46 protein-coding genes and 6 pseudogenes (2 of these 52 only partly in view) are annotated in these 57,671 nt (G+C 70.2%); 32 read left to right on the forward strand and 20 right to left on the reverse strand.

The features are described 5' to 3' along the window. The 23 genes and pseudogenes from ACIBJC_RS08585 to ACIBJC_RS08695 all read left to right on the forward strand — a co-directional run. A protein-coding gene (locus tag ACIBJC_RS08585) for an ATP-binding protein (RefSeq protein ID WP_399289592.1) crosses the window boundary here: on the forward strand, positions 1–1,383 show its 3' portion. 705 nt of this gene lie to the left of the window's left edge; the window shows 1,383 of its 2,088 coding nt (coding positions 706–2,088); its start codon lies off the left edge, out of view; it ends in the stop codon at positions 1,381–1,383. A gap of 139 nt (positions 1,384–1,522) precedes the next feature. Next, entirely contained in the window at positions 1,523–1,759 is a 237-nt protein-coding gene (locus ACIBJC_RS08590) for a hypothetical protein (protein WP_399289594.1), read from the forward strand. A gap of 93 nt (positions 1,760–1,852) precedes the next feature. Further along, positions 1,853–2,247 (forward strand): annotated as a pseudogene (locus ACIBJC_RS08595) (transposase); the annotation flags it as partial. Positions 2,248–2,378: 131 nt separating this feature from the next. Continuing rightward, a complete protein-coding gene (locus ACIBJC_RS08600) occupies positions 2,379–2,759 on the forward strand; it encodes a helix-turn-helix transcriptional regulator (RefSeq protein ID WP_399289596.1) in 381 nt (126 codons plus the stop codon). A gap of 185 nt (positions 2,760–2,944) precedes the next feature. Continuing rightward, positions 2,945–6,403 carry a glycosyl hydrolase gene (locus ACIBJC_RS08605; RefSeq protein ID WP_399289598.1) on the forward strand — a complete coding sequence of 1,153 codons (3,459 nt, stop codon included), beginning with the start codon at positions 2,945–2,947 and terminating at the stop codon, positions 6,401–6,403. A 94-nt stretch (positions 6,404–6,497) separates the two neighbouring features. After that, positions 6,498–6,707 (forward strand): hypothetical protein, encoded by a 210-nt coding sequence (locus ACIBJC_RS08610; RefSeq protein ID WP_399289600.1) that lies wholly within the window; start codon positions 6,498–6,500, stop codon positions 6,705–6,707. Between the two features lie 316 nt (positions 6,708–7,023). Next, entirely contained in the window at positions 7,024–8,232 is a 1,209-nt protein-coding gene (locus ACIBJC_RS08615) for an NAD(P)/FAD-dependent oxidoreductase (RefSeq protein WP_399289602.1), read from the forward strand. Further along, positions 8,229–8,486, forward strand: coding sequence for a 2Fe-2S iron-sulfur cluster-binding protein (locus ACIBJC_RS08620; protein WP_399289604.1), 258 nt, complete (start codon positions 8,229–8,231; stop codon positions 8,484–8,486). Before ACIBJC_RS08615 ends, ACIBJC_RS08620 begins: the two co-directional genes overlap by 4 nt. Further along, positions 8,479–9,897: an NAD(P)/FAD-dependent oxidoreductase gene (locus ACIBJC_RS08625; RefSeq protein WP_399289606.1), complete on the forward strand. Its 1,419-nt coding sequence runs from the start codon at positions 8,479–8,481 to the stop codon at positions 9,895–9,897. The genes ACIBJC_RS08620 and ACIBJC_RS08625 overlap by 8 nt, the downstream gene beginning before the upstream one ends. Next, positions 9,894–10,823 carry a dihydrodipicolinate synthase family protein gene (locus ACIBJC_RS08630; protein ID WP_399289608.1) on the forward strand — a complete coding sequence of 310 codons (930 nt, stop codon included), beginning with the start codon at positions 9,894–9,896 and terminating at the stop codon, positions 10,821–10,823. Before ACIBJC_RS08625 ends, ACIBJC_RS08630 begins: the two co-directional genes overlap by 4 nt. Position 10,824: 1 nt before the next feature. After that, the gene (locus tag ACIBJC_RS08635; RefSeq protein ID WP_399289610.1) at positions 10,825–11,826 is read left to right on the forward strand and encodes a proline racemase family protein; all 1,002 of its coding nucleotides are present in this window, start codon (positions 10,825–10,827) and stop codon (positions 11,824–11,826) included. Positions 11,827–12,020: 194 nt separating this feature from the next. Further along, positions 12,021–12,689: a GntR family transcriptional regulator gene (locus ACIBJC_RS08640; protein ID WP_399289612.1), complete on the forward strand. Its 669-nt coding sequence runs from the start codon at positions 12,021–12,023 to the stop codon at positions 12,687–12,689. Positions 12,690–13,012: 323 nt separating this feature from the next. Then, positions 13,013–14,710, forward strand: coding sequence for an ABC transporter substrate-binding protein (locus ACIBJC_RS08645; protein ID WP_399289614.1), 1,698 nt, complete (start codon positions 13,013–13,015; stop codon positions 14,708–14,710). Between the two features lies 1 nt (position 14,711). Then, positions 14,712–15,668: an ABC transporter permease gene (locus ACIBJC_RS08650; RefSeq protein ID WP_399289616.1), complete on the forward strand. Its 957-nt coding sequence runs from the start codon at positions 14,712–14,714 to the stop codon at positions 15,666–15,668. Further along, the gene (locus tag ACIBJC_RS08655) at positions 15,665–16,663 is read left to right on the forward strand and encodes an ABC transporter permease (RefSeq protein ID WP_399289618.1); all 999 of its coding nucleotides are present in this window, start codon (positions 15,665–15,667) and stop codon (positions 16,661–16,663) included. Before ACIBJC_RS08650 ends, ACIBJC_RS08655 begins: the two co-directional genes overlap by 4 nt. Next, positions 16,660–17,475, forward strand: a complete 816-nt coding sequence (locus ACIBJC_RS08660; RefSeq protein ID WP_399289620.1) for an ABC transporter ATP-binding protein — start codon at positions 16,660–16,662, stop codon at positions 17,473–17,475. The genes ACIBJC_RS08655 and ACIBJC_RS08660 overlap by 4 nt, the downstream gene beginning before the upstream one ends. Beyond that, positions 17,472–18,317 (forward strand): ATP-binding cassette domain-containing protein, encoded by an 846-nt coding sequence (locus ACIBJC_RS08665; protein WP_399289622.1) that lies wholly within the window; start codon positions 17,472–17,474, stop codon positions 18,315–18,317. Before ACIBJC_RS08660 ends, ACIBJC_RS08665 begins: the two co-directional genes overlap by 4 nt. Beyond that, entirely contained in the window at positions 18,314–19,603 is a 1,290-nt protein-coding gene (locus ACIBJC_RS08670) for an alpha/beta fold hydrolase (RefSeq protein ID WP_399289624.1), read from the forward strand. The genes ACIBJC_RS08665 and ACIBJC_RS08670 overlap by 4 nt, the downstream gene beginning before the upstream one ends. After that, on the forward strand, positions 19,600–20,961 hold the full coding sequence (locus ACIBJC_RS08675; protein ID WP_399289626.1) for an aminopeptidase P family protein: 1,362 nt from the start codon (positions 19,600–19,602) through the stop codon (positions 20,959–20,961). The genes ACIBJC_RS08670 and ACIBJC_RS08675 overlap by 4 nt, the downstream gene beginning before the upstream one ends. After that, positions 20,958–23,612: a beta-L-arabinofuranosidase domain-containing protein gene (locus ACIBJC_RS08680; RefSeq protein WP_399289628.1), complete on the forward strand. Its 2,655-nt coding sequence runs from the start codon at positions 20,958–20,960 to the stop codon at positions 23,610–23,612. The genes ACIBJC_RS08675 and ACIBJC_RS08680 overlap by 4 nt, the downstream gene beginning before the upstream one ends. Positions 23,613–23,825: 213 nt before the next feature. Beyond that, positions 23,826–25,586, forward strand: a complete 1,761-nt coding sequence (locus ACIBJC_RS08685) for a DUF6055 domain-containing protein (protein WP_399289630.1) — start codon at positions 23,826–23,828, stop codon at positions 25,584–25,586. Between the two features lie 332 nt (positions 25,587–25,918). Continuing rightward, a complete protein-coding gene (locus tag ACIBJC_RS08690; protein ID WP_399289632.1) occupies positions 25,919–28,765 on the forward strand; it encodes a beta-L-arabinofuranosidase domain-containing protein in 2,847 nt (948 codons plus the stop codon). 272 nt (positions 28,766–29,037) lie between these two features. Next, positions 29,038–30,159 (forward strand): aminotransferase class V-fold PLP-dependent enzyme, encoded by a 1,122-nt coding sequence (locus tag ACIBJC_RS08695; RefSeq protein ID WP_399289634.1) that lies wholly within the window; start codon positions 29,038–29,040, stop codon positions 30,157–30,159. Between the two features lie 10 nt (positions 30,160–30,169). Here the strand turns inward: ACIBJC_RS08695 and ACIBJC_RS08700 are convergent, their stop codons facing one another. The 3 genes from ACIBJC_RS08700 to ACIBJC_RS08710 all read right to left on the reverse strand — a co-directional run bounded on the left by ACIBJC_RS08700 (position 30,170) and on the right by ACIBJC_RS08710 (position 34,898). Continuing rightward, entirely contained in the window at positions 30,170–31,309 is a 1,140-nt protein-coding gene (locus ACIBJC_RS08700; RefSeq protein ID WP_399289636.1) for a winged helix DNA-binding domain-containing protein, read from the reverse strand. Between the two features lie 1,425 nt (positions 31,310–32,734). Continuing rightward, positions 32,735–33,721: an aldo/keto reductase gene (locus ACIBJC_RS08705; protein ID WP_399289638.1), complete on the reverse strand. Its 987-nt coding sequence runs from the start codon at positions 33,719–33,721 to the stop codon at positions 32,735–32,737. Positions 33,722–33,896: 175 nt separating this feature from the next. Next, positions 33,897–34,898: an NADP-dependent oxidoreductase gene (locus ACIBJC_RS08710; RefSeq protein ID WP_399289640.1), complete on the reverse strand. Its 1,002-nt coding sequence runs from the start codon at positions 34,896–34,898 to the stop codon at positions 33,897–33,899. A 476-nt stretch (positions 34,899–35,374) separates the two neighbouring features. Between ACIBJC_RS08710 and ACIBJC_RS08715 the strand changes: the two genes are divergently transcribed. Further along, positions 35,375–36,364, forward strand: a complete 990-nt coding sequence (locus tag ACIBJC_RS08715; protein WP_399289846.1) for an aldo/keto reductase — start codon at positions 35,375–35,377, stop codon at positions 36,362–36,364. 62 nt (positions 36,365–36,426) lie between these two features. Beyond that, positions 36,427–37,314, forward strand: a complete 888-nt coding sequence (locus tag ACIBJC_RS08720) for a helix-turn-helix domain-containing protein (RefSeq protein WP_399289642.1) — start codon at positions 36,427–36,429, stop codon at positions 37,312–37,314. A 108-nt stretch (positions 37,315–37,422) separates the two neighbouring features. On the opposite strand, the gene ACIBJC_RS08725 is transcribed toward ACIBJC_RS08720, so the two are convergent. The 7 genes and pseudogenes from ACIBJC_RS08725 to ACIBJC_RS08755 all read right to left on the reverse strand — a co-directional run bounded on the left by ACIBJC_RS08725 (position 37,423) and on the right by ACIBJC_RS08755 (position 41,866). Beyond that, complete coding sequence (locus ACIBJC_RS08725; protein ID WP_399289848.1) at positions 37,423–38,379, reverse strand: amidohydrolase family protein; 957 nt, start codon at positions 38,377–38,379, stop codon at positions 37,423–37,425. Positions 38,380–38,426: 47 nt separating this feature from the next. Beyond that, the gene (locus ACIBJC_RS08730; protein WP_399289644.1) at positions 38,427–39,224 is read right to left on the reverse strand and encodes a cation:proton antiporter; all 798 of its coding nucleotides are present in this window, start codon (positions 39,222–39,224) and stop codon (positions 38,427–38,429) included. A gap of 70 nt (positions 39,225–39,294) precedes the next feature. After that, positions 39,295–39,384, reverse strand: a pseudogene (locus ACIBJC_RS08735) (DUF2255 domain-containing protein); the annotation flags it as partial. 254 nt (positions 39,385–39,638) lie between these two features. Beyond that, positions 39,639–40,064: a nuclear transport factor 2 family protein gene (locus tag ACIBJC_RS08740; RefSeq protein WP_399289646.1), complete on the reverse strand. Its 426-nt coding sequence runs from the start codon at positions 40,062–40,064 to the stop codon at positions 39,639–39,641. 111 nt (positions 40,065–40,175) lie between these two features. Continuing rightward, entirely contained in the window at positions 40,176–41,192 is a 1,017-nt protein-coding gene (locus tag ACIBJC_RS08745) for a zinc-dependent alcohol dehydrogenase family protein (protein ID WP_399289648.1), read from the reverse strand. 9 nt (positions 41,193–41,201) lie between these two features. After that, positions 41,202–41,603 (reverse strand): cupin domain-containing protein, encoded by a 402-nt coding sequence (locus ACIBJC_RS08750; RefSeq protein WP_399289650.1) that lies wholly within the window; start codon positions 41,601–41,603, stop codon positions 41,202–41,204. Then, complete coding sequence (locus ACIBJC_RS08755) at positions 41,534–41,866, reverse strand: carboxymuconolactone decarboxylase family protein (protein WP_398660284.1); 333 nt, start codon at positions 41,864–41,866, stop codon at positions 41,534–41,536. The genes ACIBJC_RS08750 and ACIBJC_RS08755 overlap by 70 nt, the downstream gene beginning before the upstream one ends. A gap of 467 nt (positions 41,867–42,333) precedes the next feature. Here ACIBJC_RS08755 and ACIBJC_RS08760 point away from each other — a divergent pair. Next, a pseudogene (locus ACIBJC_RS08760) lies at positions 42,334–42,426 on the forward strand (transcriptional regulator); the annotation flags it as partial. A gap of 515 nt (positions 42,427–42,941) precedes the next feature. Here ACIBJC_RS08760 and ACIBJC_RS08765 read toward each other — a convergent pair. The 5 genes from ACIBJC_RS08765 to ACIBJC_RS08785 all read right to left on the reverse strand — a co-directional run bounded on the left by ACIBJC_RS08765 (position 42,942) and on the right by ACIBJC_RS08785 (position 46,801). After that, positions 42,942–43,811 carry a helix-turn-helix domain-containing protein gene (locus ACIBJC_RS08765; RefSeq protein ID WP_399289652.1) on the reverse strand — a complete coding sequence of 290 codons (870 nt, stop codon included), beginning with the start codon at positions 43,809–43,811 and terminating at the stop codon, positions 42,942–42,944. A 181-nt stretch (positions 43,812–43,992) separates the two neighbouring features. Beyond that, positions 43,993–44,691 carry a type 1 glutamine amidotransferase domain-containing protein gene (locus tag ACIBJC_RS08770; RefSeq protein ID WP_399289654.1) on the reverse strand — a complete coding sequence of 233 codons (699 nt, stop codon included), beginning with the start codon at positions 44,689–44,691 and terminating at the stop codon, positions 43,993–43,995. A 20-nt stretch (positions 44,692–44,711) separates the two neighbouring features. Continuing rightward, a complete protein-coding gene (locus ACIBJC_RS08775) occupies positions 44,712–45,104 on the reverse strand; it encodes a nuclear transport factor 2 family protein (protein ID WP_399289656.1) in 393 nt (130 codons plus the stop codon). A gap of 265 nt (positions 45,105–45,369) precedes the next feature. Next, positions 45,370–46,035: a TetR/AcrR family transcriptional regulator gene (locus tag ACIBJC_RS08780; RefSeq protein WP_399289658.1), complete on the reverse strand. Its 666-nt coding sequence runs from the start codon at positions 46,033–46,035 to the stop codon at positions 45,370–45,372. A 16-nt stretch (positions 46,036–46,051) separates the two neighbouring features. After that, positions 46,052–46,801 carry an SDR family oxidoreductase gene (locus ACIBJC_RS08785; protein WP_399289660.1) on the reverse strand — a complete coding sequence of 250 codons (750 nt, stop codon included), beginning with the start codon at positions 46,799–46,801 and terminating at the stop codon, positions 46,052–46,054. Positions 46,802–46,922: 121 nt separating this feature from the next. Here ACIBJC_RS08785 and ACIBJC_RS08790 point away from each other — a divergent pair, with 121 nt between their 5' ends. After that, positions 46,923–47,870, forward strand: coding sequence for a zinc-binding alcohol dehydrogenase family protein (locus ACIBJC_RS08790; RefSeq protein WP_399289662.1), 948 nt, complete (start codon positions 46,923–46,925; stop codon positions 47,868–47,870). Between the two features lie 478 nt (positions 47,871–48,348). On the opposite strand, the gene ACIBJC_RS08795 is transcribed toward ACIBJC_RS08790, so the two are convergent. Continuing rightward, positions 48,349–48,804 carry a MarR family winged helix-turn-helix transcriptional regulator gene (locus ACIBJC_RS08795; protein ID WP_399289664.1) on the reverse strand — a complete coding sequence of 152 codons (456 nt, stop codon included), beginning with the start codon at positions 48,802–48,804 and terminating at the stop codon, positions 48,349–48,351. A gap of 72 nt (positions 48,805–48,876) precedes the next feature. On the opposite strand from ACIBJC_RS08795, the gene ACIBJC_RS08800 reads away from it, so the two are divergent. Beyond that, complete coding sequence (locus ACIBJC_RS08800) at positions 48,877–49,668, forward strand: SDR family NAD(P)-dependent oxidoreductase (RefSeq protein ID WP_399289666.1); 792 nt, start codon at positions 48,877–48,879, stop codon at positions 49,666–49,668. Positions 49,669–49,968: 300 nt separating this feature from the next. Further along, a complete protein-coding gene (locus ACIBJC_RS08805) occupies positions 49,969–51,504 on the forward strand; it encodes an aldehyde dehydrogenase family protein (RefSeq protein WP_399289668.1) in 1,536 nt (511 codons plus the stop codon). Positions 51,505–51,896: 392 nt separating this feature from the next. Here the strand turns inward: ACIBJC_RS08805 and ACIBJC_RS08810 are convergent, their stop codons facing one another. From ACIBJC_RS08810 to ACIBJC_RS08825, 4 genes and pseudogenes are all read right to left on the reverse strand, one after another. Next, positions 51,897–53,021, reverse strand: a complete 1,125-nt coding sequence (locus ACIBJC_RS08810; RefSeq protein ID WP_399289670.1) for an alpha/beta hydrolase — start codon at positions 53,019–53,021, stop codon at positions 51,897–51,899. Between the two features lie 458 nt (positions 53,022–53,479). Beyond that, positions 53,480–54,025 (reverse strand): annotated as a pseudogene (locus ACIBJC_RS08815) (zinc-binding dehydrogenase); the annotation flags it as partial. An 84-nt stretch (positions 54,026–54,109) separates the two neighbouring features. Continuing rightward, positions 54,110–54,313: pseudogene (locus tag ACIBJC_RS08820) on the reverse strand (SDR family NAD(P)-dependent oxidoreductase); the annotation flags it as partial. Between the two features lie 79 nt (positions 54,314–54,392). Beyond that, positions 54,393–55,634, reverse strand: coding sequence for an MFS transporter (locus ACIBJC_RS08825; RefSeq protein WP_399289672.1), 1,242 nt, complete (start codon positions 55,632–55,634; stop codon positions 54,393–54,395). 135 nt (positions 55,635–55,769) lie between these two features. Here ACIBJC_RS08825 and ACIBJC_RS08830 point away from each other — a divergent pair, with 135 nt between their 5' ends. The 3 genes and pseudogenes from ACIBJC_RS08830 to ACIBJC_RS08840 all read left to right on the forward strand — a co-directional run. Then, positions 55,770–56,687: a helix-turn-helix transcriptional regulator gene (locus tag ACIBJC_RS08830; protein ID WP_399289674.1), complete on the forward strand. Its 918-nt coding sequence runs from the start codon at positions 55,770–55,772 to the stop codon at positions 56,685–56,687. A 240-nt stretch (positions 56,688–56,927) separates the two neighbouring features. Further along, a complete protein-coding gene (locus ACIBJC_RS08835; RefSeq protein ID WP_399289676.1) occupies positions 56,928–57,377 on the forward strand; it encodes a polysaccharide lyase family 8 super-sandwich domain-containing protein in 450 nt (149 codons plus the stop codon). Between the two features lie 134 nt (positions 57,378–57,511). Beyond that, positions 57,512–57,671 (forward strand): annotated as a pseudogene (locus ACIBJC_RS08840) (acetylxylan esterase) (its annotated part continues 38 nt past the right edge of the window); the annotation flags it as partial.

Below are 57,671 nucleotides of genomic sequence, written 5' to 3' on the forward strand. Positions count from 1 at the left end.
CACCGGCAGGCCCTGGAGATCTGCGCCCATGTGCCCGACACCACCGAGGACCTCCTGCGCGTCTTCCTGCCGGACGACACGCACGAACTGTTCGGCTGGATACGCCACCAGCCCTACGCCCTCAGCAGGCGGGCCGGACTGCGCCTGCTGCCCGTCGTGGCAGAGGCCCTGGACCGCGATCTGAGATGGCGGGCACCGGACACCTACCTCTCCATGCACAAGTCGGTGCGCACCTACCTCCAACACGTGATTCGCAATCGCCCCGAACCCGCCTCGCTCCGAGCCGCCGGCGCCTTCAACTACCTCCAGACCAGGGGCAGAAGGTTCCCCGGCTTCGAATGGGACGAGCACGACGACGCGGTGGACGAGACACCCTGCGGCCCCGACGACGTCCGCGCGGTCCGCGACTTCGCGTACGAGCAACTGGGGACGGGACGCGACGCCGCCGTCGACTTCTGGCTGGGACGGCAGGCCGCGGGCTTCCACCTGTACCGGTCGGTGCGGACCGGCGACATCGTCGGCGTCCTGGGCGTGCTGAGCTTCGACCGGTGGGACGCGGTCGAAACGGTGATCGACCCCGTTGTCGCGGCCGCACGTGATCACATCGCGGCGAGCCGCGAGTTGCGCCCCGGACACCAGGTGCACCTGGTGCGCTTCGCTCTGGCCAGCAGGCGGGCACCCGAACTGACCGCCACCTCGGCCAGGATGGCCGCCCGCGTCACCTGGAAATTGCTCAGACACCAACAGTCGGAGTGGACCATGGTCGCCGTCAATGACATGGACGAGCAGTCTGCGCGGCTCCTGGAGTTCGCCGACTTCCGCCAACTCCCGCGTGGACCCCTGCTCGCGGAGCAGCGGGTGCGTCTCTTCGCCCACGACTGGGGCACAAATCGGGGCGACGAATGGAGTGACCTGCTGGACGACCGGATGCTCTTCGGGCTGCGGACACCCGGAGTCGCCAGCCTGCCGAGCACCAGTGTGCTGTCCCGGGCGTCCTTCGACCGCGCCGTACACGACGCGCTGCGTGACTGGCACCAGCGGGAGCGGCTGGCCACCAACCCGCTGCTGCACGCCTCCTTCGTCGCCAGCCGCCCCGGCGACCAGGAGAACCTGCGCCGGCTCATCGTGGGGGCCATCGAGGCGATGGACAAGGACCCCAAGGCGAAGATGCAGCGAGCCGTCGTCTGGGCCACGTACGTGAAGGGCGGCAGCACTCAGCAGGCCGTGGCCCGCGAGTTCTCCCTGTCCTTCAGCACCTATCGCCGCTATCTGAAACGAGGGATCGAGAGGGCGTGTTGGCATCTGTGGGAACAGGAGGTGACCTACAGGGCGCAAGCCGCGGTATCCCACTTCAACACCTCCGGTCCGGCGACGACCTGGTAGCCGTTGGCACGGGGCGGCATGTCCGGGGCCTATCGGGCAGAGATAGCGCCGTCAAAGCGGCGGGATCACAGCGGCCTTTAACTTTCCCCTCAGAAATCGACACCGTCCGGGGGACTCCAGGAAGAGGCAGCAGGCCACTATGAAGAACACCGACGTACTCGCCAAGAAGCTCGCCGCCGTCATCGCCATCGGCATGGCCCTTCTGGTCCTGGCCCCCACCGAGGCCGCCACCCACCTCCGTACCACCACGGTCGCCCAGCCGGCCACGGACGGCATCATGGACGACACCAACCCCTGGACCCGCCACCGCCTGCAGACACTTCCCCGGACGGACGATCGTCGACAGGTCGCGGACCCTTCTACTGTGTCCGCGTAGTTCAGGGCAGATGTGACACCGCTGTCGGCCTCGACGTCGGACAGTAAGGCGCAAAGCGGAGGAACGTGCTTCCTCCGCCCTCCTGCCAGGGGCCTGACCGCGATGTCAGGGGTCGCGGTCAGGACCGCCGACACGCTGCTGGTCGCCGTCGGCTTGGCACGAGCTTCCCCACCGCCGCCCACCTCGCCGCCCACGTCGGCCTCGCCCCGACCACGAAGTCGTCGGGGACCTCGATCCACGGCGAACACGCACCACGCGGCGGCAACCGGCAGCTCAAACGCGCAATGTTCCTGTCTGCGTTCGCCGCCCTGTACGACCCCGCCTCCCGCACTTGTTACGACACATGCCGGGCCCGAGGGAAGAACCCCACGCAGGCGCTTCTCCGCCTGGCCCGGCAACGGATCAACGTGCTCTTCGCGATGCCCCGCGACGGCAAAGGTGAACGCCCTCCCGCTCCCAGTCACCCTCTGTCGAGAGCCAACTATTGACAGCAGCCATCTTCCGGTCACCTTCTCGGTCAGCTTCCACCCACCGGACAACGGCGGCGCCCAGCCGCTGCGCCTCATCCGACCACACCGACCAGGGGAGCATCGTGCGTAGCCCAACGAACCCCACACCTGTGCGCCGCAGCAGCCTCCGGATACCCGGCGGCGAACAGCGGTCCGTCCCGGTACGGCCGACCCTGGAGGAGAGGCTCGCCGCCGTCATGCCCCTGGACGAGCGCCAGCGCAAGCTGGTGGCACTGCTGCTCGCCGGGCACACGGACGCGAGCGCGGCCGGCCGGCTCGGCGTCAGTCCCCGCACGGTGACGAACATCCTGCGCTCGCTCATGGACAGACTGGGGGTTGACAACCGCTTCCAGTTGGGGGTGGCCATCGGCAGCAGGATGCGCGTGCCCGACCGGCCGAACCCCCGGCCCCGGCCCGTCCCGTTGCCGGGCGAGCCGATGCCCGGGTTCGGAGTCCCGATGCCGTCGGCCCGCCGCGAGGCCGGTGCGTAGGCCTCGCGGCGGTCGTGGCCCGGAGATCCGATCAACCACCGACAACGATGTCACACGGCTCACACCGCCCCCGTCCAGCCGTCCATGTCATTGACGCTGGGCGGAAGGCTGCCCTAGCGTCCCCCGCAGCATTGAAACCTTTCAACAACCGCCGGGACGCGTAGCGGCCGGCCGAGGGAGACTCGATGAACGACGGCCCGCACAGCCGCAGACACGTTCTCCAACTCGGCGCCGCGGCAGCGGCGGCCGCCGCGACCGGTGCGGCCACCTCCTGGGGGCCCGCGCACGCCGCCGAGCCGGGCGGTCCGGCGGCCCTCTCCGCCGTCCCTGACATCGCCGACCGGCCAAGCACCTCCGACCGCCCCGGCCCCTACTCGCCCGCCCGGTTCGCCCACCCCGGTACGGGCAGCATGCCGCTGATCCTCTGGTTCTGGAACGGCACGGTGACCCCCGCCCTCGTGGACAGCGACCTCGCGGACATGCGGGACAAGGGAGTGACCGAAGTCCTGGTCTTCCCCTTCGACACCCCGGCCCTGCGCCCCGCATTTTTCACCGAGGCATGGTTCGACATCATCGAGCACACGCTCCGCGAGGCCGACCGCCACCACATGCGACTGTGGCTGTTCGACGACGACTTCTTCCCGAGCGGCCGGGCGGGCGGGTTCGTGGTGAAGGGCGGCCGGGTCGGCGACCGCGTCCACCCGCCGCGCCCGGACCTGCGGGCCAAGAACCTGGCCCGGAGCAGTGTCGAGGTCACCGGCGGGACGGTCGTCCCACTGGCCGCCCGCGCGCTGTCCGTCGCCGGCGGACGGCTGATCGTGGACGCCGCCGCGTACGACGGTGTCCGAGTCCTGAAGGAGGGCGCCGACTGGGCCGACTGCACGGTCACCGCCACCGTCCGTGTCGAGCGGGCCACCGCCGGTCTGCTGGTGCGCTGCTCCGACGACCGCAACGGCTACCTGGCCGACCTGCGCGCGGACGGCGGCCTCGACATCTGGCGGCAGCGGGACGGCGGATTCACCCTGCTGCACCGGGGTGACGCCACGCCGGGGTTCGACGCCACGGCCGACCACACGCTCCGACTCTCCCTGCGCGGCCCGGTCATCACACCGTCGCTGGACGGTGCCGCCCGCCCGCCGGTGAGCGACACGACGTACGCCACCGGCACCGTCGGCGTACGCGCCGCCGCCACCCAGCGCTCCTCCTGGGACAGCCTCACCGTCACCGACCCGGCCGGCGCCTCCCTCTACGCCCAGACCTTCGAAGACCAGTCCGCGGTAGGCGAGTTCGAGACGCCGGCCGCCCTCGGCGAGGTGGTCGCCGCGGCGGCCCGCCCCGCCGGAGCCACCGGGAGCGACACGGTCCCGAGGATGATCGACCTCACCGCCGCCGTACACGCCGGCGGTGTCTGGACCGCCCCCGTCGGCCGGTGGCAGGTCGACATCCACACCTCCCGGCCGCTCGCCGACGCCACCGGCAGCCGACGGAACTACCTCGACCTCCTCGACGACGAGGCCGTGGACCTCTTCATGGACATCGTGCCCGGCGAGTACCTGCGCAGATTCCCGTGGGCCGTGGGCGGTGTCCTGCGCGGATTCGCCGACGACGAGCCCTTCGTGGCGTCCGCGGACGCCGGCTGGGGACAGCCTCCCTGGTCCCCGGGCCTCCCCGCCGAAATCAGCGGGCTGGCCCCGAAGGCGGGCCTCGGGATCGTGCTGTCCGCCGTCCTCGACGACCTCGGCGACCAGGGAGACCGGCTGCGCGGCGTTTTCTGGCGCGCGGTCTCCAACCGGTTCTCCGCCGCCTACTACCGGCGTCTCGGCGCGTGGATGGACGAGCGCGGGCTCGACGTCATCTCCAACCCGCTGTGGGACGAGTACGGCCCGGCCGAGCAGATCAAGAGCACCGGCAACCTCAACACCGCACACCAGTGGGCGCAGATACCGGGCACCGACCTGATCTTCGACCACTACCGGCGCGGGTACCACCGGATCCTGCCGCGCTGGCCCGCGAGCGCGGCCCATCAGACGGGGCGCACCCGCGTCTACCTGGAGGCCATGGGCGGTACGGGGTGGAGCGTGACACCGGCCCTGACCCGCGAGATCATCGGGGCGTTCGTCGTCCGTGGAGTCAACAAGGTCCTGCTGCACGCCCGGTTCTCCGACCCGAACGACATCGTCTTCCCGCCGCCGTTCCAGCCGGCCAACCCGTGGTGGGACCTCTCCCGGCCGCTCAACGAGTGGATCGGTCGGCTGGTCGAGACGGCCCGGGCCACGGCCGGGGCCCGCACCGCGCTCGTTCAGCCGCAGCGGGCGGCGGAGTCGCTCCAGGACCGCCCCGAACAGAGCCGCCTCGACGAGGAGTTCACAGCCGCCGTCCACGCCCTGGAGGACGTGCAGATCGACTTCGACTTCCTGGACGAGGGCGCGCTGGACCGGGACCCGGCACTGATCGCACACGCCCGGCCGCGCGGCTCCCGGCTGGTGGTCGGACGCCAGGAGTACGGCATCGTCGTCCTGCCACACACGCCCGTGCTGTCGGTAGGAGCAGTGGAGTCACTCACCGCCTTCGTCAAGGGCGGCGGTGTGCTGGTGGCGATCGGCGAACTGCCGCGGCGCGAACCGGGCGGCAGAGAAGAACAGTTGACACGGGCCCTGGCCCGGCTCTTCTCCGGCGTTCGGGCCTCCCGGACACACCGCGCGAAGGACCCGGCGGAGGCGGCGGCGACAGTGGCGGCGTTGGGAGGGGCCGCCGCCACACTGGTGCCCGCCACCCCCGACATCCGGGTGCTGCGTCTGGAACGCGGGGGCCGGCAGGCGTTCCTCCTGCACAACGAGCGGCCGGAGGCGGTACGGCTCACCGCGACGTTCCCGGCCCTGGGCGTACCGGAGATCTGGGACCCGGACACCGGTGAGACCGCCGCGGCGGGCGTCTGGCGCACGGCGCCGACGCGATCGGGGACCGGTACGGACGTACCCCTGACGCTCGAACCGAAGGCGACGCTCGCCGTGGTCTTCCGCCCGCCTACCCGCACCACACCACCCCCGCACGCGGTCGGGTCGAGCGCACCGGTGGAGAACGTGACGATCGACGGCCCCGCCCGCGGGACCGCCACCGTACGCGTCTCCCACGCGACGACGGCGACGGTCCGGGTCGAGGCCCGGCACGGCGAGCGCCGGTACGCCGGAACCCTCACCGTCACCGACCCGCTGACCCCCATACCGCTGGACGGCGACTGGAGCCTCCGCTTCGACCGCGACGGCGAACAGCCCATCAGCCGCCCACTCGCCACCTGGACGGACCTGCGCCCCTCCTACTCGGGCTCCGCCGTGTACGAACGCCACATCACCCTCGAAGCCCGCACCCTGTCCGGCCGCCTCTGGCACCTGGACCTCGGGGACGTGCGCGACGTGGCCGAGATCACCGTCAACGGCGTGCGGCTCCCCGTCCGCCTGTGGGCGCCCTACCGCGCGGACGTCACCACCGCCCTGCGCGCGGGCACCAACTCCGTACGCGTACGGGTCACCAATACGGGCGCCAACGCCCGCGGCGAAACGGCCGCCTCGGGCCTCCTGGGCCCGGTGACCCTGCACCCCGAACGCCGCGTCGAGGTCCCCCTCACCCGCACCCCCAACGGGCTCTGAGGCGGCCCGGTCGGCTCAGGCCAGGCGCACGAGGGCGTTCTCAGGTGCGATGAGCCGGCGGAAGTGCTCGACGAGCGACCTGAGCCCACCTCATATGTCTGATCGCGCGCGCCGCGTTCCCCGGGTGTGGGGAGCGGCGCGCGCCGCCCGGCTGGACCACGGGGCCGCGCATCGCAACGTCGCGGATCCCCGCCTGCGCAGGGTGCCGGCCCAGTACACCACCGACCGGGCTACCGCCGCCGAACTACGCGCGGCCACCATGGGCGACTTCCTTATGGGGCCCATCCCGACGCCGTACCGATAGCCGATGCACTCGGCGCTGCCAAGTCACGGCACGCCCGTTGTCGGCCCGCTCAGGGGTTACACATACGCCGCCGCGAGGCAGTTGGACGTCCCGGGCGCGATTCTCCGGGCGGCCTGCGCGGGTTCGCCCGTGCGGGTGAGGAGTCTGGTTCCGGCGAACCGGCCCCAGTCACGGCGGGCGCGATCCGGACGGCCCGCTTAGGGGGCCGGCCGGACAGGACCCGGACGGGGGCCGACGGTGAGAGCACGCTGAGCCGGATCACTGTCAGGAGATCGAGGGTCTCCCGTCACAACGGGACATGTGACATAGTACTGATGTGTCTGCTTCTCCGACTTCTCCGGCTTCTCTTCGGGTCGTCGTCGTGGGCGCCGGTATCGTCGGCGCGGCGACAGCCCGCGCCCTGGCCTGCGCCGGCTGCGACGTGACCGTCGTCGACCGCGGCCCCACCGCCGGGGGCACCTCCGCCGCCGGTGAGGGCAATCTGCTCGTCTCCGACAAGGAACCCGGCCCCGAGCTGCGGCTGGCGCAGCGTTCGCTCGCCGCCTGGGGGCGGATCGAGGACGAGCTGCGCGAGGAGCTCCCCGCCGGATTCCCCGGCCTCGAACTGGAACGCAAGGGCAGCCTGGTGGTCGCCACGACCGAGGCCGGCGCCGAGGCTCTGCTGACGTTCGCGGACACTCAGCGGGGCGCCGGAGTGCTGGCCGAGACGGTGGACGACGCCCGGGCTCATGAGCTCGAACCCGACCTGACACCGGACAGCACCGCCGCGGTGTTCTACCCCGAGGACCTGCAGGTGCAGCCGGTGGCCGCGACCGAGGCGCTGCTGGCCGCGGCCCGCCGTCACGGCGCGCGCGTACACCAGGGCGTCGAGGTGACCGGGCCGGTGCTGTCGTCGGGCCGGCTCGTCGGCGTACGGGTCGCTTCCGGGACCCTGCCCGCCGACGCCGTGGTGATCGCCGCCGGGCCCTGGTCCGGCCTGGTCGCCGAGCGGCTCGGTGTTCATCTCCCGGTGCGTCCGCGGCGCGGCACGGTGCTGGTCACCTCACGGATGCCGGTCCGTGTACGGCACAAGGTGTACGACGCCGACTACGTGGGCGCGGTCGGCTCCGGCTCGGCGGACCTGCAGGTCTCCAGCGTGGTCGAGTCGACCGCCGGCGGGACCGTCCTGATCGGCTCCTCCCGGGAGCGCCGCGGCTTCGACGAGCGGATCGAGGCCCGGGTGCTCGCCGCGCTGGCAACCAAGGCACTGCTGCTGTTCCCCTTCCTGGCCGACGTGCAGGCGATGCGCGCGTACGGAGGGTTCCGGCCGTTCGTACCCGACCACCTTCCGGTGATCGGTGCCGACCCGCGGCTGCCCGGTCTGTGGCACGCGACCGGGCACGAGGGCGCCGGGATCGGCCTGAGCCTGGCCACCGCCGAGCTGCTGCGCGATCAACTCCTCGCCGGTGCCGCCGATCCGCTGGCCGCCGAGTTCCGCCTGGACCGTCCCACCCTGCTGCCGCACCTCGAAGGGGCCGCCCGATGACGGGGATTCATATTGAGGTCGACGGCGACCGGATCGCCGGCCTGGCCGGGCAGAGCATCGCCGGGCTGTTGCTGGCCGACGGGCGGGTGGCCTGGAGGCGTACCCGCACCGGCCGCCCCCGCGGTGTCTTCTGCGGGATCGGCGCCTGCTTCGACTGCCTGGTGACCGTCAACGGCCTGCGCGATGTGCGGGCCTGCCAGCGGCGGGCCCAGGACGGCGACAAGGTCGAACTGCAGGAGGACGATCGTGACTGAGGTACTCGTCGTGGGCGGCGGACCGGCCGGGATGGCCGCGGCGCTGGCCGCCCGCCGCCACGGCGCCCGTGTCGTGCTGCTCGAAGCCGGTGACGACGTCGGCGGGCAGTACTGGCGGCATCTGCCGGACGGGCGTGGAGACCCGGACGAGCGGCTGTGGCAGCACGGCTGGGACCGCTTCCTCGCGATGCGCGACGAGTTGCTGGGCGACGAAGGCTGCGAGGTCGTGACCGGCGCGCACGTCTGGTCGGTCGGCCGGCGTGATGACGCCCCGCCGCTGGTGCACGTGTTCGTCGGCGAGCCGGACGGGCAGGGGCGTGAGCCGCGTACCTTCGACCCGGCGACCCTGGTGCTCGCCACCGGGGCGTACGAGCGCACCTTGCCGTTCCCCGGCTGGGATCTGCCCGGGGTCTTCACCGCCGGGGCGGCGCAGGCGCTGGCCAAGGGCGAACGGGTGGCCGTCGGCCGCCGCGTCCTGGTGGCCGGTGCCGGGCCGTTCCTGCTGCCCGTGGTCTCCAGCCTGCTGCGGATCGGGGCCGAGGTCGCGGGTGTGGTCGAGGCGGCCGGCCCGGCGCAGCTCGCCGGAGGCTGGGCCACCCGGCCGTGGCAGCTGCTCGCGGCCCGCCGCAAGGCCGGTGAACTGGCCGGGTACGCCCGGCAGTTGGCCGCCCATCGCATTCCGTACCGTACGGGGGCGGCAGTCGTCGCGGCACACGGCACCGATCGCGTGGAGGCGGTCACCGTGGCGCGCCTGACCCGGGACTGGACGCCGGTCCCCGGCACCGGACGGCGGATCGAGGTCGACGCCGTCTGCGTGAGCCACGGCTTCGTCCCGCGCACCGAACTCGCCACGGCGGCCGGCTGCGCGGTGGGCGTGGACGGTGCGGTCACCGTCGACGAGCGGCAGCGTACGTCGGTGCCCGGGGTCCTGACCGCCGGCGAACTGACCGGCATCGGCGGCGTCGACCTGGCCCTGGCGGAGGGCGAGATCGCCGGGACCGTCGCCGCCGGGGGTGTGCCGGCACCGGGCGCGGTCCGTGAGCGGGCGGTCTTCCGGAAGTTCGCCGCGCGGCTCGCCGCCGCGGGCGCCATCCGCCCCGGCTGGCGCGCCTGGGTGGACGACGACACCATGGTGTGCCGCTGCGAGGACGTCACCGCGGGCGCCCTGCGCCGGGCCGCGGAGCTGACCGGATCCCACGGGCTGCGCTCGCTCAAACTGACCACCCGGGCCGGCCTCGGCCTGTGCCAGGGCCGCACCTGCGGCCGCACGGTCGAGGACCTGCTCACCGGTGCGAACGAGCACGGTCTGCTCGACCCCGGCCGTACCGCCCACCGGCCGATCGCCATCCCCGTACGCCTGGGCGAACTCTCCGCTTCGACCAGGACCAGCAACCGAGAGGAAACCCCATGAGTTCCACACCGACCGATCTGCGCGGAGTGATCGTCGCCACCGCGCTGCCCTTCAAGGAGAACCCCTCGGCCCCCGCCGGGCTGGAGGTCGACTACGACCGTTACGCGGAGCACTGCGACTGGCTCATCAATGAGGGCTGCCACGGCGTCGGTCCGAACGGATCGCTCGGCGAGTACTCCGCGCTGACCGACGCGGAACGTCGCAAGGTCGTCCAAGTGGCCGTCGAGGCGGTCGGCGGGCGCGGCGTCGTGGTGGCCGGGGTGCACGGGCCCGGCTGGCACCAGGCCAGGCACTGGGCCGAACTGGCCGCCGAGGACGGAGCCGACGGCGTGCTGGCGCTGCCGCCGACGATGTACCGGGCCAGCCACGAGCAGGTCGTCGAGCACTACAGGAAGATCGACGAGGTCGGGCTGCCGATCATGATCTACAACAACCCGGTCGACACCAAGGTCGACCTCGTCCCCGACCTGGTGGCCGAGATCGCCCAGCTGCCCCACGTGACCGCGATCAAGGAATTCAGCGGGGACGTGCGCCGGCTGTTCGAGATCGAAGAGCGGTGCGACATCGACGTCGTGGCCGGCGCCGACGACGTGCTGTTCGAGCTGATGGCCGACGGGGCGGTCGGCTGGTTCGCCGGCTTCCCCAACACCTTCCCGGCCGAGTCGGTGGCGATCTACGAGCACATGCTGGCCGGGCGCTTCGAGCAGGCCCGGGAGCTCTACAAGCACCTTGTCGCGGTGTTCCGGTGGGACTCGCGCACCGAGTTCGTACAGGCCATCAAGCTCGGCATGGAGATGGTCGGCCGGTACGGCGGCCCCTGCCGCCCGCCGCGCGGCCCGCTCTCCACCGAGCACGACGCCCAGGTGCGCGCCGACATGCGACGGGCCATCGCCGCACTCGACGCGCGCCGCGCGGTGGCGGTCTGAGATGCGTACGTCGCGGCTGTACTCCGCTGTCGACTCGCACACCGAGGGCATGCCGACCCGGGTCGTGACCGGTGGCATCGGGGTGATCCCCGGCGCCACCATGAACGAGCGGCGGCTGTACTTCGTCGAGCACCTCGACCACGTACGGCGGCTGCTGGTCAACGAGCCGCGCGGTCACGCGGCCATGAGCGGCGCCATTCTGCAGCCGCCGACCCGCCCCGACGCGGATTTCGGCGTGCTGTACATCGAGGTGTCCGGGTGCCTGCCGATGTGCGGGCACGGCACGATCGGGGTGGCCACGGTGCTGGTCGAGACCGGGATGGTCGAGGTCGTCGAGCCGGTGACCAGCATCCGGCTGGACACCCCGGCCGGGCTGGTGGTGGCCAACGTCGCGGTCCAGGACGGGCACGCCGAGAGCGTCACGCTGGAGAACGTGCCCGCGTACTGCGACCGGCTCGACGAGACCATCGAGGTGCCCGGCCTCGGCGAGGTCAGGTACAGCCTGGCGTTCGGCGGGAACTTCTACGCCATGGTGGACCTCGACGACGTGCGGCTGCCGTTCGACCGGGCACGCAAGAACGAGATTCTGAGCGCCGGGCTGGCGATCATGGATGCGGTCAACACGTCGGCGCCGCCCAAGCACCCGCAGATCGAGGGTGTCGACCACTGCCACCACGTGGAGTTCATCGCGCCCGGTTCGAACGCCGCGCACTCGCGGCACGCCATGGCCATCCACCCGGGATGGTTCGACCGGTCGCCCTGCGGAACCGGCACGTCGGCGCGGATGGCCGAGCTGCACGCACGCGGCGAGCTGGCCCTGCACCAGGATTTCGTCAACGAGTCGTTCATCGGCAGCCGGTTCACCGGCCGCCTGGTGGGAGAGACCACGGTCGGCGGCCTGCCAGCGGTGCTGCCGACCATCACCGGGCGGGCCTGGGTGACCGGGATCGGCCAGTACATGCTGGACCCGACCGATCCCTACCCGGCCGGTTTCGAGTTCTGAGGGGAACGGTGGTTATCGTGCGGCTCTTGGGGCGGCACACCGGCACGCGCTTCCGGCGGCCGGTGACATATCAGGGGACATCACCGTCGATGCACCCCCGCACCTGCGACGACCGGCGAATGCGATACTCAGCACTGCGTCGACCGACGACGGTTGGCGGGGTGTGACATTTTAGTCGTGGGAGGACGGTGCGGATGAGTTCATCAATCATCGGCCCGGTGTCGGTGGGGGCGAGCCTGCGCGGCACGGTGGAGGACGCGGTGGCCGCGGCCATCGTCTCGGGCGAACTGGCCCCGGGCACCCTGGTCACCGCGCCGACGCTGGCCGCACGTTTCGGGATCTCCGCCACCCCGGTCCGCGAGGCCCTGCTCAACCTGCAGGGACGCGGGTTCGTCGACGTGGTGCGCAACAAGGGTTTCCGGATCACCGAGGTCAGCGAGCAGGACCTCTGGGAGATCGTACGGCTGCGCCAGCTGCTGGAGGCCCCGCCGATGCGGGAGATCGCGCGGACACTGCAACCGGAGGCCGCCGCCGACCTGCGCAGCAGGGCACAGGCGATCGTCGCCGCGGCCGCCGCGGCCGATCTGGCGGCCTACCTTGCCGCCGACATGGCCTTCCACCTGCGACTGCTGGAGCTGCACGGCAACCGCCGGCTGGTCGCGATGGTGAAGGACCTGCGGCAGCAGACCCGCATGGTGGGGCTGGCCGACATGATCGGTACCGCCGAGCTGGCCCGTTCGGCCGCCGAGCACCACAGCCTGGTGGACCTGCTGGAGGCGCGTGACGGGCGGGGTGCGGAAACGCTGCTCACCGCCCACATCGGGCACGTGCTCGGCTGGTGGAACGGCCGCGCGGAGGACTGAGACACCGGTGTGAAGAGCCCGTCCGGCCGAGCCGGGCGGGCTCTTGGCGCGCGCCCGTGAACGGGAATTTCCCCGCAGTAAATTCTGGCGTGAACCCTTCTCCCGGGAGGTGTCACATACTACTGTCTCCTCAAGTGACCGGGACCGCAGAGGTTTCGATCGCTCCGTGGGACCGGTTGCGGCTGCTCTGCCCGCCGGCCCACCGGACTCGCAGCGCATCTGCTCACCATTTTCCGCACATAGTCGCTGGTCCGCCGGCCCGTCACCCGTCCCGCTCTTCCGGACGGCCGGGCTGCCCGCACCCGACCGGAAGGTAGGACCCCTTGAAGAGAACCCCGTCTTCAGCGGCACTCGTTGGGCTGACGGCCGGCGTACTCGCCCTTTCGGCATGCACCGGTGGCGGCTCCTCGTCCACGGGCACCGGCGGTGAGGGCGGCGGGACCGCGGTCAAGGGCGGGACCGTGCAGGTCCTGCAGTCGACCAACTTCTCCTATGTCGACCCGTCCCGCGGCTGGGACGGCGGCGTCAACGCGCTGTACCGCCTGCTGTACCGCCAGCTGGTCACCAAGGCACCCAACGACGCCAAGGATCCCAACGCGATGGTCCCCGACCTTGCGCAGAGCCTCGGCAAGGTCTCCGCCGACGGTCTGACCTGGACCTACAAGCTCAAGCCCGGGATCAAGTTCGACACCGGCGCGCCGATCACGTCCAAGGACGTCAAGTTCGGCATCAGCCGCAGCTGGGACCCGGAGATCGGCATCGGCGCGCCGTACCTGAAACAGCTGATCGATGCCCCGAAGGGCTACCAGGGGCCGTACCGCTCGGGCGAGTTGCGGACGATCGAGACGCCGGACGACCGGACGATCGTCTTCCATCTCAAAGCTCCGTTCCCCGAGTTCGACGCGGCGCTCTCCCAGCCGAACGGCACCCCGTTCCCGGTCGGCACCGGCGCGGCCGACTCGTTCATCAAGGACGTCATCTCCTCCGGTCCGTACGACGTGGAGAAACTCACCCCGGGCAGCCTGATCCAGCTCAAGCGCAACCCGCACTGGGACGCGAAGAGCGACACGGTCCGCAAGGCATACCCCGACGCGTGGCGCTTCACCATCGGCATCGAGGGCGCCACCATCGACGAGCGCCTCATCGCCGGCCAGGGCGCCGACGTCAACGCGATCTCCGGCAGTGTGGGGACGGCCACCATCGCCCGCCTGCAGACACCGCAGCTCAAGGCACGGATGGTCAAGGCACCGTCGACCTGCCTCACGTACATGGGTCTCAACACGACGAAGAAACCGCTCGACAACCTGAAGGTGCGCCAGGCCGTCAACTACGCGGTGGACAAAGGCTCGGTGCTCAACGCCACCGGCGGCAGACAGTTCACGACGATCTCCAACAGCCTCCTGCCGCAGACGGTCTCCGGACACGTCGACTACAACCCCTATCCGAGCGCGGACAACGCCGGTGACGTGGCCAAGGCCAAGCAACTGCTCACCGAGGCGGGCCATCCGAACGGCTTCACGATGACCCTGGACGTCCGCGCGCTAGAGGCCGACCAGCGCAAGGGCGAGGCAATCCAGCAGGCGCTCAAGCGGGTCGGCATCAAGGTCAAGCTGAACGTGATCGACGGGTCGACCTACTACGAGACGATCGGCACGCCGTCGCAGCAGCATGACGCGGCGATCACCGGCTGGTGCCCGGACTGGGCGTCGAGCGCGTCTACGTTCCTGCCGCCCCTGTTCGACGGCCGGCACATCAACCCCAAGGGCAACCAGAATCTCTCCCAGCTCGACGACGCCGCCGTCAACGCCGAGATCGACCGGATCGGCGCGATGACCGACCTGGCCGCGGCCAACAAGGCCTGGGGCGAGCTGGACAAGAAGATCATGGCGCTGGCTCCCTTCGTTCCGCTGAACGTCGACAACCGCATCTACCTGCCGGGCACCAACGTGGCCGGGATCATCGCGCCCAGCGGCGACCTCGACTACGGGATCATCGGTCTCAAGGACCCGGCGAAGGGCTGACATGACGATCCCGTCAACCGGCCCGCAGGTGCCCGCGGTGTCCGCACCGGGCACCGCGGGCGCCACCCCCGACCCTCGCTGGAGCGTGGCCCGCGCCCTGCTGCGCGACCCGGTGGCCGTGGCCTGCCTCGGCTACATCGCACTGATCGTGCTCATGGCGGTGTTCGCACCCCTCATCGTCCGGGTCAGCGGCTGGGACCCGTACGAGTTCGACCAGAGCGCCATCGACCCCGACCTCGGCGGCATACCCACCGGGTCCTGGGGCGGCATCTCCGGATCGCACTGGCTCGGTGTCGAGCCCGGCAGCGGCCGGGACGTCTTCGCCCGGATCGTGTACGGCGCCCGCTCCTCGATGCTCATCGCCCTCGGCGCGACGCTGCTCACCACGGCGCTCGGCATGGTGTTCGGCCTGTTGGCCGGTTACTTCGGAGGCCGGACCGACATGCTGATCTCGCGGGTCATGGAGTTCCTGATGGCGTTCCCCGCGCTCATCTTCATGATCGCCGTGCTCTCCGCACTGCCCGCGGACGACCGGCAGTACCTGCTGGTCGTGGTGATCTCACTGTTCGGCTGGCCCTACCTGGCCCGGATCGTGCGAGGACAGACCATATCGCTCAAGGAGCGCGAGTTCGTCGAGGCCGCCCGTGCGTCCGGTGCCTCCCGCACCACCATCGTGTTCACCGAGATCCTGCCCAACCTGCGCTCGACCATCCTGGTCATGGTGACCCTGGCGGTACCCGGTTACATCGGTACCGAGGCCGGGCTGTCCTTCCTCGGCGTGGGCCTGGTGCCGCCCACGCCGTCCTGGGGGCAGATGATCTCGAGTTCGGTGAACTGGTACGCGGTGGTCCCCACGTACTTCCTGGTGCCGGGCGTCTTCCTGGCGCTGCTGGTGCTGTCCTTCATGGTCCTCGGCGACCACATCCGGACCGCCGTCGAGCCGGGGGGCCGCTCATGACCCGCTACGTCGTGCACCGCGTGCTGGGCATGCTGCTGGTGCTGTTCCTGGTCTGCCTGTTCACCTACATCATCTTCTTCGCCCTGTCGCCGGACCCGGCCGTACAGATCTGCGGCAAGAACTGCACCCCGGAGCGCATCGACCAGATCCGCGCCAACCTCGGCCTGACCGACCCGTTCCTCACCCAGTTCCTGCACTTCATGCAAGGGCTGTTCCTGGGCCGCGACTACGGCAGCGGCCCCTCCACCGTGCACTGCCCGGCACCCTGCCTCGGTTACTCGTTCCAGACCTCGCAGTTCGTCACCGACATGGTCGTGCAGCGGCTGCCGGTGACCGCGGTGGTCGCCCTCGGCGCGGCCGTGCTCTGGCTGTTCATGGGCGTGCTCGGCGGTCTGCTCAGCGCCGTGCGCGAAGGGAGATTCGCCGACCGGTTCATCGCCGGGCTCACCCTGGGCGGCATGTCGATCCCGAACTACGTACTCGCCCTCGCGCTGCAGTACGTGCTCGTGGTGTGGCTGCAGTGGCTGCCGTTCCCGCAGGCCGTGCAGTTCGCCGACGACCCGGGGCAGTGGTTCCTCAACTTCATCATGCCCTGGACGGTGCTGGCGATCGGCTACGCCTCGTCGTACACCCGGCTCACCCGGGCCAACGTCATCGACACCCTCGACGAGAACTTCGTGCGGACCGCGAGAGCCAAGGGCCTGCGACCGGACCTGGTGTGGCGGCGGCACGCGCTGCGGCCGGCGCTGACCCCGATCGTCACGATCGCGGGCATGGACTTCGCCGGCCTGCTCGGCGGCGCGCTGATCACCGAGACGGTCTTCGGGATCAACGGCGTCGGCAAACTCGCGGCGGACTCCATCACCAAGAACGACCAACCGGTCATCATGGCGGTGACGTTGCTCGCGGCGTTCTTCGTCGTGGTCGGCAACATGGCCGTCGACCTGGTGTACTCGGCGATCGACCCGCGGGTCAGAGTGGGAGCGGCGTCATGAGCGACCTGCTGCGCGTCCGTGACCTGACCGTCGCCTTCCACGGCGCCCCGGTGGTCGACGCCATCGACTTCGCCGTACCGCCCGGCGGCGCCCTCGGCATCGTCGGCGAGTCCGGCTCGGGCAAGTCGATGACCAGCCTCGCGATCATGGGGCTGCTCCCGAAGGGAGCCACCCGCGCCGGCAGCATCGAGTTCGACGGAGGCGAGCTCACCACGCTGAACGAACGCCGGATGCGAGCCGTTCGCGGCGACCGGATCGCGATGGTCTTCCAGGACCCGCTCTCCTCGCTGAACCCTTACTACACGGTGGGCACGCAGATCGCCGAGGCCTACCGGTCGCACCGCACCGGCGTCAGCCGCCGGGCGGCCCGCACGGCAGCGATCGAGGCGATGGAACGCGTGCACATCCGCGACGCGGCCCGCCGCGTCGACGAATACCCGCACCAGTTCTCCGGCGGCATGCGCCAGCGCGTGATGATCGCGATGGCACTCAGCACCGAACCCAGCCTGATCATCGCCGACGAGCCGACCACCGCGCTCGACGTCACCGTCCAGGCCCAGATCCTCGACCTGCTCGCCGAGGTACGCCGTGACACCGGTGCCGCGCTCATCCTCATCACCCACGACCTCGCCGTGGTCAGCGAGGTCGCCGACACACTGATCGTCATGCGGCACGGCAAGGTCGTCGAGTCCGGCACCGCCGAGCAGATCTTCTGCGACCCGCGGCACCCGTACACCCGGGCGCTGCTCGACGCGGTCCCGCGGATCGACGACGAGATCGGCGAACTGCAGACCCTGGGAGGCGACACATGAGCCCCGAACCGTTGCTGCGGGCCCGGAACCTGGTCAAGGAATTCCCCGTCGCGGGTACGGCCGGCCTGCTGCGCCCCGCCCGCAGGTTCACCGCCGTCGACACCGTCTCCTTCGACCTGCACGCGGGCCGAACGCTCGCGCTCGTGGGGGAGTCCGGGTCCGGCAAGTCGACCACCGCGCGGCTCGCCGCCCGGCTGATCGACGTCACGTCGGGCACCGTCCACCTAGACGGCCGCGACATCACCGCCCTGCAAGGGCCCGACCTGCTGGAGGTACGCCGCCAGGTACAGGTCGTGTTCCAGGACCCGTTCTCGTCGCTCAATCCCCGGCACACCGTCGAACGGATCGTCACCGCGCCCCTGCGCTACCAGAAACGGCCGATCCCCGGAGGAACCCGGACGGTCGCCCGCGCGCTCATGGAACGGGTGGGGCTCGACCCCGATCACGTCGATCGTTACCCCGCGCAGTTCTCCGGCGGGCAGGCACAGCGCATCGGCATCGCCCGCGCGCTCGCCGTGAGCCCGCGCGTACTGGTCTGTGACGAGGCGGTCTCGGCCCTCGACGTCTCGGTACAGGCACAGATCATCAACCTGTTGCGCGAACTGCAGCGCGAGGAGGGCTTCGGCTGCCTGTTCATCGCCCATGACCTCGCCGTGGTCCGGCAGATCGCCACCAGCGTCGCGGTGATGACCGCCGGCCGCGTGGTGGAGGCCGGCGAGCGGGACGCGATCTTCGACGACCCGCAGCACGAGTACACCCGCACCCTGCTGGCCGCCGTGCCACGGATCCGCCCCGAGTGGGACGCGCGCCGCCGGAGCAACTCGACCGGAGCCACCGCATGAACCTGGTGGAATACCCCCTGCCCGGCGCCTGGGTGCGCGAGTTCACCGTCGCCGCGCCACTGGACTGGTCCGATCCCGGCGGCGAGAGCATCGAGCTGTTCGTCCGGGAGTTCACCGACCCCGAACGCCGCCACGACGACCTGCCGTTGCTGACCTATCTGCAGGGCGGCCCCGGCGGTGCCAACCCCCGGCCCGCCCCGGTGGGAGGCTGGCTGGCCGAGGCCCTCCCGCACTACCGGGTCGTCCTGGTCGACCAGCGCGGCACCGGGCGCAGCACCCCGGTCGACGGCACCGACATCGCGGGTTTCCCCCATGCCCGTGCCGCCGCCGACCACCTGCTGCACTTCCGGGCCGACTCGATCGTGCGTGACCTCGAACACGTCAGGACCCGGTGCTACGACGGCAAACGGTGGGCCACCCTCGGGCAGAGCTTCGGCGGGTGGATCACCCTGACCTACCTGTCGCGCGCCCCCGAGGCACTGACCGCCTGCTACGTCTGCGGCGGGATCCCCGGCACACCGCCCGATCCGGCGGAGGTCTACCGGCGTACGTTCGACCGGGTGGCCGGCAAGACCGCCGACTTCTACCGGCGCTACCCGCAGGACGTCGCCGCGGTGACGGCGATAGCCGACCGGCTCGCCGCCGGTGACGTGACGCTGCCCGACGGCTCGCCGCTGTCGGTGCGCCGGTTCCAGACCCTGGGCGGGGACCTCGGCTTCGGAGCCGGCCACCAGCGCCTGCACTGGCTGGTCTCCGAGGCGATCCGCCGGGACGGCAGGCTCGACGCCGAGTTCCTGGAGACGGTGCTGGTCAAGACGTCGAACGCGGGGAACCCGCTGTTCTGGACCCTTCAGGAGTCGATCTACGGCGACGGCGCCAACGGTCCCTTCCGCTGGGCGGCCCAGCGCGAACGGGACCGGCGACCGGAGTTCACCGAGGACCGCCGGCCGCTGCTGTTCACCTCGGAAATGACGTTTCCGTGGATGTTCGAGGAGATACGGGCGCTGCGGCCGTTCGCGCCCGCGATGGCCGAGCTCGCCGAGCAGGAGGTCTGGAGCCCGCTCTACGACCCGGCCCGGCTCGCGGCCAACGACGTCCCGCTGGCCGCCGCCGTCTACGCCGACGACGTGTTCGTCGACGCCGGGCTGCAGCGCGACACCCTGACCCGGGTCGGCAACGCGCAGACCTGGGTGACCAACGAGTACGAACACGACGGCATCGCCGACGGCCGGGTGTTCCACCGGCTGCGGGAGATGGTCCGCGACCGAGGAGGCGAAAAGCGTTGACCGAGATCACCACCCCGCCGTACGCCGGGACGAAGCCGCCACGTCTGGCCGACGAAAGCCCCGGCTTCCTGGCCCGCATCGGACAGGGCTGGGCCGAACGCGACGTCCCGGCGCCGGTGAGTCCCGCCGCGGCACGGGCGGCGGCCGACCACCGGGCCCGGCTGAGCGCCTGCCTGCCGGACCGGACCCTGGTCCTGGCGGCCGGCCGCGCCCCGCGCCGTAACGGCGACGCGGACTACCCGTTCCGGGCGGACAGCGACTTCGTCTGGGCCACCTCGTGCCAGACCGAGGGCGCGGTCCTGGTGATGAAGCCACGGCCGGGCGGCCACGACGCCGTGCTCTACATGCCGGCCCCGGCCCGGCCCGGCGAACGTGACTTCCACGCCAGCGCCGCCTACGGGGAACTGTGGGTCGGCCCGTCGGCGGGGCTCGCGGCGTGGTCCGCCGCGCTGGACCTGCCGGTGCGGCCGATCGGCGACCTCGGTGAGCAGCCCGCCGGTGAACCGGACGAACTGCGCACCGTGCTCTCCGACCTTCGCATGATCAAGGACGACTGGGAGATCGCACAGCTGCGGGAGGCCGTGGACCACACCGTCACCGGTTTCGCCGCCGTCGCCGACGAGATCCCGCGGGCCGTCACCGACGCCCTGGGAGAGCGCTGGCTGCAGGGCACCTTCGACCGGCACGCCCGCACCTTCGGCAACGGGCCCGGCTACAACACCATCGTCGGCTCCGGCGAGCACGCGCCGATCCTGCACTGGGTCCGCTGCGACGGCCCCGTCCTGCCCGGCGAGACCCTGCTGCTGGACATGGGCGTCGAGGCGAACTCGCTGTACACCGCGGACGTGACCCGGACGCTACCGGTGGGCGGCACCTTCACACCGGCCCAGCGTCGGGTGCACGACCTGGTCGAGGCCGCGCACCGGGCCGGCATGGACCAGGTACGCCCCGGCGGCACCTACATCGACTTCCACTTCGCCGCCATGGAGGTGCTGGCCCGCGGGCTGCACGACTGGGGGCTGCTCCCGGTCTCGGTCGACGAGGCGCTCGCACCCGGGGGCCAGCAGCACCGCCGCTACCTCGTCTGCGGTATCGGCCACCACCTGGGCCTGGACGTGCACGACTGCGGCTCGTCGTCGTACGAGCAGTACCAGGGCGCGTCGCTGCGGCCCGGCATGGTGCTGACGGTCGAGCCCGGCCTGTACTTCCACGCCCACGACGAGACCCTGCCCCCGGAACTGCGCGGAATCGGCGTACGCCTGGAGGACGACCTCCTGGTCACCGGGACCGGGCACGAGGTGCTGTCCGGCGCGCTGCCGATCGACGCCACCGGACTCGAGAAATGGGCGGCCCGATGACCCGCGTACATCCCTTCGCCCTGCGGGACGTGGACCTGCTCGACGGCGTGCACTCCCGGACCCGGGACCAGATGCTCCATCTCGCCAGGGAGTTCCCGGTGGACCGGGTGCTCGCGGTCTTCCGGGCCAACGCGGGGCTCGACACCCACGGCGCGCTGCCGCCCGGCACCTGGGAGGACTTCGGCCATCCCGAGGAGCGGGCGTGGTCCGAGGCCGACTACCCCGGACCGGGCGTGGCACCCACGGCGAGCCTGCTGCGCGGGCACTACGCGGGGCACTTCCTGTCGATGCTGTCGCTGGCCTACGCCTCGACCGGCGAGGAAGCCCTGCTGAGCAGGACGAACGAGATGGTCGCGGGCCTGGCCGAGGTGCGCGACGCGCTGGCGGCGACCGGGCGCTACAGCCATCCGGGATTTCTGGCGGCGTACGGCGAGTGGCAGTTCTCGCGGCTGGAGGACCTGGCGCCGTACGGGGAGATCTGGGCGCCGTACTACACCTGTCACAAGATCATGGCGGGGCTGCTGGACGCGTACGAGCTGACGGGCTCCCAGCAGGCGCTGCAACTCGTCACCGGCATGGGCCACTGGGTGGCCCGCCGCGTTCTGCGGCTGGAACGGGCACAACTGCAGCGCATGTGGTCGCTCTACATCGCCGGCGAGTTCGGCGGCATGAACGAGACCATGGCGACACTGCACCGGATCACCGGCGAACCCTCGTTCCTGCGCACCGCCGGGGCGTTCGAGGTCGACCGCGTGCTCGACGCCGCGGTCGAGGGCCGTGACGTGCTCGACGGCATGCACGCCAACCAGCACCTCCCGATGCTCGTCGGGCACCTCGACCAGTACGACGCCACCGGCGACCGCCGCTACCTCGACGCGGTCGTCGCACTCTGGGACCAGATCGTGCCCGGCCGGACCTTCGCGCACGGCGGCACCGGCGAGGGCGAACTGTGGGGCCCCGCGGACACCGTGGCCGGGTTCGTCAAGCGGCGCAACGCCGAGACCTGCGCCACCTACAACCTGCTGAAGATCGCCCGTTCGCTGTTCGGGCACACCCTCGACGGCCGGTACGCCGACTACGCCGAGCGCGCCTCGCTCAACCACATCGTCGGCTCCCGCGCGGACGTCACCTCGGACACCAGCCCCGAGGTCCTGTACATGTACCCGGTGGACCCGGGCGCCGTCCGCGAGTACGACAACGTCGGCACCTGCTGCGGCGGCACCGGCCTGGAGAGCCACGTCAAACACCAGGAATCGGTGTGGTTCCACGCACCCGGGCAGCTGTACGTCACGCAGTACGTACCCTCGCGGCTGCGCCACGCCGACGGGGAGGTGATCCTGCGGACCCGGTACCCCCGCGACGGGAAGGTGGCGGTCGAGTTCGGCGCCGCCTTCTCGGGCGAGCTGCACCTGCGCATCCCGCCCTGGGCCGCCGGCTCCCGGGTCGACGGTGTGGAGACGCCGGTGCCGGACACCGGATTCGTGACACTGCGGCGCGATTTCCGCCCCGGCGACACCGTCGAGCTCGACCTGCCGATGCCGCTGAGGCTGGTGCCCACCCCCGACGACCCCACCCTGGTCAGCCTGGAACTCGGCCCCACGGTGCTGCTCGCGCGGGACGACGCCACCACCACCCTGCCGGTCGCGGCGGCCGCCCACCGGCGTCTCGACGGCAGCATCGCCGGGCACACCACCGACGGCGACCTGGTCTCGGTGCTCGGCCGGACCTTCGAACCGGCCTGGTCCGGCGGCGACCACCGCTACCACATGTACCTGCGTCTGGCCGACCCGGAGATCGCCTTCCTGGGCAGCACCCCCGGGGTACCCGACCGCCATGACTCCGACGGCTGGTCGTTCCTCACCGGACTGTGGGCGGACGGCGGTTACGCGGATATCGCCGCGTTCTTCACCGCGGTCCACCGGGGGGTGGTGCGGGCGGCCCGGTCCGGGCTGCTGAGCCGGGACGAGGCGGCCCTGGTGCTCATGGCAGCCGCCGCGAGCACCCTCGACGGCCCGGCCGTGCCCCGCCGCGGTGTCGTCGGCCCGGACTCGGCGGACGAACCGCGCGTGAGCCGGCTGACCACCGCGGACGGGCAGCCGGCCGAGGACATCGTCGAGTGGTCGCTCCCGGCGGATATCGGCGCGGGGGATCCGCTGCCGGTGGTCCGCGTGGAGGTGACCGGCGACCGTGCCCCGTCCGGGTGGTACACCCGCGAGCCGGGCTTCGCGGTGACCTCGGTCTCGCCCGCCACCCTGGAGGCCGCGGTGGGTGAGGGCGCGTGGCGGCCCGCGACCGGCGTGATCGCGCTGGACGGCGAGGGCCGGCACGTGCTCCGGGGCCGGGCCACCGACTCCTCCGGCCGGACCGTCCACGTCACCCGCGAGGTCGCCGTGGACACGCGGCCCCCGTCGGTGGGCGCCGAGGTCCGTCCGCTCGGACCGAGCAACGTCGAGGTGACCCTCCACGCCGACGACGACGTGTCCGGCGTGGACCGCGTTCAATGGCGTACCCCGGAGACGTTCTGGGGCATCTACCAGGAGCCGTTCACCAGGGCGCTGCGCGACGAGCCACAGATCCTCGAGTTCATCGCCACCGACCGTGCCGGGAACACCACACCGATCCAGCGGGTGACGCTGCCGCCGCTGCGGTGAGAATCCCGAATGATTCTCCCGAACCGAAGGTTGCCGAAAGGGTTTTCGTACGTCAGTGTCAACAGTAATAGATGCCCCGTCCATCAGTGTTGGCCTTCACGCGCTCACCGGAGTCCTCTGCATCCACCGTCATTCTCCGGTGTGCGGGAAAGGCCCGAAAGGTCGACGTGGCGCTCGTCAGTCATCGGCCCCCAAGGGGATGGTGTTTCCGTCATGAAGCTTCTTCATGCTCGATTACGGCCACTGTGGCTCGCTGTCGTACTGACTCTCACGCTGGTGACCGGTGCGTCCGTCGCGCCGCCGGCGACGGCGCGCGCGTCGGCCCCCGCCGCGAAGTCGGTGTACATTCCCGCGAGATGGACCCAGACGGGCGAGGTGCCCTGGTCGGCCGACCGGAGCCGGGAGTCCACGAACTTCATCCTGCTGTGGGGTGAGAAGTCGGGCACCAATCCGGTGTCGGCGCCCTCGCCGTACAACTTCGACCCGAACAGTGTCCTCACACAGCTGGAGAGTCTCTACAGCTTCTACGTCAACACGATGGCCTTCACGCCGGAGACCGGGCTGCTGGCGCAGCACAAGATCATCGTGATCGTCACCCGGACCTGGAACCGCACCGAGCTGGACTCCTGGGCCAGTGGCGGATCGGTGGACAACAGGGTCGGCATCATCAATGTCGCCCCGGGTGCGGCGCTGCCCGGTTCGTGGGGGCTGGCGCACGAGCTGGCCCATGTCTTCCAGAACTACACGTTCCTGGGGCGTTCCGGTGCCGGCTTCGTCGATCCGAGCGCGGGCACGTTCTGGGAGACCGGCGCCGAGTTCATGGCGATGCAGGCGCTGCCCACCACCGCGGCGGGAGACCTGACCCGCTGGCTGCGTTCGGAGAATCTGTACTGGAGCTCCAGCCGGCATCACTACGGCAACTGGATGCTGGCGCAGTACATCAAGGACCGTGACGGACTGGCGATGTTCAACCGGATGTGGAACGAGGCACGCAGCACCGAACACCCGCTGGAGACGTACCGCAGGATCACCGGCATCAGCCAGTCCGAACTCGGCCGGCGGGTCGGCGAGTACGCCACCCGCACCGTCAACTACGACTTCGGCAACCGTGCGACCCTGATGCCGTTCCTCAACAACGTGTACGGAGCGGGTTTCCTCAACGCGTACAACGGCGGCAACGTCGAGGCCGTCGACCAGAACCTGAGCCACTACCGGATCAATCCGCGGATGGCGCCCTCGGACTACGGCTTCAACAAGATCAAGCTCGTTCCGGCCTCGGCCGGCGGGCTCGTGAAGGTCCGGCTGAAGGGGCATGCGGAGACCGGTGCGAGCGGCTGGACGTTCGGGCTGGTGGCGATGCGGGGCGGCACGGCACGCTACTCGGCGCTGACCTCGGGCACCGACGGGCAGCTCAGCTTCCAGCTGCAGTCCGGCGAGAGCGAGGTCTGGCTGGTGGTCACGGCCACCCCGACCGCGGTACCGCACTACGGCTTCCTGGACGGATACCCCAAGGCCCGGCGCTTCCCGTACGAGTTCCGCCTCTCCGGTGCCACCCCGTCCGGCTTCGAGCCCGGTCACGTCAAGCCGGCCGCGACCGGCGGCGGGCACTGGCACGCCAACGGCGGCGGCTGGGTCTCCAACACTGCCAGTGTCGCCGCTTCCGCCTATGTCGGCCCGAAGGCCGCGGTGTACGCGGGTACGGTCACCGGCAACGCCCGTATCGAGGGGCTCGGCTGGGTCAACGGCGGTACCGTCGGCGGCAACGCCGTGGTCAAGGACAACGCCCTGATCCAGGGCGGCGCCAACCTGTCCGGGAACATCGTCGTCGGCGGGGACGCCGAACTCGCCATCACCTGCAGCTCCGGTACCTACCTGATGTTCAACCCGGACCGGGCCTGCGACGGTGCGGGCGGTGAGTCCGACATCAACCCGTCGTTCACCGCCTTCCCCAGCGCCGATCTGGCGATCTCCTAGCCGGACGAGCCGCCTCGGCCGGCCCGGCCGAGGCGGCTCGTCCGAGCGCGCGGACCATCCGGTTCGGACGTTGGACTGTCGAAGTAACGAAGTTCCTGACAACGAAGTTCCTGACAATGAAGATCCTCCGTCGACAAATTCCCGGAGAATATTCTCGGTTCCGATTCGGCACGCCTTCATCAGGCCGGGAGAGGTGTTCCACCCGTCGCCTTGGCCGGCCATTCAAGAATCGCCGATCGATATCGGACCGAAAGCATTCCCGAAAAGCATTGTGATGCCATCGATGACCGTATAAACCCTTTTGTGAACTCGGACCGGGAGCGAATGCAGAAATGACGCACAACGAGATGTCCCGCCGCCGGCTACTGCGGTACGGAGCGGTGGCCGCCGGTGCGACCCTGGTCGGCGCCGCCGACACCGGAGCGGTAGCCGCGGCCCTGGACACCCCGGTGGGACCGGCCGCCGCCGTCGGCCGACCGCGGGTCAACCGTCTTCCGGTCCCCGCGTCGTGGCGGGCCGTCCCGTTCTCCCTCGACCAGGTCGACCTCGGGGCGAGCCTGTTCACCGAGAAACGTGACCGCGTCCTCGCCTACGCGCGGGAGTACCCCGTCGACCGTATCCTCAGTAATTTCCGCGCCGCGGCGGGACTGGACACCGGGAGCGCCGAGCCGCCGGGCGGATGGGACGACGCGACGGGCAACCTGCGCGGGCACTACAGCGGGCACTTCCTGTCGATGCTCGCCCAGGCGTGGGCCGACACCGGCGAGGCCGTGTTCAAGGACAAACTCGACACCGTCGTCGCCGGGCTCAAGGAGTGCCAGGACGCCTGGACCGAGCAGGTCGGCCGCCCCGGCACACCGCCGCCCCCGGCGGTGTGGTCGACCGGCAAGGCCGGAGGCGGGCTCGAACTCACCGGCGACGGCCAGTACGTCGGGCTGCCCGACTCCACCGTGGACGGCCTCGACACGTTCACCATCGCCCTGTGGGTGCGGCTCGCCGAGAAGCGAACCTGGTCCCGGGTGTTCGACTTCGGCACCGGCACCGGCACCTACATGTTCCTGACCGCCGACGACGGTACGGGACCCCGCTTCGCGATCACCACCGGCGGCAACTCCGGTGAGCAACGGATCCGGGGCACCGCGCCACTGCCGGTCGGGCAGTGGGTCCATCTGACGGTCACTCTCGCCGGCGGGACAGGGACTCTCTACGTCGACGGCGCGGTGGCCGGCACGAACGCGGCGATGACGCTGTCGCCGGCCGACCTGGGCGCCCCGAAGAACAACTGGATAGGCCGTTCCCAGTTCGGGGACCCGAACCTGGCGGGCACCGTCGACGAGTTCCACCTGTACGACCGCGCCCTCGACGCGGCGGAGGTCGCCGCGCTCGCGGCCGCGAGCGCGGACAGTGCCACACACGGCAACCTCGCCTGGTACCGGTTCGACGAGACGTCCGGCACGGCGGTCGCCGACTCCTCGGGCCGCGCCTGGGACGCGACGGTCGTCACCGGCCCCGGCGGCGCCCCCGGCCCGAGCCACGCCGGTTTCCTCGCGGCCTACCCCGAGACGCAGTTCGTCCAACTCGAGTCGTACGTGACCTACCCGGCGATCTGGGCGCCGTACTACACCTGCCACAAGATCATGCGGGGGTTGCTCGACGCGTACACGCTCGCCGGCAACACGACGGCGCTCGCCGTCGTGAGCGGGATGGGGGAGTGGGTGCACAGCCGGCTCGGCGCGCTGCCCCGCGAGCAGCTCGACCGGATGTGGTCGCTGTACATCGCGGGGGAGTACGGCGGCATGAACGAGGTCATGGCCGACCTGTACGCGCTGACCGGCGACACGACGTTCCTGGACACGGCACGCTGCTTCGACAACACCGGTCTGCTCGCCGACTGCGTGGCCGACACCGACAGCCTCGACGGCAAGCACGCGAACCAGCACATCCCGCAGTTCCTCGGCTATCTGCGCCTGTTCGAGAACGGCGGCGGCGAGGACTACCGGACGGCCGCGGTCAACTTCTTCGACATGGTCGTGCCGCACCGCACCTACGTGCACGGCGGCACCGGCCAGGGCGAGGTCTTCCGCCGACGGGACGCCATTGCCGGCAGTATCGTCACGACCACCAATGCCGAGTCGTGCGCGGCGTACAACATGCTCAAGGTGGCGCGGGGGCTGTTCCTGCACGCGCCGGACGCCCGGCTCTTCGACTACTACGACAAGACGCTGGTCAATCAGATCCTCGCCTCCCGGCAGGACGCCGACAGCACCGACGACCCGCTGGTCACGTACATGGTGCCGGTCGGTCCGGGCGTGCGGCGGGAGTACGGCAACACAGGCACGTGCTGCGGCGGCACCGGGCTGGAGAACCACACCAAGTACCAGGACTCGATCTACTTCCGGTCGCCCCGCGGCGACGTGCTCTACGTCAACCTGTACCTCCCGTCGACCCTGCGGTGGAGGGAGCGTGGACTGACCGTGACCCAGCGCGGCGACTACCCGAGGTCGGACACCACCACCCTGACGATCACCGGCGGCGGCCGGCTGGACCTGCGCCTGCGGGTGCCTTCGTGGGCACGGTCCGGCTTCACGGTCGGAATCAACAACCGGAAGCAGACGGTACGGGTGGGCCGCGACGGGTACGCGAGCGTCGACAGGACCTGGCGGGACGGCGACCGGGTCGAGGTCCGCTTCCCGTTCCGGCTGCGAGTCGAGCGGGCTCTCGACGACCCCGGTCTGCAGGCCCTGCTCTACGGGCCCGTCGCACTTGTCGCGAAGTCCGCGAGCCCGCAGGCCCTGCCGATGTCGTGGTACGGCTCCCTGAAGCTCTCCGGCGACCTCGCCGCTGCCGCCGAGGCGGGCGAGCAGCCGATGACGTTCACGGCCGGTGGTGTGCCGTTCGAGCCGTTCTACCTGGGCGACACCGACTCGTACCACGCCTACTTCCGCCGGGAGGAGCCGCGGATCGTGTTCGCCGGCACCGACGCGGGCGTCGCGAACCGCGCCGACGGAAGTGGCACGACGTTCCTCGACCGACTGTGGGAAGATGCCCCGTTCGCCGGCCGCCCGGCGTTCCTGCGGGCGGTGGCCGCCACCGCCCGCGAGTGGGAGAGCGCCGGGATGCTGAGCCGGGCGGAGGCCGCCGCCGTCACCGCGGCAGCGGCCGCGGCACGGATGACGTAGGAACGCGAACATCCCCGCCTCGCCCCCCCTCGACCAATGGACCGTGAGGTAGGAAAGGTGCCGACTGTGCAGACGCCGGCGATACAGATATCCGACCGGGCCCGGCCGTGTGACGCGGCCGGCGTCACGGTTGCCGTACGCCTGATGACCACGCCGTCGCCGGCGTCAGCGCGGCCGGCGCCGAACGCGGCGGCCACCCCGTACGCTCCCTTCGGCGTGCGGCCGGACGCCCGTGCGCCGCACCGCGGGATCGCCGCCGAGGGGGTGCCCGCGTGACGGCAGAACTCGACGCCTACCTCGCCTCCTTCGCCGAGCCGACCGGATACCTCAACTTCGGCAGCTACGGACCACCGTCGCGCGCGGTCGTGGAGACGATCGGCCGGCTCACGGCCGACGCGAGCGCCGGTGTCCCCTCGGCGGGACTGCACGCGGAGGACGAGAACGCCCTCGCGGCAGTTGCACGCCTCACCGGGTTCGACCGCGGTGCGGTGGTGCTGACACCCAGCACGTCGCTCGGCCTCCTCCAGATCGCCTTCGGCCTGCCGCGCGGCGCGGTGCTCGTGAGCAGTGCGGAGTTCCCCTCGAATCTGTACGCGTGGTGGCGAGCACAGGATGCGGGGCTCACCACCGTACGTACGCTGCGTACCGTGCCCGGGGACGAGCTCGCGCCGGTGACGCCCGAACGCGTGGCAGCCTCCCTCACGCCGGACACCGTCGCGGTGGCGGTCAGCGCGGTCGACTTCCGCACCGGGGTCCGCGCCGACCTGGCCGGCATCCGTTCGGCGATCGGCGACCGCCTCCTCGTGGTCGACGGAATCCAGGGATTCGGTGTCGTCGACGCCGACTGGACCCTGGCCGACGCACTCGTCGTAGGCGGTCAGAAGTGGCTCAGAGCGGGGTGGGGCACGGGCTTCGTGGCACTCTCCCCCCGGGGCCTTGCGTGCCTCCGGCCAGTTCTCGGTGGCTGGACCGGTGTCGAAAGGCCCTCGCACTACGACGGTCTGCCCCACGAACCGCTCCCCGGCGCGCAGCGTTTCTCGACGACCAATGGATCACCGTTCGCATCCGGGGCGCTCGCGACGGCGCTCGCACAGCTCGAATCGGTCGGGGTCGCCACCGTCCAGCGTCGCATCGAGGATACGGTGACCGCCTTCATCGACCGGCTCCTCGCCGCGGGCAAGCCGGTCCTGTCGCCCGTTTCACCGCACGAACGCGCGGGACTTGTCGTGGTGGGCATTCCGCACGGCGACGCCCCGGCGGTCCACCAACGGCTCGACGCGGCGGGCGTGACCGCAACCGTGCACGGGGACGACCGCATACGCTTCAGTATTCACGCCACCACCACGCCGACCGCACTCGACGCGGTCCTGACCGTTCTGGGTGGGCCCGCGTGATGTGGCGGGGTCAGCCCTTGACGATCGTGGTCTCGACACCGGGAATCCCCTTCTCCCACCAGTGCCGGTAGCGCCCGTACACGGCCGGATCGCGGTCGGCGAGCAGCGTGGACAGCTTCTCCGCCTCCTCGGTCAGGCCCTGCCACGCGGCCTTGCCGAGCGGGCGGAAGGCGGTCATCTCCAGCCCGCCGTCGACCGCGCGCCACACCCCGGCGACCTGCCCGTCGACGAGCAGGCAGGGCAGCATGTCGCCGTTGCGCCGGACGACCAGCGGCCGGTACTCCTGGGGCATGACCCGTCCGGGGACGGCGTGGGCCAGCAGCGTGCTGTCCCACATCGGCAGCAGCCGCGGCGGCGCCGGGGTGTCCTCGGCGGGCACGGCCGCTCCCGGCAGGTCGAACAGGGCGGCCCGGCCCGGACCTGCCACCCGCACCACCTGGTCTCCGAGCTCGTGCAGCGCCTGGGTGACCACCGCGCGCCCCAGCAGGGTGAACCGGGCGAAGTCCTGGGCCGACGCGGGCCCGAACGCCCGCAGGTGGGCGAGCAGCAGCCGCCGTACCCCCGCCGCCGCGTCCTGTGGCACGGCCCTGGGGGCCGTGGGCGGGGCGAGGTAGGCGTTCCGCTGGGTGAACGACCACGGGCCGCCGGTCGGCGCGTGATGTATCGGCGCGTACGTACGCAGCGCCCACCACACGCGGTGCGCGTGCTCGCCGAACCGCCCGGTGACCTCCGCTTCCACCTCGGCGCCGGTGCGGGGGCGGGCCAGGAATCCGGCGAGTTCCGGGAGCAGGTCGTCGGCGTCGGCGTGGGTCAGCTCCGTCGCGGTGAAGCGGCGGTCGTACAGCCGCGACGCCCGCAGCGTGCTCACCATGGCGGCGTGGTACGACGCGTAGTCCTCGGCGTGGACGGCGTGCAGCGTGATCCGCATGAGGGACGCCTTCACGATCCGGCGGTCCGCGAACGCCGCGTCGAGATCCTCGGGCGCGAAGTCCCGTACGCGGTTCCAGAGGGCCAGATACGGCGACGCCGGTGTCTGTGCCTGAATGGCGCAGACCCGGCGGACCGCCTCCGCCACGTCAAGACGCCGGCGTTCGAGCAGGAGCTGACGGTCCAGGGTGGACAGCAGGAGCTGTCGCGCGGTAAGGCTCATGGCCGGATTATGCCGCGTGCGTGGTTGGGCCATCGAGCCCTCCCGACAGGTTCCCGCAGCCCCGTCCACGCGCCCGGCGTGGACGGGACCTCAAACCATTGGGTACGGAGTGTCAATGACAGGCCCCGTGCTCGTTCGGGAGCCTCGAAGTCCGACAACAAGCTGGAAATATGCGGCGTTTGGGGCGCATGTGTGCCGTTGGGGCGATGATGGTCGCCCTCGTGAGAGGGGCGGCGAGTTCCGTCCAGGACGCGCGGTGGACGGACACGGGGTGGGTGTACTCCTCACAGGCCGCGTGCTTGAGGAGGCAACGGGCTTGATTCCCAGACAGGCCGATTGCGCGGGTGGTGCAGATGCGAGCCCCGAACTCGTTCGATCAGGAGCGCTATCTCTTGGGGCCGGCGCACGGGAACTCGATGCTGCGGGGGCGTACGCCGTGCTCTGGAGTGAGCGCTGTCGGCGCGCCGGTACCGGAGGGGAACACAGGTAACTCCAGCAGCAGTTCACCGCTGCCACGTATGCAAGAGGCGTTGCCCCTCAGGTCGAATCGGTAAGCACCGTGTGTGATCGCGCAGTACGATCACGTGACGTGCTGAAGGTTTCGGGTAAGCCGTGGAAGAGGGGCCGTGGCGATCTGCCGTGATGGCGAAGTCGGCCCCGGGCAGATGGCGCTGTCGCCTGCGACCGTCTGCCGTGCGGAGATTCGGTATGGACGTCTGGCCAACTCGCCCCTTACTGGCTCCGGCTTCGAAGACCGCAGGCTTCCACCCGCTTGCTCACGCTCCTGACGGCGGCTGGAACGCCCTTGCCGTCGGACTGCGACGTCATGACTGACCCCTGGAGGGCTCGTGAACACACGCGCCATCGAGACGCCGGCCCGGCGTCGCCGTCACGCCCGGCTGATCGCCTGGACACGGTGATGGATCTCAGGCTGACGGCGGCATGCCTGACGCTGCGGCGGGCCGCCGAGGCGGCCGGGTCACCCGCCGTCGCGCCGGCTGGGCGCATGCCACGCCGGGCGCGCTGCTGGTGACCGAGGGACGGCTGTTCACCCCGGCACCGTGGCCGGAAGGCGGTTCCCCTCCGGGAAAGCCCGGCCGGTGTTTCGTCGAATCGGTTGGCTCGGCTGCGGCGCCGGGTGGGGAACTGGCCTACGTCGAGGGCTTCGCCCTCGACGTAGTTGTCGGTGAGCCGCATGCCTGGTGCGCGGGGCCGGACGGAGCGGCCGGGATGTTCCCAGGTCAGGCGCCCCTTTCTCGTACACCTGGAAGAGGCCCAGCTTCTTCGGTGAGTACGAGACCAAGAGACGGCCGTGAGGCGACGAAGCCCCGCCATGGTCCGACGGGGCTTCTGCGCGCGGCCGCCGGAGAGCTGTCCCGTCCCTGATGAGGTGTGGACCGGTCCGCGGAATGCCGTCGTCGTCTGTTACTTGTCGACCAGCGACATGTGGTGCTCGTTGTAACGGTCTCCCTGAACCCCGACCCGGCCGGCGAGCTCGTTGAGGTCCGCCAGTTCGTCGGCCGACAACGGCAGCTGGGTGGCGCCGGAGTTCTCCTCGATTCGCGCGATGTGTCGTGTGCCCGGAATCGGAACGATCCATGGGTGCCGCGCGAGCAGCCAGGCGAGTGCGACCTGCCCGGGTGTGGCGCTCTTGGCTCGCGCGATGGTGGTGATGTGTTCGACGAGGGCCTGGTTCGCCGCGCGGTTCTCGGCCGTGAATCGTGGAATGTTCGTGCGGACGTCACCGGTCACGAACGAGGTCGACGCGTGCACCGTGCCGGTCAGGAATCCCTTGCCGAGCGGGCTGAAAGGCACGAATCCGATCCCGAGCGCCCCGCACGTCGGCAGGACCTCCGGCTCGGGATCCCGCGTCCACAGCGAGTACTCGCTCTGCACCGCCGTCAAGGGGTGGACCGAGTGGGCACGGCGGATGGTCTCCGCACCGGCCTCCGAGAGTCCGAAGCAGCGCACCTTGCCCTCCTGCACGAGCTCACCCACCGTGCCGGCGACCTCCTCGATGGGCACCTCCGGGTCGACGCGGTGCTGGTAGAACAGGTCGAGCCTCTCGACTCCGAGCCGTTTCAGGGAGGCCGCGGCGACGGCACGGATCTGCTCGGGCCGGCTGTTGAGCCCGGCGGGGGCGCCGTTCTCGATGCGGAATCCGAACTTGGTGGCGATCACGACCTGGTCACGCACCGGAGCGAGGGCCTCGCCGACAAGCTCCTCGTTGACGTAAGGGCCGTACACCTCCGCGGTGTCGAAGAAGGTGATCCCGCGGTCGACGGCGCCACGGAGTACGGCGATCATGTCGCTCCGGTCACCGGGGTTCGGCCCGTAGCTCTGGGACATCCCCATGGCGCCGAGGCCGATGGCGGAGACCCGCAGGTCGCGCCCGAGCGTTCGCGTGTGCATTGTTTCTCCTTGTCGAGGCCGGCACCGGCCGGCCGATGTCGAGCGCAGGACGGCCGGCCGCAGCGTCCTGCGTCGTTCCAGCGGCCCATGGCGCCCGGAGCGTGCGGTCGGTTCCTGGCGTCTCCGGTTCGTAACGGTGAACGAACAAGGCCGAGGGGGGATGCGCAGTCGGTGTTCAGGGCTTCCAGGTGGGCGAAGTGGTGCCTGGTGAGCCGGGATGCCACACTTCGTCGTCGAATGCGAGGACGATTCGTTCGCGCAGGCCGCCCTGCTCGAGCCGGGTATGGGCGGCAACCGCGTCGTCCGCACCGAAGGACATGGCGGCGCGCAGCGTGAGGGTGCCGTCTTCGACCTGGTCGCGCAGACGTACGATCGCGTCCCGGTCCGTCCGCCGTTCTCGCACGTTGAGGTGCTTGACCTTGATTCCGCGCCCTGGATCGCCGTCCCAGAAGCGCAGGATGCCGATCTGGCCGCCGTCACGCACGGCGGGAGCGATCTGCTCGTGCAGCAAGGCGGCATCAGCCACCGCGTCCACCGGAGTACCGAGCTCGTCGAGTACCCGGTGGGCGATGTCGGGGCCGCTCGGTATGAACACGTGCGCGCCGAGTGAGCGCAGGAGGTCGGCATCTTCCTCTGCCGCGACGGCCACGACGCGAAGGCCCGCCGCAGCGCCGAGTTCCACGAGGTATCCGCCGACCGATCCCGCAGCGCCTGTCACCAGGAGCGCGGCGCCCTCTGGCAGCCGGAATGCGTCGAGCACGTTGTGAGCGGTGAGCGCATTGTTGAGGAAACCGGCCGTCTCGGCGGCAGAGGCATTCGAGGGAGCGATGGCCACGGACCGCGCGGGAAGGGCGAGACGTTCGCTGTAACCGCCGTGCCTTCCGGCGCTGTCGACGAATCCCACGACATGGGCTCCGGGCACCAAGCCCAAGCGAGGGTCGACATCGCCGCCCACCTCTTCGACGGTACCGGCGACCTCCATCCCGGGGACGAAGGGCGGAGTGAGGCCCTGGTACATCTGCTCCAGCAGCCCGGACCTCACCATTGCGTCGACGGGATTCACTCCGGCGGCGTGCACACGGAGCCGCACCTCCTCGGCTCCAGGGCGCGGGTCGGGGAGTTCGAACGACTGCAGCACTTCCGGTCCGCCGAACTCGCTCAGTCCAATGACTTTCATCCGGCCCTTTCCTCACTTCTCGCGGTGTGACATGACGAGGCTTGACGAATTTCTCGCGCAAAGCCATCAGTCATCGTACCCAGGCACTCGATCCTGAAGGGGGGAAGGATTTTTCCCCGGATAAATCCTTCCCCTGCACACGGGTGGCCGACCGTGCAAGCTTTATCTGCATGGCTGCATCGTCCTCGGCAGGAATTCTCGCGTCCGGACGACTGCGCATGCATCGGTCCGGTGATTGATTGGTCCCGCGAAAACGATCCGTGGCGGCAAGGCTTGCCTACCGGCCGGCGTACGGGAAGTGTCCCGCCCGCCGGCATCGAAGTCAGCGGGCGGCGATGTAGCTGCAGGCCACTCAAGCGGTACGCCGACCATGAAGCCGGCTCCCCAGCTGCAGAACCGGACGGCAGCCGTGACTTTCTCCGCGCGGCCCGTACGCGACGTACTGCCGTTACCAGAGGGAAGAACCACCGATGACGATGACGTACAACCACCTCGGCCGGACAGGTCTGAAGGTGAGCAAGCTCGGCCTGGGGACCATGAACTTCGGCTGGGTCACCGACGAGTCCACCGGTTTCGCCATACTCGACCGGGCAGTTGCGGAAGGCATCAACTTCGTTGATACCGCCGATGTGTACGGCGGCCCCCAGTCGCCCGGCATGGAAGTGGGCTACGGCCTCTCCGAAGAGATCATCGGCCGGTGGCTGGCGCAGGGCGGTGGCCGGCGCGACCAGATCGTGCTGGCGACCAAGCTCTACCAGCCCATGGGCACCGGCGCGAACGACAAGTACCTCTCCGCCTACAAGATCCGCAAGGCTGCTGAAGACAGCCTCCGACGGCTGCAGAGCGACCACATCGACCTGTATCAGATGCACCACATCGACCGTTCGACACCGTGGGACGAGATCTGGCAGGCCATGGAGCAACTCGTCCGCGAGGGCAAGGTGACCTACATCGGCGCCAGCAACTTCGCGGGCTGGCACATCGCCACCGCCCAGCAGGAAGCCGGCAAGCGGCACTTCCTCGGGCTCGTCTCCGAACAGAGCCTCTACAACCTCAACGCCCGCACGGTCGAACTCGAACTGATCCCCGCGCTGCGCCACTACGGCCTCGGCCTGATCCCGTGGAGCCCGCTGGGAGGCGGCCTGCTCGGCGGCGCTCTGCAGAAGGCCGACAGCGGTCGGCGCTCGTCTCCCGAGTTCCGGGCCACTGTCGAGCAGTACCGGTCACAGCTCGAACCGTACGAAGCCTTGTGCGCGAGCCTCGGCGAGCGACCGGCGGACGTCGCCCTCGCCTGGCTGCTGCACAACCCGGCGGTCGCGACCACCATCGTCGGACCGCGGACGCCCGAGCAATTGCACCAGACGCTCCGGGCCCCGCACCTGACCCTGTCGCTGGAGACCCTTCGGCGACTCGACGAGATCTGGCCGGGGCCGGGAGGCGAGGCTCCCGAAGCGTACGCCTGGTAGCTGGGCTGGTGGTGAAGGGGCGTTTGCGGCGCGGGATCGCGGCAAGGTGCGATACTCGGGGTGTGCTACGCGATCCGGGCCTGGAGGAACTGGGGGCCTTCCTCAAGGCGCGCCGTGCCCAGCTGAGTCCCGGCGGGGCAGGGCTGCCCGACAGCGGTGAGCCTCGACGTGTTCCCGGCCTGCGGCGTGAGGAAGTCGCTCGGATGGCCGCGATCAGCACCGACTATTATACCCGGCTTGAGCAGGGACGTGTCCAGGCGTCGGCGGCCGTCCTCGACGTGCTCGCGCAGGTGCTGCGCCTCGACGGCGATCAGCATGAGTACCTCCTGACCCTCGCAGGCAAGACGGTGTCGGCAGGCAAGACGGTCTCGCCGAGGGGCAGCCGGAACGTTCGCCAACGAGTCCAGCCGCAGATGCTGCACCTGCTCGATGACCTCTCCCTGACCGCGGGCTTCGTCATCGGACGCAACACGGACCTGCTGGCGTGGAACGACATGGCCGCAGCCCTGGTGATGGACTTCGGACGTGTCCCGGAGGAACAGCGGAACTACGTGCGCCTGGTGTTCACCGAGCCCGCCGTCCGCGTGCTGTACCGGGACTGGGAGGACATGGCTCGCCTGGCCCTGTCGCACCTGCGCATGGACAGCAGGCGGAACCCCGGCGACCCTCGACTGACAGCCCTCGTCGAAGAGCTTTCCGCGCTGGATCCGCATTTCCGCCGGTGGTGGACCTCGCACGACGTCGCCGTGCGGGCCGGCGGTACGAGGCTGCTCCGGCATCCCGTGGCCGGCGACCTGGCCCTTGAGCGGTCCACCTTCATGTGCGCCGAGGATCCCGAGCAACAGCTCGTCGTGTGGACCGCGGAGCCCGGAAGCCCGACGCACGAGGCCTTGCGCTCCTTGGCGGCCAGGATCGAGCGGGCTCAGGAGGGAGTGGCCGGTGCCGCGTGACGCGTGCGCCGAGGAGGCCGAGCGGATCTGGGCTCTGGAGACGTGGTCCGCAGTCGGACCGGCGACGCCGGCTTCGTGATCGCGTCGGCGCACTGCTTGGTGTGTTCATCACGGAGTGCTCTGGAAGAGACGCTTGGCGTTCGCCGTCGTAAGCGACCGCCATGTGGCGCCTTCCGCCGGTGGCTCGGCGGCGTCGATCGCCGCTATGTGCGCGTCGGCCAGCGGGGACGGCGTCCAGCAGTAGTCGCTGCCGAAGAGCACATGGTCCGGGCCGACGAGCTTCAACAGCGCCGGCACGTGGCGTGGGAATGCGGTGCCCGCCATGTCGTAGTACAGGCCGCGCAGTTGCTGCACCGCGTCCGGGGTGGGCGGCCGTTGCGACTCCAGGAACAGGCTCATGAACTCGTTGATGCGATCAGCGAGGACGGGCACCGCGCCGCCGCAGTGCGGGACGATCACCTTGATGTCCGGGTGACGCGTCAGGACGCCCGCCATGACCATGTCGGTGACGGTACGGGCGGTGTCGAAGATGTACTCGACCATCGGCCGCGGTCTGCCGAGTGCGGACTGTTCCCAGCACACCGGCGAGGTGGGGTGCAGGAAGACCACGGCCCGGCGGCGGTCGAGTTCGGTGAAGACCGGCTCCAGGCGCTGATCGCCCAGGTACACGCCGTCCGTGTGCGTCAGCAGGGCCACGCCGTCGGCGTCGAGCTCGTCGAAGGCGTAGGCGATCTCCTCCAGGGATCCTTCCACGTCTGGTAGCGGCAGCGAGGCGAAGGCGCCGAAGCGGCCCGGGTGGTCTCGGGTCAGTTCGGCGGTGTGCTCGTTGACGCGGCGGGCGAGGAGGCGGGCTGCCCTGTCGTCGCCGAAGTGCACGCCGGGCGAGGACATGGACAGCATCGCGGTCTCGATGCCGTTGCGGTCCATCAGGTCCAGGTGGGCTTGCACGGACCATGACGGCCAGCCGCCCATGCCGTCGGGGTGGCCGTGGCCGGCCGCCGTCGCCTGCTGGACGTAGAAGTCGGGGAGGAGATGGGCGTGGACGTCGATGAGGCCGCTGGACATGACGGGAATCCCTTCCGGTGTGTGGTGTCGTCGGGGGCCGGGTCGGCTCACTCCACCTGCTCGCGTCCGGCCAGCCGCACCTCTTCGTAGTCCAGTGCGGTCTGGAGCCGGCGCAGCACGGTGTCGTCGATCCGCTGTTCGTCGCGCAGGCGGACGACGGTCGCGCGCTTGTGGGCGATGAGGGCGAGGCGGAGCTCGGTGTAGTGGCGGTTGTGGAGCAGAGCGGGGTCTTCGTCGGCGCCGTCGCCTTTGGCCCGTACGGTCGCCAGGTGGGCTTCGTACTCCTGGCGCAGCCACTCCGTGACCTTGGCAGTGGTGCCCAGTTCGGCGGCGAGTTCCGGGAGCGCCTCGACGGCTTCCTCGGTTGCCACGGCCAGCGACACCGCGCCCCGGAAGCCGGCGAAGCCGCTGACGGTGCGTGCCCGGTGACTGATCCTCCGCAGCCGCTGCTGTGGACGTCGGTCGATCAGGCGGATCAGGTAGGCGGAGGAGAACAGGAACGCGAACCGGACGAGGACCAGCACCACGCTGACCACACCCACGGCGATCAGTGCGTCCCGCAGATCCGCGTGACTCAAGTGACGGAACGCGTATTGGAGTTCCACTCCGACCAGGATGAACAGGGCGCCGTTGATGATGAAGGTCGCCAGCGGCCAGAACGCCAATGCCTGGCGTCTGTGCTCGGCCCGGATCAGGCTCGGAGCCACCTGGGCCATGATCAGCCCGCTCACGACGACCGCGAGGACACCCGAGGCGTGGATCAGCTCGGCGAGCAGACAGGCCGTGAACGGTGCCAGGAGCATCACGAGATTGCCCAGCAGAGGATCGTTCAGGCGGCGGTTCATGTTGATCCAGGCGACCGCAGCGGACGTAAAGGCAGTCACCGTCGCGGACGACCCAGATCGGCACCGGCCTGCGCAGGGTGCCATCGCGCCTGAGCGGTGCCATCTCCAACTCGTACGCGGTGGCGATGCGGTTGACGTCATCGCTCGTCCATGCCGCCATAGGCGTGTCTCCGATCTCCTTGATCCGGTGAGTACGCGAGCGGGCTCGTCAGGGTCGTCGCCGGCCTCGGGAAGAGATGTGCCGCAACACCGACGGAGGCCATGACCGCGGTGATGGCCAGGCTTTCGCACAGGCACCGCAGGATGTCGCCTTGGGCTGCCGGGAGGGCGCCGAACGGACATGCGGGGGCCCCTGAGACCGAGGAAGGCGTACGTATGGATTCGTTGCTGTCGAGGGGGTCGGAAGACCTGCGGTCAGGTGGGATCTGGGGTGAGCGGCACACCGAGGTGGGTACGGGTGATGCCGAGCGAGTCCTCGAAGACGCGGTAGTCGGTGATCAGGCCGCCGACGATGGTGAAGCGCAGGATCATCTCGCTTTCGAGTACCTGTCCCGAGCGATGGAACCGAGAGGCGTACCGGCCCGGTGCCAGCACCTGTCCGTCGGTCTCCACCAGAGAGCGCAGCTCGAACGCGATCGGCTCGACGGCCGCGAAGAACGCGGCGAGAGACTGCCGGATCTCCTCTGGCCCGCTGCGGCGCCCAGCCCAGGGCGTCAGTGTCGGATCGCCGGGGATGGCCCAGGTCACATCGGGAGCGAAGTGGGTGAGGATCCGTTCCATGTCGCGCGTGCCGAGGGACTCGAAGTACGCCTGGACGGTTGCGATCGCCTCGCTGGTCATGGCGGTGGGTCCGTTTCAGCCGGGCTGCGGTGGGCGGGCGCTTCCACCACTCGGTGGTGCCGGAGGTGGTAGGCGCGGCTCGTCCCGCACCCACCAGCGCCGGGCCGCAGGTCACGGACGCAGCAACGCCTTGATGGCGCGGCGCTCGTCCATGGCCCTGTAGCCTTCGGCGACCTCGTCCAGGGGCAGGGTGAGGTCGAAGACCTTGCCCGGGTGGATACGGCCGCTGACGACACGGTCGATCAGGTCGGGAAGGTAGGCGCGCACGGGCGCAGGGCCGCCGCGCAGACCGACGTGGGAGAGGAAGAGTTCCTGGCCGTTGATCTGCACGCCGTGAGGCATGCCGACGAAGCCGACGTTGCCGCCCGGGCGCGTGGACTGCAGGGCCTGGTGCATCGACTCCTGGGTGCCGACGCATTCCAGGACCGAGTCGGCGCCGATGCCGTTCGTCAGCTCCTTGACGCGGGCGACGCCCTCCCCGCCGCGCTCGGCGACGATGTCGGTGGCACCGAACTCCAGGGCAAGCTTCTGCCGGGACTCGTGGCGGCTCATGGCGATGATGCGTTCGGCGCCCAGTTCCTTCGCGGCGATGACACCGCACAGGCCCACCGCGCCGTCACCCACGACCACGGCCGTCGAACCCGGCTCGACCTCGGCTGCCTTGGCGGCGTACCAGCCGGTTCCCATGACGTCGGAGAGGGCCAGCAGATGCGGAACCAGCTCTGAGGCCGGCTCGTCCGGCGTGGCGACCAGGGTGCCGTCGGCGAGGGGGATGCGGACGTACTCGGCCTGACAGCCGTTGGGGAAGTCACGGTGCAGGCAGGAGGTGTGGTAGCCGGCCCGGCAGACCGGGCAGGTGTTGTCGGAGGCGATGAAGGAGCCGATGACGAACTGGCCGGGCCTGACGCTCGATACGCCGCTGCCGACCTCCTCGACGATGCCGACGTACTCGTGGCCGATCGGCTGCGGCTCGGTGACCGGGTTGATGCCCCGGTAGCTCCACAGGTCGGAGCCGCACACGCAGGTGGCGACGGTACGGATGACGGCGTCCGTCGGTTCGACGATCTTCGGTTCGGGGACGTTCTCCACCCGGATGTCACCAGGCGCGTGGATGATGGTGGCTCGCATGATGTTCTCTCAGGTCGTGTCGGGTGTGGCGTGATGCCAGGAGCGGGTGCGGGCGTCGGCGCGCGGGCCGTTGTACTCGTCGTCCGAGACGTGCTCGAGCCAGGTGGCATCGTCCGTCTCCCACCGCGCGAGGTGGGTCATGAACTGGTCGGGCGCGGCACCGTGCCAGTGCTGCCCACCCGGGGGCGTGTGGATGACGTCGCTGGGGTGGGCCTCGATGATGTCGCCACCACGGGACTGCACCAGCGCGACGCCCTCGACGATGTAGAGGGTCTGGCCCAGGCCGTGGGAGTGCCAGGCGGTGCGGGCGCCAGGTGTCTTTCCCTGGGTGGGGTGGTACTTCAGCCCGATTGCTCCGACTCTTCCACGATCGCCTTGAGCTGGGTCACCGCGGTCATGGCGTTGGGCCATCCGGCATAGAAGGCCAGATGGGTGAGGGCCTCGACCAGCTCGTCCTTGGTCACGCCGTTTTCCAGCGCCTTGCCGAGGTGGAAGCCGAGCTGGTCGTTGCGGTACAAGGCGGCCAGAGCGGTGACGGTGACCAGGCTGCGGTCGCGCGGGGACAGGCCCGGTCGTTCCCAGATGTCGCCGAACAGGACCGTGTCGGTCACCTCGGCGAGCTTCGGGGCGAATTCCTGGATCGCCGGCGGTGCGAACCTCTTCCGTTCGGTCATGGGGTGGTGCTCCTTGCGTGTTCAGGGATTTGGGTTGCCCGGCCTGCGGCCGGGAGTTGTTTCACGTGCAGGTGCTTGCCGAAGAACGTCAGCGAGCTGAGAACGCCGAAGCGGTCGCCGTCCCGCGGGTGGACGATCACCGTCCTGGGCAATGGCTGACCGGCACGGGCAGGCGGGGAGGCTACCGGGGCACATGCGTCGGTCCTCACTGTCGCTCGCCTCCTTCGCAAGCCACGCGGAAATACGGAATATGAGTGATATTCGCCATGCAATTCCTGGCCCAGCGTCTGCCGGCCCGCCTGTTCGGGTGAGCCCATTCCGCGGGTCGACCGCGCTCGCCAACCACGTCTTCCACCCTGCCACCGTCGCGTGAGCCCGCAAGGGGAAGAATTCCACCCCGGGCAAGGCTTATCCAGGGAAGAATCCTTCCCCCCTTGCCAGGACAGGGCGGTGCGAGACTGGTCGGCATGACCAGCGACGCGCATCTGAACGAGCTGGGAGAATTCCTCAAGGAGCGCCGGGCCGAGTTGAGCCCGCGCACCGTGGGGATGCCCGAATCTTGACGATGCTGAGCGAGACCACCTGTTCGGGCCGGCTGCACAGGGAGACTGCGTGCCGCGCCGCCGACTGTCAGCAGCCGAGGGGCCTCGGCGACCCGTTCCGCCGGAAACGTCTCCGCGGCCCTGAGGGTGATCCCGCCCTCCTCCACCTGCGGCCGGAGCCGGTCGAGCCTGGCGCGCTGACGTGCGCAGCGGGACACGACGACCGGCTCGGAGCCGACGTCTCGTTCGCCGGGCAGTCGAAGCCGCGCAGCGTCACCACGCGGTCGCCGCTCCGGACAGTCCGAGCGGTGGGAGCGCCGAGCAGCGCACGGGCGAGGAGCCCATCGACGCGTCGGGAACTTTCGCGCGTACCCGGCCCGGGTACTCGGTGCCACGACGGAGCACGACGTCGGCACCCAGTTCCTTGACCCACTTCGCATGACCAGTGCAGGGGAAGCCTCCCGCACGGGCAGGCCCTGACCAGGGGAAGGACTCTCCCCTGGAATCCGACCACGGTCATTTCGGGAAAGGGCTCACCCGAAGGAGCCGGACGCCGTCCGGTTCTGGTCCGCTGCCCAGGACGCCAGCAGACGCAATCCGTCGTACGAAGGGGAACCGGGTGCTGCGGTCCACACGATGATGTGCTGCTCGGGATCCGTGGCGCAGGTGAGCGTGTCCCAGTCGAGGGTCAGCTCCCCGACCGCCGCATGTCGAAGTTTCTTGGTGCCCCTGCCCCGCGTGGCGACGTCGTGCTCGTTCCACCACTGCCGGAACTGTGCGTCGCGGGCGGAGAGTTCCTCGACCAGATCGGTAAGGCGCCGGTCGCCGGGGTAGCGCGCACTCTCCATGCGCAGCTGGGCGATGGCCAGGCGGGTGACCTCTTCCCAGTCCGCGTACAGCTCGCGCATCCAGGGTTCGGTGAGCAGCAGCCGGACGAACACGCGCTCCTGCTCCGGGTAGCGCCCGAAATCGGTCCACAGGGCGGCAGCGAGCTGGTTCCAGGCCAGGATGTCGGTCCGCCGGCCGATCACGAACGCCGGAGTCGCGGTGAGGTCGTCCAGCATGCGCCGCAGTTGAGCGTCCACCTGTTGGCGCTCGCCTGCCCCGGTCGTGCGCACCGTTTCCTTCGCCGCGAGCCCGAACATGTAGACGTGCTGGTCCTCGTTGAGGCGGAGCGCCTGGGCGATCTCGTTAAGCAGAGGACCCGACGCCTGGAGACGTCCCTGCTCGATCCGCGCGTAGTACTCGGTGCTGATCGCGGCCAGCAGGGCCACTTCCTCGCGGCGCAGACCGCGCACACGCCGCCGTTGGCCGCCACGCAATCCGACCTCCTCGGGGCTGAGCTCGGCACGGCGGGCTTTGAGGAACTCACCCAGCTCGTTCAGGTGCGGGTTGTGGTTCATGATCTCCAGCGTCGCACAGAGGTCAGGCGTTGTGAGGGGGAAGGATTCTTCCTACGTTGCGCTCGACCAGCCTGAGAAGATCATGCGTCTCCATGCCTGTGTCCGCAGGTGACGAGACTCGGCGGCCAGGTCGCGCCCGCTGAGCGCGACCTGGCCGCCGAGTGAGCGCGCCGCTGCGACGTCAGCTCAGTGCCTTGAGCAGCTCCTGGGCAAGGGCAACCGCCGAGCCAGGGTTCTGCCCGGTGAACAGGGTGCGGTCGACCTCGACGTGCGGGGTGAACGGCTCGGCCTCGCGGTAGTCCGCCTTGAGCTCGCCCACGAGGCGGTCCTGCAGCAGCCACTTCGCGCGGTCCGCGAGACCGTTCTGCTTCTCCTCGGCGTTGGAGAGGCCGGTCAGGCGGTAGCCGGCGAACGGGGACGTCCCGTCCGGACCGATGGTGGCCAGCAGCGCCGCCGGGCCGTGGCACACCAGGGACACCGGCTTGCCCGAGGCGAGCCATTCGGTGAGCAGCTTGCCGGACGCGGCGTCGTCGGGCAGGTCCTCCATCGGGCCCCAGCCGCCGGGGTAGAACACGGCGACGTAATCGTCGACGTTCACGTCCTCGATGCGCATCGGATGCGCCAGCTCGGTGGCCTCGCGCAGCGCGGTCCGTATGCGCTCGGCGCCTTCCTCGCCGCCGTTGAACTCCGGGCTGAGGCTGAGCGCGTCCGCCGTGGGCACCACGCCTGCGGGCGTGGCGGCGGCGATCTCGTACCCGGCCTCCTTGAAGACCCCGTAGGGGCCGAGCGCTTCTTCGGCCCAGAAGCCGGCGGGCTGCCGGGTTCCGTCGGCCAGCGTCCAGCGGTCGGACGCGGTGATCACGAAGAGGATCTTCGCCATGAGGGTCTCCCGGTGCTCGGTCAGCCCTTGAGGGCTTCCTGAAGGACGTGGCTGTCGGCGGCCTGCTGCATCCGTACGGCCTTGCCGTCGCGGATGGTCCACAGGTGGATGAAGCGGACGTCGGCCTTGTTCCCGGTCTTCGTCTCGGCGTGGTAATGCCCGTACACGAAGACGTGTCCTCGGCCGTCCGCGTAGAATTCCTCATGCACCGCGCCGAAGGACTCGTAGTTCGGCATCATCCCGCCGAAGAAGTCCTTCGCCACACTGTCCCAGCCGTGGTACACGCCGCTGCCAGGAAAGCCCGGGGTGATGTCCCAGACGAGGTCCGGCGCCATGATCTCGACGGTTGCTTCCGGGGACATTCCGGATTCGTAGAGCCGGCGGATGAGGGCGATGTTCGGGGAGTCGGACATGGTTCTCTCCTTGCGGAGGCGCATCGGATGGATGCCCTGAAACGGCACATGGTCACGCGGCTTGTCGCATGTCGTGCTCGCCGCGTGATCAAGCATTGCATCGGAAGGGCGCGGTGTGAGGGGGAAGGAATTTTCCCCGGGACGCCGTTTACCGGGGATCCGGTTGATCCATCGGCGAGAAGGAAATAGCGCAGAGCGGCGAATCAAAAGCACAGAGCGGCGAAGCAAAAGCATGGGTGCTGCATTCATTATGGGAGCGCAGGGCTCAGCCCTCGGAGGCGTTCCACAGCTCGCTGAGTTCTGCCCAGTCCGGAGCCGGGCTCTGCAACGCGGTGGGCCCGTCGGTGGTCGACGTGCGCAGTCCGGCGAGGATCAGGTCCAGGTACCGCAGGTGGAGCGTGGTGGCGCGTTCGTCGGTGACGGGGATCCGCGCGGTGAGGTGTTCGAGCAGCAAGGGGACGTCGGCGGAGGTGAAGTCGGCGCGCAGTTCGCCTGCGCGGTGGGCGCCGTCCACCAGGTCGTCGAGGGCGGCCCGGAGCCGGCTGGAGGCGGCCACGATCTCGTCGCTGGCCGGCAGCCGGCCGCCCACCAGCGGGAGCAGCGGACCGACTGCACCCTGGGCCGAGAGCGCGTTCCGCAGGAAGCGGGCGAAGGCCGTCCACGCGTCGGGCTCCTCGGCGAGGGCGGTGCGGGCCTGGGTGACGAGCTGTTCCATCCCCATGATGCGCATCCGCTGGGCCAGCAGTTCCTTGCTGGGATAGCGGCGGTAGAGGCTGCCCATGCCGATGCCGGCCCGGCGGGCGATCTCCGAGACGGGGGCGTCCCAGCCGAGCTCGGCGAAGACTTCGCGCGCAGCCTGCATGAGGCGGACGTCGTTGCGGTCCGCCTCCCGCCGGCGGCCGCGCGGTCTGCCGGTCTGCGTGTCACTCATGGACAGGTATTTTCCCCTACCGGCGTGCCACGCCGTACCCACCGTCGACGGTGAGCACCTCGCCGGTGACGAAGGCGGCCTCCTCGCCGACGAGCATCGTGATCACCCGAGCCACGTCCTCCGGCTCCGCGACACGCCCCAGGGGCGTGTCGTTCGCCAGCCGCCTCTGGAACTCCTGCGGCATGCGCGCGCTGCTCTCGGTGCGTACGTAGCCGGGTGCCACGACGTTGACGTTGACACCGAGCGGACCGGCCTCGTAGGCGACGAAGCGCGCGAAGGTGTTCAGGGCGGCCTTGGCGGTGCCGTGGGCGGCCATGCCCGGCGCAGGCGGACCATCGGCCACGGCGCTGGAGACATACACGATCCGGCCCTGCCCTTGGGCGCCCATGAGCTCCAGTGTCTGTTGGGTGAGCGTGTAGACGGATGCCAGTTCGTCCGTCACCTTCGTCCTGAAGTCGTCCCAGGCGAGGGCTTGAACCGGGGTGGGAATGAAGCGGGCGCCGGCGTTGCACACAAGAACGTCCAAGCGCCCGTCGACCGCGGAGCGCTCCAGCAGTTCGGCAGCCTGGGTGGGGTCGTACACGTCGGCCTGTACGGCGAAGGCTTCCCCGCCGTCGGCCTCGATGAGCTTGACCACCTGGTCGGCGGACTCGTGGCGGGAGAAGTAGTTGACGGCTACGCGGTAGCCGCGAGCCGCCAGTTCCCGTGACGTGGCAGCGCCGATTCCCCGGCTGCCGCCGGTCACCAGGGCCGTGGGCTTGGTCATGGCGTTCATGTGTCCTTCCGCGTCGGGTGATCGGCTGCCAGCTTATCGGAGCGGAGCGCTCCGCTCAAAAAAGTCACCGCGATGGGGAATCGGGCCTTCCGGCACCGCGTTGTCCCCTGACATGAGCGAAGCAGTAGTAGCGCGTGCTTACGGTGGTCCCGAGGTGCTGTCGGTGACCGATGTCGCCGTAGCGGAGCCCGGGCCGGGTCAGGTGCGCATCGAGGTCCGCGCCGCCGGCGTCAACCCTTTCGACCACAAGATGTACAGCGGTGCCTTCGGAACCGATCAGGCGAACCTGCCGATGCGGCTCGGTGCCGAAGCGGCAGGTGTGGTGACCGCTGTCGGCGCCGACGCGACCGGCCCCGCCGGTCCGATCCGGATCGGCGACGAGGTGATCGCGTACCGAGCGCCCGGCGCGTACGCCGCCGAACTCGTCGTCCCGGCCTCGTCGGTGGTGCCCAAGCCCACCGCTCTCTCCTGGGAGCAGGCCGGAGGACTGATGGTCGCGGGCGTCACCGCTGTGCACGTCCTCGAAGCGATCGGCCTGCGCGAGAGCGACTCGGTGCTGATCCACGGCGCGGCGGGTGGCGTCGGCCTGATGGCCGTGCAACTGGCCGTCGAGCGCGGAGCCAGGGTGCTGGGAACGGCGAGCCCGGCCAAGCACGACGTACTGCGCGACCTGGGGGCGATTCCGATCGCGTACGGGCCGGGCCTGGCGGACCGGGTGCGCGCGGCAGCACCGCAGGGAGTCCACGCGGCTGCCGACCTGGTGGGCACCGACGAGGCGGTGGACGTCTCGGTGGAGCTGGTGGCGGACCGGTCCCGCATCGCGACCGTCGCGGCGTTCGAACGCGGGGCTCAAGCCGGCATCAAGCTCCTGGGCGGCGGTCCCAACGCGGACCCCGGCACAGAAGTTCGCGTTGCCGCGCGCCTGCAGCTCACCGAAGCCGCGAGAGCCGGGCGACTGCACGTCCAGATCGCCGCCAGTCATCCGCTGCGCGAAGCCGCCGCCGCGCATCGGCAGATCATGACCGGGCATACGACGGGGAAGATCGTCCTCGTCCCGTGACCCGGCCCCTGACCGCACCGGCAACTCCGTTCGGATGCCTGTGGCCGGCCGGCGCACGAGTCCTGACGCTGGTGTACCCGTGACGTCATGACGCAGTGAGAAGAGAGGAGGGGGTGTCCGAGGCGGAAGCGGAGGGCGAAGAAGCTCTGCCCCCTTGCTCGCGGTGGTGGGGACCGCTGGAAGCTGCGACACCCACCTGCCCCAGGCGGCAGGGCGCGCCGTTCAGGATCCGTGCCGCCCTGCAGGGACCGACCGGGCGTGGAGGAGATCGTCGTGCTGATGTCGACCTTGGGGCGGGGGCGGTGGACTGGTCCTCGATCGAGTGGTCGCTGCTTTCGCTGCGGGCCGAGCGGTGCCGCCGTCGGCTGGAACCTCGCCGACGGCGGCATACGATGCGCCGAGACCGCCGGGGGAGAGGGCGGCGTGCGCCGTGCCGAGGCCGCCGACGCGCAAGCGCGTCCTTGACCGGCCGACGGGCTCAGGCGTTGCGCACCGTCTTGCTCACCTGGTCGAGCAGCGTCCGTAGCTGTGCGATCTGGTCCCGTCCCAGGCCCTCGGTGATGTGACGCTCTATGTCGGCGATCACCTGGTCGGCGGCGCGCAGCGCTTCTCGTCCGGCATCGGTGAGGTGCAGCTCCTGTACGTGGCGGTGTCGCGGATGCTCGCGCCTCTCCAGCTGCCCACGGCCTTCCAGACGTGCCACAAGCGAGGCGACGGCCTGGGGGGTCACGTTGAGGCGGCGGGCCAACTCGGCGCCGGCCAGACCTGGTTCGCTGTGCACCGACATCAGCAGGGTGTAGTGCGCGGCGGCCATGCCCAGCGGGCGCAGCCGCTGTTCCTTGAGTGTCTGCACCGCCAGTTCCGCACGGCGCAGTGCCCAGGTCACCCGGTCGAGCGCGCCGAGCCCGACCGGCTCCTCCTCATCACGTATCACTCGCCAAGGATACGACACTTCATAAGTATCAAGCATTTGACAGTTGGCTAACGCTTGAGGCATGCTCGGGGCATGACTCGTGCTGTCGCTCTCATTACCGGCGCTTCCTCAGGCATCGGCGCCGAATTCGCCCGTCTCCTTGCGGACGACCACGACCTCGTCCTGGTGGCGCGCCGCGCGGACCGGCTCGACGGCTTCGCCGGGGAACTTCGCGCCCGGGGCGCAGCCGTGGAGGTGCTGCCCGCCGATCTCGGCACCCACGAGGGCATCGCCGCTGTCGCCGGCCGCCTCGCCGCGGGGGACGTGCGCCTGCTGGTCAGCAACGCCGGCGCCGGCGGCTACGCCCCGCTCGTCGACGTCGACCCCGCCGACATCGACCGCCTGCTCACCCTCAACGCCGTGGCCCCCGTTCAGCTGGTCCGCGCCGCGCTTCCCGGAATGCTCGCCGCCGGAGAAGGCGCGATCATCACGGTGGCCTCGCTGCTGGCCTTCAGCGGGGGCCTCAACGATCCCCGCGCACCCCGACGCACTCTCTACGCGGCGGCGAAGGCCGCCACCGTCGCCTTCACCCGGACCCTCGCAGGTGAGCTCGCCGACACGCCCCTCCGTACGCAGCTGCTGCTGCCCGGCGTCGTGGCCACGGAGTGGAACGAAGGCGTCGGCCACGACATCCCCTGGGCGATGACCCCGCAGGACGTGGCCTCGGCCAGCCTTACCGGCCTGCGCCTGGGGGAGACCGTGTGCGCACCAGGTCTGGAGGACCAGGCCGCAGCCCTTGACGCCCTGCTGGCCGCGGAGTCCGCTCTGCTCACCGGCGGCAACCAGCCCACCCCCGCAACTCGCTACCGCGGCCCGCACGCGTAGCAGCTTGCGCCTCTCGGCGCTGTCCCCGACCCGGCCACGGGTCGCCCTCCCAAGGCTGCGCCACGCCCATCCGTCGAGGGCGCTTCCCGATCCTCGGCCACCCTTGCCCAACTGCCGAACGTCTCGCACGGCACACGCTCCCAACGACCTCGACCATGCAGTCCTCCACGTCGGCACGCGCCGACGGCCCTCCAGCGGCCCCTCGTGCCGAAGACCACCTCCGCCACTGTCCTCACCCACGGTGCGTCTCATTCGGGCGGGCGGAAGTTCGGGCGGGCGGAAGAAAGTTAGGGAAGACCTATGACCGACAACATTCCGACGATCACACGTGACGGCGTCATCGGACACGACGCGACCGAGATCGTCACCATCGACCAGGCCACCGGAGCCGAGTTCGCGCGATACCCCGTGGCCGGCAAGGACGAGGCGGCCGCGGCCGTCGCAGCCGCACGCTCGGTCACCGGGGCCTGGTGGGACCTCGGCTTCGAGGGCCGTGCGGAGCGGCTGCGCGCGTGGCGACGGCAGATAGCGTCGAGCGGTGAAGAGGGCGCCGCACTCATTCACGCCGAGAACGGCAAGCCCCTCGACGATGCCCGCGTGGAGGTGCTCGGGACTCTCGAGCACCTCCAGTACGCCGCTGACAACGCCGAGCGCGTTCTGGGACGCAGGGACGTTCCGGCCGGCCCCACCACGCCCAACCAGCGTGCGTGGGTCGAGTACCAGCCCTACGGCGTGATCGGCGTCATAGGCCCGTGGAACTTTCCCCTGCTCACTCCCGCGGCCATCCTCGCCGACGCGCTCGCGGCCGGGAACGCCGTCGTCCTCAAGCCCAGCCAGATCACGCCCGGCGTCGCCGAATGGCTCATCCGAACCTGGCAGCGTGCCGTTCCGGAACTGCCGGCCGTCCTGCAGAACCTGAACGGATACGGGGCCACGGGGCAGGCGCTCATCGAGGCCGGCCCCGACAAGCTCGCGTTCACGGGCAGCGTCGCCACAGGCCGGACGGTGGCAGCCCAATGCGCTCGGACCCTGACCCCCGTTCTGCTGGAACTCGGCGGCAAGGACGGCGTCATCGTCGCCGAGGACGCCGACCTGGACGAAGCCGCCGCTCACATCGTGTGGGGCGCCATGCAGAACACCGGACACGGTTGCATCAGTCTCGAAGTGGCCTACGTCGTCGAATCGGTGCACGACGCATTCGTCCAGAAGATCAGTGAGCTCGCCGGGCAGATACGCGTCGGCAGCGACGAGGATGCGGAGATCGGGCCGGTTCCCCTGCCGAGCCAGACCTCGATCATCCGGGAACACATCCAGGATGCTCTGGAGCGCGGCGCGACAGCCACCGTCGGCGGCCTCGACGCGGTGGGCGACCGCTATGCCGCGCCCACCATCCTGGTCGGAGTGGCCCCCGACGCCCTCGCGGCGACAGAGGAGACGTTCGGGCCGACGCTGGCGGTCATCAAGGTCGCCGACGCCGATGAGGCCGTCGCTCACATCAACGCCGGCCGGTACGGGCTGGGCAGCGCCGTCTTCAGCCGCGACCGCGGCGAAGCCATCGCCCGTCGCCTCCGCGTGGGAATGACCAGCATCAACGATGCACTGGTGTTCTCCATGAACCCCGCCGTGCCGTTCGGCGGTCGGGGCGACAGCGGTTACGGGCGCAAGCAGGGGGAGGAGGGACTGCGGGAGTTCGCCTACGCGCACTCCTTCACCGCCAAGACCGGCCCCGCCCGGTTCTCCGCCTCGACCTTCGGCAGGCCACAGGGGGCTATGGCGGGAGCCCTCGCCGGCGCCCGTAACAGGATCCTGGCGGAGAGCGGCGAGAAGTCGGACTGATTCAACTCACGGGCGCCGACGGACGTTCCGGGCCGAGCCCGGCGAGCGGTGAGCGATGGATGGCCGCCGGGCACGCGGCCGCCTGGCGATGGTACGGAGCGCTGGACCGGACATCGGAGGATGCCGGGCCCAAGGCAGCGCCGACTCCTGTCAGGCGGGACCCCCGCCACTTCGCCTGAACCTCGACGCCTGACTGTCCGTTGGCATCGAACCCAGTCGTTTTGACATCGAACCGAGTCGTGCCGCATCCGGCGCGCCCGGAACCACGAAACGAAAGAGGGCCGACGACAAACCGTCGGCCCTCTGGTCAGCTACCCCACGAGAGGTCGCTTCCGCCGTGTGGGCTTCCCGGCAGGCCGGTGGCGGTACCGGCCTGCCGGGGGTACTTCGGGTCAGGCGAGGTTCTTGGTGAAGAACTCGTCGAGCTTGTCGAAGGGGATGAGGTCCTTGCGGTCGTACAGGTCGACGTGGTCCGCGCCCGGGACGATCAGGAGGTCGACGCTGTCGGGAGCCTTGGCCTGGACGTCCTCGGAGTAGTAGCGGGAGTGCGCGTCGGCGCCGGCCACCAGGAGGGCCTTGCGGGGCGCCAACATGTCGATGTTCGTCATCAGCGGGAAGGCGAAGAACGACATCGGCGTGGTGCCGGTCCACGCGGTGGTGGAGTTGATCGAGCGCGGGTGGTAGCCGCGCGCGGTGCGGTAGTAGTCGAAGAAGATCTTCGTGATCGGGTCGGCGTCCGCCGGGAGGGTCTTGGGCAGGACGCGGTTCGAGGGGGCGACGTTGCCGTGCTCGTCGAAGGGGACCTCGTGGGAGAGCCGGGCGTAGGTGCCCCTCTCGGCGTCGATCCAGCGCTGCCGGCTGAGGTGGTCCACGACCTTCTGGCGCTGCTCAGGCGTGTAGTAGTCCTCGTGGCCGCGGGACATGCTGCGCGCCATGTCGTACATCGAGGCGGTGGCGACGGCCTTGATACGGCTGTCCGCCGCCGCCGCGGTGAGCGCCATACCGCTCAGGCCGCAGATGGCCTGCGCGCCGATCCGCTCGCGGTCGACGATCTTCTGCAGGCCGAGGAAGTCGACCGCGGCGCTGTAGTCCTCGGTGCAGATGTCGGGCGAGGCCACGTCGCGCACCGTGCCACCGCTCTCCCCGGTGAAGGAGGGGTCGAAGGCGAGGGCGACGTAACCACGACGGGCGAACTCGTTGGCGTAAAGCCCCGAGGACTGCTCCTTGACCGCGCCGAACGGGCCGCTGACCACCAGGGCGGGCACCTTGCGCCCGGCGTTCTTCGGCACGTACAGATCTGCGGCGACCTCGATGCCGTAGCGGTTCTCGAACCGTACCGAGGTCCGCCGGACGTCCTTGTCCAGCGCGAAGGTGTAGCCGCCCTTGGCCGTGGCCTTGCCCTGTCCTGCGGCGCCCGCGGCACGGCCGGTCTCCTCACCGAAGGCTGGCAGAGCAGTGAAGGACGCGGCGGCGGCGCCGCCACCGGCGATCAGTCCGAGCGCTTTGCGACGTTCCATGGAGTGGACCTCATATTCGATCAGCGGAGGGAAAGGGCGCGACGGCCGGTCGTGTCGTGACCGTGGCGCAGTTCCAGGAGACCGCTTCTGCGCCAGGGGCGGCAGGTCGGGTTTGTGGGGGGTACAAGCTCAACCCCCCAACTCCGCGTGGCAGTCCGCCGTAACCCGGACCACGGCAAGGGCTTCCGTCCCGCGACCGAAACGGCGGGCGATCGGGGAGATCAACGGCATACCCTCATGCTGAAGCGGCGTCTCGCCCGCGACTACTACCACCGGCCGGTCAACGCGGCCTTCCGCGTGCACTGGGCATCAACCGCTTCCCTCGCGGGGAGGTACGCCCGCGGCTGCATCCCACCCAACGCGTCCGGAACGTCGGGTGGGATGCGTGAAGTGTTCCTCAAGCTTGTCGAACGGGACCAGGCCCCGCTCGTGTGCCGACGCGGCCAAGCGGAGCCCCGTCAGGGCTTGACCAGGACCTTGAGGCTCTTACGGTCGGCCATGTCCTGGTACCCGGCCGGGACGCCGTCGAGGTCGGTGGTGGCGTCGAAGACCTTTCCAGGCTCGATGCGGCCGTCGAGGACGGCGGGCATCAGTTCCTCGATATGGGCGCGCACCGGTGCGGGGCCGCCGGCCGGCCGGATGTTCCGGCCGAAGAGGCTGCCGAAGCCCACCTGCGCCTCGTCGTACTGGGGAACGCCGACGCGGCTGATGACACCGCCGGGGCGTACGACACCGAGGGCCTGTTCGTAGGCCGGTATGTGACCGACGGCCTCCAGGACGACGTGTGTGCCGTGGCCGCCGGTGAGCTGACGGACCTGCTCGATACCTTCCTCGCCGCGGGCGGCGACGACGTCGGTGGCGCCGAACTCGCGGCCGAGGTCGGTGCGCTCCTGGTGGCGTCCCATGAGGATGATCTGCTCGGCGCCCAAGAGCTTGGCCGAGAGCACCGCGAGCAGGCCGACCGCGCCGTCGCCGATCACGGTGACGCGGGTGCGCTCGTTGACGCTTGAGCATCTGCCGTCCGGCGAGCGCGTTGATGGCTTCCTGGGGCCGGCGAAGCTCTTCTGGTGCTCGGCTGTCATCTGGGTGTCGATCACCAGGCCGTCCACCTTCCCGTACGCGTTGAGGAACTGGGTGGTCAGCGCGTCAATGGTCTGCTCGTCAACGATGTCGCCGGCCACCGCGATGGCCTCACCGCCGGCTTCCCGAACGAGGGCCGCGGTCTCCTCCAGCGAGGAGGCGTCCAGGTCGGTCACTCCTACGCGCGATCCTTCTGCGGCCAGGCGAAGGGCTGCCTGTGACGACCGTGACCGCGTTGTCGAGGCGTGCCCTTTTCGTTCCTCATTTCCGTTTGGGGTGCGCGATGGCCGTTTAGGCGGGTGCCGCCGTGCGGCGGCGCTGGAGGAGCGCGATGGTGAGGGTGGGAATCACAGTGAGGGCGGCGATCACGGTGCCGACCACGGCGGGGCCGATGGTCCCGAGCGAGGTGTCGAGGGTGAGGCCGGCGATCCAGGAGCCGATGGCGGTGCCGAGGTTGAAGGCCGAGACAGTCAGGGCGGAGGCCAGCACGGGCGCCTGGCGTGCGAACCGGACGGCCAAGGCCATCAGCACCGGGTTGGCGCCCAGCCCGAAGAAGCCCAGCAGGGCGACCAGAATGATGGTGGGCACGGCGTAGCCGGCCAGCAGGGAGATCGCCAGCAGCAGGAGGGTTGCTCCCACGGCGGCCGTGATGGTCACCGTGTGCGGGCGGTGGTCGCCCAGGCGGCCTCCGACGAGCGAGCCGGCCAGGGCACCGAGGCCGAAGCCGACCAGGACCAGCGGCACGATCCCGGACGCGATGCCCGACCGGCCGGTCAGCAGCGGCGAGATGTAGGAGTACGCCGCCAGGACACCGCCGGTCGTGGTGGCGCAGGCCGCCAGCACCAGCCACAGGCGGCCGGAGCGCAGAGCGGTCAGCTCGGAGCGGATCGACACCGCCTGCTGGTCGCCACCGTCGTGGGGGATGGTGCGGGCGATCAGGACGATGGCCGCCGCGGAGAGGGCCGCAAGCGCCCAGAAGGGTCCGCGCCAGCCCATGAGCTGCCCGGCGAACGCGCCCAGCGGCACGCCGACGACGTTGGCGAGCATGGCGCCGGCGCCGACCAGACCGAGGGCGCGGGAACTGGCGGCAAAGCCCGCGGCGCGTGTAGCGGCCACATTGGCCACCGCCCAGAAGGCGCCGGTGGCGATCGCGGTCAGGAACCGTGCCGCCAGGACCAGGGTGAAGTTCGAGCTGAGGGCGACGATGACGTGCCCGGCGGCGAAGACGCCCAGGGCGAGCATCAGCGTCAGGCGCTTGGGCAACCGCAGAGTGAGCATCGCCATCAGCGGCGCGCCGACGATCATCCCGACAGCGAAGACGGTGATCATCAGGCCGCTCTGGGCGACGCTGACCTGCTGGTCGCCCGCGATCTCGGGCAGCAGGCCGGCCACGACGAACTCGGTGGTGCCCATCAGGAACGTACCCAGCGCGAGGACGTAGACGACGAGCGGCAGCCGGGCGGACGGAGGCTGGGGGGTGTCAGCCCGTACGGTCTCGGCGGGGGCGTGGAGGGTTGCTCCTCGCGTACTCATGCATCAACTCCGTGGGGGTGGTGTTCGGTGTGCTGATCCCACGAAACAGGCTTGGTCACAGGTGGAGAAGGTTGCGTTTATGGGGGGTACAAGCTCAACCTCCCTCAGCGGGGCCCGGTGGCTACCGTGGAAGCCATGGACGACCACAGTGACCACCGCACGGAGATCCGGGACTTTCTCGCCAGCCGACGAGCCAAGATCACCCCGGAGCAGGCCGGGCTGCCCACCAGCACCCGGCGCCGGGTCCCGGGGCTGCGGCGCGAGGAAGTCGCCGTGCTCGCAGGCGTGAGCACCGAGTGGTACACCCGCCTGGAGAAGGGCCACATCAGCGGCGTGTCCGAGGACGTCCTTGCCGCGGTCGCCCAGGCCCTGCAGATGGACGAGGACGAACGCACCTACCTGTTCGACCTGGCCCGCGCCGCCCGGCCCGCCCGCCGCACGCCCTCCCGCCGCAGGGACGTCGAGGCCCCGCCCCGCATTCAGTGGCTGCTCGACTCCATCACGATGTCCGCCGCCTTCGTACGCAACGGCCGCTTGGACGTCATCGCCCACAACGCCCTCGGCCGGGCGCTGCACGCGCCGATGTTCGACAGCCCCACCACCGGCCAGCGGGGCCGTCCCAACTTCGCCCGCTACCACTTCCTCGATACCGGCTCACAGGACTTCTTCGTCGACTGGGAGGCTGGCGCCGCCGCCACCGTCGCGCTGCTGCGCGCCGAGGCCGGGCGTGAACCGCATGACCGGGCCCTGCGCGATCTGATCGGCGAGCTGTCCACCCTCAGCCGGGACTTCCGCACCATGTGGGCTGTGCACGACGTCCGGATCCGCCACGACGGCGTCAAGCGGCTCCAGCACCCCGAGGTCGGGGAGCTGGAGCTGACCTACCAGTCCGTGGACCTGCCCGTGTCCCAGCGGGCCGTGCACGACCTGAGCCTCTACACCGCCGAACCGGGCAGCACCTCCGAAGAGCGCCTCAAGCTTCTCGCCAGCCTGGCGGCCACGGCGACCCACACTGCCAGGACCAACGTGACGGAGACTGATCAACGGCACTGACCAGGCGCAAGCGGTCCGTAACCCGCGCCGAGCGGCGTACCTGTCAGCGCGCAGTACCGGATCAGGCACCCCGTCGGGCCGGGCCATCCAGGACACGGCGAGTGCGACGAGGGATGCGACTGCCTGGCACCACCGTCCTCGCCGGACGCCCGGCCGACGCCGCGGGGCAGGGCTCCGTCGGCACCGCGGACTGGGCGGGGTGGCGCGGCGCTCCCCGGGACGCCCCTCGGCGCGTACGGCATGGAGCTGCGGGCGTACGGCAGTTCCCTGCGGGCGTTCAAGAGCTGGTTCTGTCTGGACGACGTGATCGCCTGCGTCGGCTCCGGCATCGGGGCGGACGCGGGCACCGCCGAGACCGTCGTCGAGAACCGCAAGCTGACCGACCCCGGCGCCGCGCTGCTGGTCGACGGCTCACCTGCGCCCACCGGGCCAGGCTGGTCCGCCCCGCTCGACGCGGTGCGCCGACTGCATCTGGAGGGAACCAGCGGCTATGTCTTCCCGCGGCAGGCCCGCTGTGCGGGCCGTACGGGAGGAACGCACCGCGACCTGGCGGGAGATCAACCTCAAGTACGGCACCGACACCCCGGTCACCCGCCCGTACCTGACGCTGGCACGACCACGGCGAAGCCGGCCTTGCGACCCTCGATGTGTTCGATGGGACGTTCCGCGGCCGGGAGGGGCAGCCGGTGAAGGCCTGACGGCTGCTGCCGCGCGGCCGGCCGGGGCCGCTGCCCGCCGTCGTGCAGTAGATCGGCTACAACGGCGGCCGGGGCATCCCGTACTCCTGGCTGACATGGAACGCGCTGGGACACGCCCACCCGATCATGGACAACCGGGGCCAGGACGGCGGCGGGAATCTGGCGGATGCGGTCGCGGACGTACCGTTCCTCTGCCACCACCGGCGTGCCTCACAGATCACGGACGCCGGTCCGTACGCGGAGATCGCCCGCTGGCTGTCCGGGCACCGCTTCTCGGTCGAGCAGG

It is taken from the genome of Streptomyces sp. NPDC050509, from assembly GCF_044457965.1.
Taxonomy (GTDB): Bacteria; Actinomycetota; Actinomycetes; order Streptomycetales; family Streptomycetaceae; genus Streptomyces.

Coding starts and splice junctions, on each gene's coding strand:
- ACIBJC_RS08775 (WP_399289656.1), bottom strand. CDS start 45,104: ATGTCCGACTCCCCGAACATCGCCCTCATCCGCCGGCTCTACGAATCC.
- ACIBJC_RS08690 (WP_399289632.1), top strand. CDS start 25,919: ATGACGCACAACGAGATGTCCCGCCGCCGGCTACTGCGGTACGGAGCG.
- ACIBJC_RS08730 (WP_399289644.1), bottom strand. CDS start 39,224: ATGAACCGCCGCCTGAACGATCCTCTGCTGGGCAATCTCGTGATGCTC.
- ACIBJC_RS08755 (WP_398660284.1), bottom strand. CDS start 41,866: ATGACCGAACGGAAGAGGTTCGCACCGCCGGCGATCCAGGAATTCGCC.
- ACIBJC_RS08810 (WP_399289670.1), bottom strand. CDS start 53,021: ATGGAACGTCGCAAAGCGCTCGGACTGATCGCCGGTGGCGGCGCCGCC.
- ACIBJC_RS08635 (WP_399289610.1), top strand. CDS start 10,825: ATGCGTACGTCGCGGCTGTACTCCGCTGTCGACTCGCACACCGAGGGC.
- ACIBJC_RS08590 (WP_399289594.1), top strand. CDS start 1,523: ATGAAGAACACCGACGTACTCGCCAAGAAGCTCGCCGCCGTCATCGCC.
- ACIBJC_RS08685 (WP_399289630.1), top strand. CDS start 23,826: ATGAAGCTTCTTCATGCTCGATTACGGCCACTGTGGCTCGCTGTCGTA.
- ACIBJC_RS08825 (WP_399289672.1), bottom strand. CDS start 55,634: ATGAGTACGCGAGGAGCAACCCTCCACGCCCCCGCCGAGACCGTACGG.
- ACIBJC_RS08745 (WP_399289648.1), bottom strand. CDS start 41,192: ATGCGAGCCACCATCATCCACGCGCCTGGTGACATCCGGGTGGAGAAC.
- ACIBJC_RS08680 (WP_399289628.1), top strand. CDS start 20,958: ATGACCCGCGTACATCCCTTCGCCCTGCGGGACGTGGACCTGCTCGAC.
- ACIBJC_RS08715 (WP_399289846.1), top strand. CDS start 35,375: ATGACGTACAACCACCTCGGCCGGACAGGTCTGAAGGTGAGCAAGCTC.
- ACIBJC_RS08750 (WP_399289650.1), bottom strand. CDS start 41,603: ATGGCCCAACGCCATGACCGCGGTGACCCAGCTCAAGGCGATCGTGGA.
- ACIBJC_RS08610 (WP_399289600.1), top strand. CDS start 6,498: ATGTCTGATCGCGCGCGCCGCGTTCCCCGGGTGTGGGGAGCGGCGCGC.
- ACIBJC_RS08705 (WP_399289638.1), bottom strand. CDS start 33,721: ATGCACACGCGAACGCTCGGGCGCGACCTGCGGGTCTCCGCCATCGGC.
- ACIBJC_RS08660 (WP_399289620.1), top strand. CDS start 16,660: ATGAGCGACCTGCTGCGCGTCCGTGACCTGACCGTCGCCTTCCACGGC.
- ACIBJC_RS08725 (WP_399289848.1), bottom strand. CDS start 38,379: ATGTCCAGCGGCCTCATCGACGTCCACGCCCATCTCCTCCCCGACTTC.
- ACIBJC_RS08770 (WP_399289654.1), bottom strand. CDS start 44,691: ATGGCGAAGATCCTCTTCGTGATCACCGCGTCCGACCGCTGGACGCTG.
- ACIBJC_RS08620 (WP_399289604.1), top strand. CDS start 8,229: ATGACGGGGATTCATATTGAGGTCGACGGCGACCGGATCGCCGGCCTG.
- ACIBJC_RS08740 (WP_399289646.1), bottom strand. CDS start 40,064: ATGACCAGCGAGGCGATCGCAACCGTCCAGGCGTACTTCGAGTCCCTC.
- ACIBJC_RS08655 (WP_399289618.1), top strand. CDS start 15,665: ATGACCCGCTACGTCGTGCACCGCGTGCTGGGCATGCTGCTGGTGCTG.
- ACIBJC_RS08640 (WP_399289612.1), top strand. CDS start 12,021: ATGAGTTCATCAATCATCGGCCCGGTGTCGGTGGGGGCGAGCCTGCGC.
- ACIBJC_RS08700 (WP_399289636.1), bottom strand. CDS start 31,309: ATGAGCCTTACCGCGCGACAGCTCCTGCTGTCCACCCTGGACCGTCAG.
- ACIBJC_RS08665 (WP_399289622.1), top strand. CDS start 17,472: ATGAGCCCCGAACCGTTGCTGCGGGCCCGGAACCTGGTCAAGGAATTC.
- ACIBJC_RS08650 (WP_399289616.1), top strand. CDS start 14,712: ATGACGATCCCGTCAACCGGCCCGCAGGTGCCCGCGGTGTCCGCACCG.
- ACIBJC_RS08765 (WP_399289652.1), bottom strand. CDS start 43,811: ATGAACCACAACCCGCACCTGAACGAGCTGGGTGAGTTCCTCAAAGCC.
- ACIBJC_RS08805 (WP_399289668.1), top strand. CDS start 49,969: ATGACCGACAACATTCCGACGATCACACGTGACGGCGTCATCGGACAC.
- ACIBJC_RS08790 (WP_399289662.1), top strand. CDS start 46,923: ATGAGCGAAGCAGTAGTAGCGCGTGCTTACGGTGGTCCCGAGGTGCTG.
- ACIBJC_RS08630 (WP_399289608.1), top strand. CDS start 9,894: ATGAGTTCCACACCGACCGATCTGCGCGGAGTGATCGTCGCCACCGCG.
- ACIBJC_RS08785 (WP_399289660.1), bottom strand. CDS start 46,801: ATGACCAAGCCCACGGCCCTGGTGACCGGCGGCAGCCGGGGAATCGGC.
- ACIBJC_RS08710 (WP_399289640.1), bottom strand. CDS start 34,898: ATGAAAGTCATTGGACTGAGCGAGTTCGGCGGACCGGAAGTGCTGCAG.
- ACIBJC_RS08835 (WP_399289676.1), top strand. CDS start 56,928: ATGGAGCTGCGGGCGTACGGCAGTTCCCTGCGGGCGTTCAAGAGCTGG.
- ACIBJC_RS08780 (WP_399289658.1), bottom strand. CDS start 46,035: ATGAGTGACACGCAGACCGGCAGACCGCGCGGCCGCCGGCGGGAGGCG.
- ACIBJC_RS08830 (WP_399289674.1), top strand. CDS start 55,770: ATGGACGACCACAGTGACCACCGCACGGAGATCCGGGACTTTCTCGCC.
- ACIBJC_RS08800 (WP_399289666.1), top strand. CDS start 48,877: ATGACTCGTGCTGTCGCTCTCATTACCGGCGCTTCCTCAGGCATCGGC.
- ACIBJC_RS08605 (WP_399289598.1), top strand. CDS start 2,945: ATGAACGACGGCCCGCACAGCCGCAGACACGTTCTCCAACTCGGCGCC.
- ACIBJC_RS08670 (WP_399289624.1), top strand. CDS start 18,314: ATGAACCTGGTGGAATACCCCCTGCCCGGCGCCTGGGTGCGCGAGTTC.